Origin of the sequence: Hylemonella gracilis ATCC 19624 (assembly GCF_000211835.1) — a bacterium.
GTDB classification, from domain to species: domain Bacteria; phylum Pseudomonadota; class Gammaproteobacteria; order Burkholderiales; family Burkholderiaceae_C; genus Hylemonella; species Hylemonella gracilis.
Genome location: NZ_AEGR01000052.1, coordinates 1 through 57,346 on the forward strand (window position 1 = coordinate 1; position 57,346 = coordinate 57,346).

The 57,346-nt window shown below is 63.5% G+C and carries 48 protein-coding genes and 1 tRNA gene (1 of these 49 cut by a window edge); 32 read left to right on the forward strand and 17 right to left on the reverse strand.

What is annotated here, in order from left to right:
- Window positions 1-148: 148 nt before the first annotated feature.
- From rpoZ to HGR_RS06990, 3 genes are all read right to left on the reverse strand, one after another.
- Complete coding sequence (gene rpoZ, locus HGR_RS06980; protein ID WP_006297469.1) at window positions 149-352, reverse strand: DNA-directed RNA polymerase subunit omega; 204 nt, start codon at window positions 350-352, stop codon at window positions 149-151.
- Between the two features lie 68 nt (window positions 353-420).
- On the reverse strand, window positions 421-1,041 hold the full coding sequence (gene gmk / locus HGR_RS06985) for a guanylate kinase (RefSeq protein ID WP_006297470.1): 621 nt from the start codon (window positions 1,039-1,041) through the stop codon (window positions 421-423).
- A 41-nt stretch (window positions 1,042-1,082) separates the two neighbouring features.
- The gene (locus tag HGR_RS06990) at window positions 1,083-2,075 is read right to left on the reverse strand and encodes a YicC/YloC family endoribonuclease (RefSeq protein ID WP_039852768.1); all 993 of its coding nucleotides are present in this window, start codon (window positions 2,073-2,075) and stop codon (window positions 1,083-1,085) included.
- Between the two features lie 172 nt (window positions 2,076-2,247).
- Here HGR_RS06990 and HGR_RS06995 point away from each other — a divergent pair, with 172 nt between their 5' ends.
- From HGR_RS06995 to HGR_RS07075, 17 genes are all read left to right on the forward strand, one after another.
- A complete protein-coding gene (locus tag HGR_RS06995) occupies window positions 2,248-3,261 on the forward strand; it encodes a serine/threonine protein kinase (RefSeq protein ID WP_006297472.1) in 1,014 nt (337 codons plus the stop codon).
- An 18-nt stretch (window positions 3,262-3,279) separates the two neighbouring features.
- Window positions 3,280-4,044, forward strand: coding sequence for a ribonuclease PH (rph, locus tag HGR_RS07000; protein ID WP_006297473.1), 765 nt, complete (start codon window positions 3,280-3,282; stop codon window positions 4,042-4,044).
- Between the two features lie 10 nt (window positions 4,045-4,054).
- Entirely contained in the window at window positions 4,055-4,663 is a 609-nt protein-coding gene (locus tag HGR_RS07005; RefSeq protein ID WP_006297474.1) for a non-canonical purine NTP pyrophosphatase, read from the forward strand.
- Window positions 4,664-5,105: 442 nt separating this feature from the next.
- Window positions 5,106-6,299, forward strand: coding sequence for a radical SAM family heme chaperone HemW (gene hemW, locus HGR_RS07010; protein ID WP_006297475.1), 1,194 nt, complete (start codon window positions 5,106-5,108; stop codon window positions 6,297-6,299).
- Between the two features lie 129 nt (window positions 6,300-6,428).
- Window positions 6,429-7,238 carry a CBS domain-containing protein gene (locus HGR_RS07015; protein ID WP_006297476.1) on the forward strand — a complete coding sequence of 270 codons (810 nt, stop codon included), beginning with the start codon at window positions 6,429-6,431 and terminating at the stop codon, window positions 7,236-7,238.
- A 208-nt stretch (window positions 7,239-7,446) separates the two neighbouring features.
- Entirely contained in the window at window positions 7,447-8,982 is a 1,536-nt protein-coding gene (locus tag HGR_RS07020) for an efflux RND transporter periplasmic adaptor subunit (RefSeq protein WP_039852769.1), read from the forward strand.
- Window positions 8,983-9,011: 29 nt separating this feature from the next.
- Entirely contained in the window at window positions 9,012-11,009 is a 1,998-nt protein-coding gene (locus HGR_RS07025; RefSeq protein WP_006297478.1) for a MacB family efflux pump subunit, read from the forward strand.
- Window positions 11,010-11,048: 39 nt separating this feature from the next.
- Window positions 11,049-12,527, forward strand: a complete 1,479-nt coding sequence (locus tag HGR_RS07030) for an efflux transporter outer membrane subunit (RefSeq protein WP_006297479.1) — start codon at window positions 11,049-11,051, stop codon at window positions 12,525-12,527.
- Between the two features lie 177 nt (window positions 12,528-12,704).
- Complete coding sequence (locus HGR_RS07035) at window positions 12,705-13,388, forward strand: PepSY-associated TM helix domain-containing protein (protein WP_237701385.1); 684 nt, start codon at window positions 12,705-12,707, stop codon at window positions 13,386-13,388.
- A gap of 31 nt (window positions 13,389-13,419) precedes the next feature.
- Complete coding sequence (locus HGR_RS07040; protein WP_406564766.1) at window positions 13,420-13,986, forward strand: DUF2271 domain-containing protein; 567 nt, start codon at window positions 13,420-13,422, stop codon at window positions 13,984-13,986.
- 53 nt (window positions 13,987-14,039) lie between these two features.
- Window positions 14,040-14,969 (forward strand): DUF4198 domain-containing protein, encoded by a 930-nt coding sequence (locus tag HGR_RS07045; protein ID WP_006297482.1) that lies wholly within the window; start codon window positions 14,040-14,042, stop codon window positions 14,967-14,969.
- 96 nt (window positions 14,970-15,065) lie between these two features.
- Window positions 15,066-16,214: an FAD:protein FMN transferase gene (locus tag HGR_RS07050; protein WP_006297483.1), complete on the forward strand. Its 1,149-nt coding sequence runs from the start codon at window positions 15,066-15,068 to the stop codon at window positions 16,212-16,214.
- A 25-nt stretch (window positions 16,215-16,239) separates the two neighbouring features.
- Window positions 16,240-17,760, forward strand: coding sequence for a sulfite reductase subunit alpha (locus HGR_RS07055; RefSeq protein WP_006297484.1), 1,521 nt, complete (start codon window positions 16,240-16,242; stop codon window positions 17,758-17,760).
- A 114-nt stretch (window positions 17,761-17,874) separates the two neighbouring features.
- Window positions 17,875-19,131, forward strand: a complete 1,257-nt coding sequence (locus HGR_RS07060; protein WP_006297485.1) for an imelysin family protein — start codon at window positions 17,875-17,877, stop codon at window positions 19,129-19,131.
- A gap of 7 nt (window positions 19,132-19,138) precedes the next feature.
- The gene (locus tag HGR_RS07065) at window positions 19,139-20,746 is read left to right on the forward strand and encodes a di-heme oxidoreductase family protein (protein ID WP_006297486.1); all 1,608 of its coding nucleotides are present in this window, start codon (window positions 19,139-19,141) and stop codon (window positions 20,744-20,746) included.
- Window positions 20,746-21,867 carry an imelysin family protein gene (locus tag HGR_RS07070; RefSeq protein WP_006297487.1) on the forward strand — a complete coding sequence of 374 codons (1,122 nt, stop codon included), beginning with the start codon at window positions 20,746-20,748 and terminating at the stop codon, window positions 21,865-21,867. Before HGR_RS07065 ends, HGR_RS07070 begins: the two co-directional genes overlap by 1 nt.
- A gap of 11 nt (window positions 21,868-21,878) precedes the next feature.
- Complete coding sequence (locus tag HGR_RS07075; RefSeq protein ID WP_006297488.1) at window positions 21,879-23,090, forward strand: DUF1513 domain-containing protein; 1,212 nt, start codon at window positions 21,879-21,881, stop codon at window positions 23,088-23,090.
- A gap of 48 nt (window positions 23,091-23,138) precedes the next feature.
- Here the strand turns inward: HGR_RS07075 and HGR_RS07080 are convergent, their stop codons facing one another.
- The 3 genes from HGR_RS07080 to HGR_RS07090 form a co-directional block, all read right to left on the reverse strand.
- Window positions 23,139-23,831, reverse strand: coding sequence for a Fe2+-dependent dioxygenase (locus HGR_RS07080; RefSeq protein WP_006297489.1), 693 nt, complete (start codon window positions 23,829-23,831; stop codon window positions 23,139-23,141).
- A gap of 207 nt (window positions 23,832-24,038) precedes the next feature.
- Window positions 24,039-26,423 (reverse strand): catecholate siderophore receptor Fiu, encoded by a 2,385-nt coding sequence (locus tag HGR_RS07085; protein ID WP_006297490.1) that lies wholly within the window; start codon window positions 26,421-26,423, stop codon window positions 24,039-24,041.
- A gap of 351 nt (window positions 26,424-26,774) precedes the next feature.
- On the reverse strand, window positions 26,775-27,371 hold the full coding sequence (locus tag HGR_RS07090; RefSeq protein WP_006297491.1) for a DJ-1/PfpI family protein: 597 nt from the start codon (window positions 27,369-27,371) through the stop codon (window positions 26,775-26,777).
- Window positions 27,372-27,463: 92 nt separating this feature from the next.
- On the opposite strand from HGR_RS07090, the gene HGR_RS07095 reads away from it, so the two are divergent.
- Window positions 27,464-28,807, forward strand: a complete 1,344-nt coding sequence (locus tag HGR_RS07095) for an aminotransferase-like domain-containing protein (protein WP_006297492.1) — start codon at window positions 27,464-27,466, stop codon at window positions 28,805-28,807.
- Between the two features lie 78 nt (window positions 28,808-28,885).
- Here the strand turns inward: HGR_RS07095 and HGR_RS07100 are convergent, their stop codons facing one another.
- A complete protein-coding gene (locus tag HGR_RS07100) occupies window positions 28,886-29,659 on the reverse strand; it encodes an alpha/beta hydrolase (RefSeq protein ID WP_081463473.1) in 774 nt (257 codons plus the stop codon).
- Between the two features lie 733 nt (window positions 29,660-30,392).
- Here HGR_RS07100 and HGR_RS07105 point away from each other — a divergent pair.
- From HGR_RS07105 to HGR_RS17535, 3 genes are read left to right on the forward strand one after another with little or no spacing between them, the layout of a single operon-like run.
- On the forward strand, window positions 30,393-30,935 hold the full coding sequence (locus HGR_RS07105; protein WP_006297494.1) for a hypothetical protein: 543 nt from the start codon (window positions 30,393-30,395) through the stop codon (window positions 30,933-30,935).
- A 2-nt stretch (window positions 30,936-30,937) separates the two neighbouring features.
- Window positions 30,938-31,522 (forward strand): metallophosphoesterase, encoded by a 585-nt coding sequence (locus tag HGR_RS07110; RefSeq protein WP_050797409.1) that lies wholly within the window; start codon window positions 30,938-30,940, stop codon window positions 31,520-31,522.
- A 58-nt stretch (window positions 31,523-31,580) separates the two neighbouring features.
- Window positions 31,581-31,751 (forward strand): hypothetical protein, encoded by a 171-nt coding sequence (locus tag HGR_RS17535; RefSeq protein WP_006297496.1) that lies wholly within the window; start codon window positions 31,581-31,583, stop codon window positions 31,749-31,751.
- A 216-nt stretch (window positions 31,752-31,967) separates the two neighbouring features.
- Here HGR_RS17535 and HGR_RS17280 read toward each other — a convergent pair whose 3' ends face one another.
- From HGR_RS17280 to HGR_RS17290, 3 genes are all read right to left on the reverse strand, one after another.
- Window positions 31,968-32,795, reverse strand: coding sequence for a hypothetical protein (locus HGR_RS17280; protein ID WP_138922435.1), 828 nt, complete (start codon window positions 32,793-32,795; stop codon window positions 31,968-31,970).
- A 402-nt stretch (window positions 32,796-33,197) separates the two neighbouring features.
- Window positions 33,198-33,512: a hypothetical protein gene (locus HGR_RS17285; protein ID WP_131278817.1), complete on the reverse strand. Its 315-nt coding sequence runs from the start codon at window positions 33,510-33,512 to the stop codon at window positions 33,198-33,200.
- Between the two features lie 141 nt (window positions 33,513-33,653).
- Window positions 33,654-34,682, reverse strand: a complete 1,029-nt coding sequence (locus tag HGR_RS17290; RefSeq protein ID WP_138922436.1) for a hypothetical protein — start codon at window positions 34,680-34,682, stop codon at window positions 33,654-33,656.
- A 278-nt stretch (window positions 34,683-34,960) separates the two neighbouring features.
- Between HGR_RS17290 and HGR_RS17035 the strand changes: the two genes are divergently transcribed.
- The 7 genes from HGR_RS17035 to HGR_RS07140 all read left to right on the forward strand — a co-directional run bounded on the left by HGR_RS17035 (window position 34,961) and on the right by HGR_RS07140 (window position 44,917).
- The gene (locus HGR_RS17035; protein ID WP_081463483.1) at window positions 34,961-35,164 is read left to right on the forward strand and encodes a DNA-binding protein; all 204 of its coding nucleotides are present in this window, start codon (window positions 34,961-34,963) and stop codon (window positions 35,162-35,164) included.
- Window positions 35,165-35,364: 200 nt separating this feature from the next.
- Complete coding sequence (locus HGR_RS07115) at window positions 35,365-38,199, forward strand: DDE-type integrase/transposase/recombinase (RefSeq protein ID WP_081463474.1); 2,835 nt, start codon at window positions 35,365-35,367, stop codon at window positions 38,197-38,199.
- A 12-nt stretch (window positions 38,200-38,211) separates the two neighbouring features.
- Entirely contained in the window at window positions 38,212-39,255 is a 1,044-nt protein-coding gene (locus HGR_RS07120) for an AAA family ATPase (RefSeq protein ID WP_237701386.1), read from the forward strand.
- Window positions 39,252-40,586 carry a TniQ family protein gene (locus HGR_RS07125; RefSeq protein ID WP_006297500.1) on the forward strand — a complete coding sequence of 445 codons (1,335 nt, stop codon included), beginning with the start codon at window positions 39,252-39,254 and terminating at the stop codon, window positions 40,584-40,586. Before HGR_RS07120 ends, HGR_RS07125 begins: the two co-directional genes overlap by 4 nt.
- Before the next feature lie 635 nt (window positions 40,587-41,221).
- Window positions 41,222-43,234, forward strand: a complete 2,013-nt coding sequence (locus HGR_RS07130) for an ATP-binding protein (protein ID WP_050797411.1) — start codon at window positions 41,222-41,224, stop codon at window positions 43,232-43,234.
- Between the two features lies 1 nt (window position 43,235).
- Entirely contained in the window at window positions 43,236-43,853 is a 618-nt protein-coding gene (locus HGR_RS07135; protein ID WP_138922437.1) for a hypothetical protein, read from the forward strand.
- Window positions 43,850-44,917: a hypothetical protein gene (locus HGR_RS07140; protein ID WP_006297503.1), complete on the forward strand. Its 1,068-nt coding sequence runs from the start codon at window positions 43,850-43,852 to the stop codon at window positions 44,915-44,917. The genes HGR_RS07135 and HGR_RS07140 overlap by 4 nt, the downstream gene beginning before the upstream one ends.
- On the opposite strand, the gene HGR_RS07145 is transcribed toward HGR_RS07140, so the two are convergent.
- Complete coding sequence (locus HGR_RS07145) at window positions 44,909-46,249, reverse strand: hypothetical protein (RefSeq protein WP_006297504.1); 1,341 nt, start codon at window positions 46,247-46,249, stop codon at window positions 44,909-44,911. The two genes, HGR_RS07140 and HGR_RS07145, sit on opposite strands and share 9 nt — an antisense overlap.
- Window positions 46,250-46,283: 34 nt before the next feature.
- On the opposite strand from HGR_RS07145, the gene HGR_RS17295 reads away from it, so the two are divergent.
- A complete protein-coding gene (locus tag HGR_RS17295) occupies window positions 46,284-46,718 on the forward strand; it encodes a hypothetical protein (RefSeq protein ID WP_138922438.1) in 435 nt (144 codons plus the stop codon).
- Between the two features lie 480 nt (window positions 46,719-47,198).
- Complete coding sequence (locus tag HGR_RS07150; RefSeq protein ID WP_138922439.1) at window positions 47,199-48,710, forward strand: hypothetical protein; 1,512 nt, start codon at window positions 47,199-47,201, stop codon at window positions 48,708-48,710.
- Between the two features lie 497 nt (window positions 48,711-49,207).
- On the opposite strand, the gene HGR_RS07155 is transcribed toward HGR_RS07150, so the two are convergent.
- Window positions 49,208-49,297 (reverse strand) — tRNA-Ser (locus tag HGR_RS07155).
- A gap of 54 nt (window positions 49,298-49,351) precedes the next feature.
- Window positions 49,352-51,058: a response regulator gene (locus HGR_RS07160; protein ID WP_006297507.1), complete on the reverse strand. Its 1,707-nt coding sequence runs from the start codon at window positions 51,056-51,058 to the stop codon at window positions 49,352-49,354.
- 315 nt (window positions 51,059-51,373) lie between these two features.
- On the opposite strand from HGR_RS07160, the gene HGR_RS07170 reads away from it, so the two are divergent.
- Window positions 51,374-51,724 (forward strand): helix-turn-helix domain-containing protein, encoded by a 351-nt coding sequence (locus HGR_RS07170; RefSeq protein WP_006297508.1) that lies wholly within the window; start codon window positions 51,374-51,376, stop codon window positions 51,722-51,724.
- Window positions 51,721-52,983, forward strand: a complete 1,263-nt coding sequence (locus HGR_RS07175; RefSeq protein ID WP_006297510.1) for a type II toxin-antitoxin system HipA family toxin — start codon at window positions 51,721-51,723, stop codon at window positions 52,981-52,983. The genes HGR_RS07170 and HGR_RS07175 overlap by 4 nt, the downstream gene beginning before the upstream one ends.
- Before the next feature lie 85 nt (window positions 52,984-53,068).
- Here HGR_RS07175 and HGR_RS07180 read toward each other — a convergent pair whose 3' ends face one another.
- From HGR_RS07180 to hyi, 4 genes are all read right to left on the reverse strand, one after another.
- The gene (locus HGR_RS07180; RefSeq protein ID WP_006297511.1) at window positions 53,069-54,742 is read right to left on the reverse strand and encodes a response regulator; all 1,674 of its coding nucleotides are present in this window, start codon (window positions 54,740-54,742) and stop codon (window positions 53,069-53,071) included.
- 270 nt (window positions 54,743-55,012) lie between these two features.
- The gene (locus HGR_RS18080) at window positions 55,013-55,687 is read right to left on the reverse strand and encodes a hypothetical protein (RefSeq protein WP_006297512.1); all 675 of its coding nucleotides are present in this window, start codon (window positions 55,685-55,687) and stop codon (window positions 55,013-55,015) included.
- A gap of 123 nt (window positions 55,688-55,810) precedes the next feature.
- A complete protein-coding gene (gene glxR, locus HGR_RS07190) occupies window positions 55,811-56,722 on the reverse strand; it encodes a 2-hydroxy-3-oxopropionate reductase (RefSeq protein WP_006297513.1) in 912 nt (303 codons plus the stop codon).
- A gap of 130 nt (window positions 56,723-56,852) precedes the next feature.
- Window positions 56,853-57,346 carry the 3' portion of a hydroxypyruvate isomerase gene (gene hyi, locus HGR_RS07195; RefSeq protein ID WP_006297514.1) on the reverse strand. The gene runs 286 nt beyond the window's last position, so 494 of the gene's 780 nt are visible here — the last part of the coding sequence; its start codon lies off the right edge, out of view; the stop codon is at window positions 56,853-56,855.

Here is a 57,346-nt window from a genome sequence, read left to right on the forward strand (position 1 = left end):
GGCGGTAGCCGGAGCCGGGGGCGCGACGGTGGTGGGGGGCATGAAGTGACTCACGGCCGAATGGTAGCGGGCAATAAAAAAGCACCGCGTGGGCGGTGCTTTATTTGTAGGTTTTTTGACGTTTTTCTGAAGACCGGGCCTGAGTGACTCAGGTCGGGACTTTCTTGAGCATTTCCAGGCCAACCTTGCCTTCGGCGATTTCACGCAGGGCGGTCACGCCCGGCTTGTTCTTGCTCTCGATCTTGGGCGCGTGGCCCTGGCTCAGCATGCGGGCGCGGTAGGTCGCGGCCAGCACCAGCTGGAAGCGGTTGGGGATCTGCTGCAGGCAGTCTTCGACGGTGATGCGGGCCATGGTTCTGCTCCAGGTGCCGGGCGGCGAGGGCGATCTCGCGGACCGGCGGGTCATACAGGGGAAAACGTTCAGGGGAGACGCAGTGCCTCGAAGGTCTCGGGCCGGGCCCGGCGCTGGGCCGGGTACCGGAGCCGCTGGGCTTGCACGACGAGTCGCAAGTCAGCCAAGGCGCGCTCAAACTGGTCGTTGATTATAACGAAATCGAAGTGCGGGGCCTGGGCCATCTCCGTCGCCGCGTTTTTCAGGCGCAGGGCGATCACGTCCTCGCTGTCCTCGCCGCGCTTGATCAGGCGGGCCTGCAGCTCCTCCCAGCTGGGCGGCAGGATGAAGAGGGTGGCCGCGGCCGGGAACAGCTTCTTGATCTGCATCGCGCCCTGGTAGTCGATTTCCAGCACGATGTCCGTGCCGGCCAGGATGCGGTCCGCGATCGACTGGCGCGAGGTGCCGTAGCGGTGGTTGTGCACGTTCGCCCATTCGACGAAGGCGTCGGCAGCCACCATGGCGTCGAAGGCGGGGGGGGAGATGAAGTAGTACTCCCGGCCGTGCTGCTCCTGACCGCGCGGCGCCCGCGTGGTGTGGGAGATAGAGAGCTGCAGGCGGGTGTCCTGCGCGAGCAGTGCGTTGACCAGGCTGGACTTGCCCGCTCCGCTGGGGGCGGCGATGACGAAGAGGTTGCCAGGGTATTCCATGGCGGGATTCTAGAGGTCTGGTGCAAGCCGGGTGCCCGACGTCATTCCAGGTTCTGTACTTGTTCCCGCATCTGCTCGATCAGCACCTTCATGTCCACCGAGATACGCGTGAGTTCCAGCGTCGCCGACTTGGAGCCCAGGGTGTTGGCTTCGCGGTGCAGTTCCTGGATCAGGAAGTCCAGCCGCTTGCCGAGCTCGCCGCCTTTTTTCAGCAAGCGCTCGATTTCGTCCAGGTGCGCGCCCAGGCGTGTCAGTTCCTCGGCCACGTCGATGCGGATGGCGTAGGCCGTGGCTTCCGTCAGCGCCCGGTCCTGCGCGGCCTCGGGGGTGGCGCTGCCTTCGGACAGGTTCATCGCTTCTTTCCAGCGTTCGAGGAAGCGTTGACGTTGTTGCTCCACCAGCTGGGGCACCAGCGGGCCGGCCTGGGTGGTGAGCTGGCGCAGCTGCGCGATGTGCCCAAGCAACATGGCGGCCAGCCGCGCGCCCTCGCGCTCGCGGGCCTGCAGCAGGGACTCCAGAGCCTGGCTGGTGAGCTGCTGGGCCAGGGTGCCCCAGTCTTGCGGTTGTGCACGGCGTTCGCTTTCATGCTGCTGCGCGGCCAGGCGCAGCACGTCGGCCACGCTGAGTTCGCGCGCGGTCGGCAACCAGGTGCGCACGCTTTCCTGCAACGTGCCCAGGCGCTGCAACAGGCGTGGGCTCGGGTCGCCCAGCGCCTCGCCGTCGCCGGTCTCGATGAAGGCGCGCAGTTCCACCTTGCCGCGTTTGAGCTTGCCCTGCACCAGTTCGCGCAGGGCCGGTTCGGCGGCGCGCAGCTCCTCCGGCAAGCGCAAGGTCAGGTCGAGGAAGCGGCCGTTGACTGAGCGTATTTCGATGCCCAGGCGCGCGCCGGGCGCGGGTGAGGCTGGGCTGGCCGCGGACGCCGAGGAGAAGGCCGAATGGTCCGCGGAGCTGGAAGTGCTTGGCGTGCCCGTGCCAGGGTCCTTGCGCGCCTCGTGCTGGGCGCTGGCGTAGCCGGTCATGCTGTAAACTGACATGGCTGTCCTCTCTGGTGATTCTGGTGATGCGTGGCGCCGTGATCGATGCGGCGCGATGGATACGGGTGCGGCCATCCCTGCGACATCTTGCGACCGCGTCGCGACCAGCACCGGAAAAGCGACGAGCATAACCGCACCGCCTTCTTTCCTTCCCCACCACGTCACGTCCACGATGGCCAAGGTCAAGCCCGCCCCCTTGTCGCCCGAGACCATCGTCGGCGGGGGCTACCGCATCGTGCGCAAGCTGGCGGCCGGAGGATTCGGTGTCGTCTACCAAGCCACCGACGCCGCGGGCCAACCCGTGGCGATCAAGGAGTATTTGCCTGCTTCGCTCGTGACGCGCGGCCCCGGTGAGCTGTTGCCCCAGGTGACATCCGAGCGTCTCTCGCTCTATCGCCTGGGACTCAAGAGCTTTTTCGAGGAAGGGCGCGCGCTGGCGCAGATTTCCCACCCCTCGGTGGTGAGCGTGTTGAATTTCTTCCGCGACAACGACACCGTCTACCTGGTGATGAATTACCTGGAAGGTGCCTCGCTGCAGGAGTTCATCATCACCGCGCGCGAGCAGAAACAGCAAAAGGTGTTCCGCGAGTCCACCATCCGCTCGCTGTTCGACGAAGTGCTGCGCGGACTGCGCATCGTGCACCAGCACAAGATGCTGCATTTGGACATCAAACCCGCCAACGTCTTCGTCACCGACGACAACCGCGCGGTGCTCATCGACTTCGGCGCGGCGCGCGAAGTGCTGGCCAAGGAAAGCAATTTCGTGCGCCCCATGTACACGCCCGGCTTTGCCGCGCCCGAGATGTACCGGCGTGACGCCGCGCTCGGTCCCTGGACGGACATCTATGCCATCGGCGCCTGCATCTACGCATGCATGCTGGGTTATCCGCCCCACGAGGCACCGCAGCGCTTGGATAAGGACCGCTTGACCACGAGCTTGGCGCGCTTGCGCGGCGTCTATTCCGACAACCTGATTGATGTGGTGGCGTGGTGCATGGCGCTGGATCCGCTCTCGCGCCCTCAGTCGGTCTTCGCCCTTCAAAAAGAACTGAGCCGCGAGAGCGAGTTGCGCTACACGCGCCTGACACCGCGCGAGAAAATGCGCATGCGCTTCGACACTTGGGTGTCCCAGTTGCGCAAGACCTTGCGCGGTCTGGCCGGCCTGCCCGCGGTCAAAACCCGCTGAATCATTTCTCCTTCCATCATGAACTCCAGTTCCGACCGCGGTGCATCCGCCACCTTGCGTGCCGACCAGCGCGCAGCCGACCAGTTGCGCGCGGTGCGCATCACCCGCCACTACACCGTGCACGCCGAGGGCTCCGTGTTGATTGAGTTTGGGCGGACCCGCGTGCTGTGCACCGCCTCGGTCGAGGAGCGCGTGCCCCCGCACAAGAAGGGCAGCGGCGAGGGCTGGGTGACGGCGGAATACGGCATGCTGCCGCGTTCCACCCACACCCGCAGCGACCGCGAGGCCGCGCGCGGCAAGCAGAACGGACGCACCCAGGAAATCCAGCGCCTGATTGGCCGCAGCCTGCGCGCCGTGTTCGACCTGAAAGCCCTAGGCGAGCGCACGATCACGCTGGACTGCGATGTGCTGCAGGCCGACGGCGGAACCCGCACCGCGGCCATCACTGGCGCCTGGGTCGCGGCGCAGGACGCGGTGAACACGCTGATCGCGCAGGGGAAGCTCACGACCTCGCCCATCATCGCGCCGGTGGCGGCGGTGTCGGTGGGCATCGTCGAAGGCCAAGCGCTGTTGGATCTGGAATACACCGAGGACTCGGCCTGCGACACCGACATGAACGTGGTGATGACCGTCAACGCCGCCGGCGAGGGCCACTACATCGAAGTGCAGGGCACAGCCGAGGGCGCGGCCTTCAGCCGCAAGGAGATGGATGCCTTGCTGGCCCTGGCCGAAAAAGGCATCCACGAATTGGTGGCCTTGCAGCGCCAGGCCTTGGCTGCATGAGGTGTCCGTCATGAAGCTGGTGCTCGCATCGAACAACGCAGGCAAGCTGGCCGAGTTGCAGCAACTCTTCGCCCCTCTGGGCGTGGACCTGGTGCGGCAAGCGGATCTGAACATCCCCGAGGCGCCCGAGCCGCACCGCACCTTCGTTGAGAACGCCCTGGCCAAGGCCCGGCATGCCTGCAAGCTCAGCGGCCTGCCGGCTGTCGCCGACGACGCGGGCCTGTGCGTGGACGCCTTTGGCGGGTTGCCCGGTGTGGACACGGCCTACTACGCCACGCAGTTCGGCTATGAGAAGGGCGATACCAACAATGTGCGCGCGCTGCTGGAGCAGATGAAAGGCGTGCAAGGACCGGGCAAGCGTCGCGCCGCGCTGGTCAGCACCCTGGTGGCCCTGCGTTCCGCCGACGACCCCGAGCCCCTGATCGCCGTGGGCCGCGCCGTGGGCGAAATCACGCAGGCGCCCGTGGGCGACCAGGGTTTCGGCTTCGATCCGGTGATGTACATCCCCGCCTTCGGCAAGACCTTCGCGCAACTGCCGCCCGAGGTGAAGAACGCACACAGCCATCGCGGACAGTCGGCCCGGCAGATGGTGGCGTTGATGCAGGAGCGTTGGTTCTGAGCGTGAGGTTCAGCTTCGCCATCCTTCAGTGGTGGGCGCAATGGAGAGAGCTGCTGCGATGAAGTGGCGCGCGCGAGCCGTGAGCAACTCAGCCAGACGCTAACTGCCAGCACACCCTTCCTGCCGGATCGTGCGCAAGGCCAGCCCCAGGCCAGTGCGCGATTTCGGTGGCGGCATGGTCGGGGCCATGAACGCCGCGCACGCTGCAAGTGCAGCGTGCATCGTGAACTGATTTCCGACTTATCTGTCTGACCAGAGCGGTCGCGTAGCGAGCGCGGCGGGAGTTAAGTCGGACAGGCGTTCAGGGCCCTGACTATGCGCAGTTTGCGCAGCAAACCGCCACCGCATGAGCGCGTTGGCCTGGGGCTGGCCTTGCGCGCATGCCACGCCTCCATGCATGGTGAAGTGACTCAGCGTCTTGCCTGAAAATACGTACCTCACCATGCACGACATCCAACACTACATGCGCCCCGGCACGCTGCAATTGCCCAGCCTGCCGCCGCTCTCGCTCTACGTGCACTTGCCCTGGTGCTTGAAGAAGTGCCCGTATTGCGATTTCAATTCGCATGAACTCAACCCAAGGGAAGTGCCAGAACAACGCTACCTCGATGCGCTGATTGCCGACCTGGAAGCTTCCTTGCCCCTCATCTGGGGCCGTCCGGTGCAGAGCATCTTCATCGGTGGCGGCACGCCCAGCCTGTTCAGCCCGACGGGCATCAACCGCCTGCTCAGCGACATCCGGGCTCGGCTCAGGCTTGCCGCCGACTGCGAGATCACGCTCGAAGCGAACCCCGGTACTTTTGAGAAAGACCGTTTCGCGGCTTTCCGAGCGGCGGGCGTCACGCGGCTGTCCGTCGGCGTTCAAAGCTTCAACGACGCGCATCTGAAAGCGTTGGGCCGGGTGCATGACCGCGCGCAGGCGCTGGCCGCGCTGGAAGAGGCCGCGCGCAGCTTCGAGACCTGGAACCTGGACCTGATGTACGCCCTGCCAGGGCAGAGCCTGACGCAGCTGGACGCCGACCTGGACGCGGCGCTTTCGTTCGCACCCCCGCACCTCTCGGTCTACCACCTGACCATCGAGCCCAACACCTATTTCGCCAAGTTCCCGCCCCAGACCCCGGACGAGGACACGGCCTACGCCATGCTGGACCGCATCACCGAACGCACGGGGGCTTCGGGCCTGGGGCGTTACGAGGTCTCGGCCTACGCCCAACCCGGCCATGGCTGCCGCCACAACCTCAATTACTGGCAGTTCGGCGATTACCTCGGCATTGGCGCGGGCGCGCATGGCAAGCTCAGCTTCGCCCACCGCGTCATCCGTCAAGTCCGTGCGCGCGAGCCGCGCCTGTACATGGAACGGGCGCTGTCCGCGGACCCCGGCAGCGCCGTGGTGCAGGACGAGGAGGTCAGCCGCGCCGATCTGCCGTTTGAATTCATGCTCAATGCCTTGCGCCTGAGGGAGGGCTTCGCGCTGCAAGACTTCGCGGACCGCACGGGCCTGGCCTTGACCGCGATCCAAAAGCCGCTGGAAGAAGCCGAGCGCAAGGGCTGGCTCACGCGCGACCTGAACCGGGCCTGGCCCACGGAACAGGGTTTTGATTTCCTGAGCGATCTGCAGGCGCTGTTTCTGCCGTGATGCCCCCTTTGGGGGACTGGAATACCCCCTCAGCCTGGGGCCTGCGCGCACACTGCCGCATTCGGCGCTTCATTTACCTGCTCAGTCTGCCGTTATAGAGAGCAGGGCGATGAGACCTGAGGAGATGGCATGTTCTCGATCTATGGTGAAAACGGCCGCATCTTCCGCGGCGCGATGGAGGACCTCTTGCGCGTGGAGGCCTTGCGTGGCGTGATGCGCGCGCGGCGGCTTGCCGGGCAATCGCTCGACCCGCGCAGCCCCGTGCCCTCCGTGATTCGCAGAACCCCCGCCCATTGGGCGTACGAGGGCAGCGTGCCGCCCGCCCAGACCGACGACGGCGTGGTGCAGCAAGCCACCGAAGCCCCGCGCCGTAGCCTGGCGGCGGGTGCGGCCTTGTCCGCCTACGCCCGGGCCAGCGGGCCAGCGCGCGAGCGTCAACCTCTGCGGCGCGTGGTGGACGTGATGACCCGCAAGCCCATCACCGTGAGCGCGGACGCCACCGTGTTCGATGCCTGGCGCCTGCTGGGTGAGCGTGGCGTGGGGCAGGCCCCCGTGCTGGCCGGCGCGCGCAGTGCCACGCCGGGGCGTCTCGCCGGGTTGATCAGCCGGGCCGAGCTGCTGGACTTGCGCCGGTTTCCCCGGCCCGATGCCCCCGCCGATGCCTGGCGCGAGTTCATGATGCAGCCGGTGTCCGATGTGATGTTCAGCCCGGTGCCCGCCGTCAGCCCAGACGCGGATCTGCGCCGTGTCGCCCGCGTGCTGCTCGACGCTGACCTGCCCGGCCTGCCGGTGCTGGAAAGCGTCGAGGGCGGGGAGGAGGACGGGGCGCGCGGGTTCGCGGGCAGCGGCCCCAAGGACGGTGAGCTGGTGGGATTCATCTCCCGCAGCGACTTGCTGCGCGCGGTGGTGAACGACCCACCGCTGGATCTTTGGGGCTGAGGCGAGCCCGCACTCGCCTTTCCTTGCCTGCCGCCCGACCCAGCTCGGGCGACCTCTCCATATTTGCGACAATCGCGCGCCGCAGAACGCGGCCCCCGATCTGCGGCATCCCACGGAAGGGGCAAGAACATAGTTCTTTACAAACGAGACGCAATACCGTTCCGCCGCGCGGGCATGATGCCTCGCTCTCATTTTCGACGCCCCACCCATGCCATCTCCCCAAGCCACCTCACGCCGTCACCGCTCGCGCCGCATCGCCTTGTGGATGACGCCCCTTGTGCTGATCGGCGCGGGCTGGGGCGGCTGGCAGTGGTGGGAGCGCAAAAGCAACGCCCAATCCAGTTATCTCACGGCCCTGGTGCAGCGGGGGGACATTGAGGACGTGGTCACCGCCACGGGTCTGTTGCAGCCGCGCGACTACGTGGATGTGGGCGCTCAGGTTTCCGGGCAACTCAACAAGATCCTGGTCGAAGTCGGGAGCGAGGTGCAGGCCGGGCAATTGCTGGCCGAGATTGGCGCCGAGCAGTCGGCTGCGCGGGTGACGGCCAATCGCGCGTCCTTGCGCGCGCAGCGCGCGACCCTGGCGCAGCGGCAGGTGGAGCTGGCCAAGGCCGAGCGGGACTTGCGCCGTCAGAAGAACCTGCTGGCCGACGAAGCCACCACCGCCGAAGCCGTCCAGAACGCCGAGACCACCGTGCTGTCCACGCGTGCCCAGATCCAATCGCTGGAAGCGCAGATCGAACAAGCCGACGCCAGCATGCAGGTGGAGGAAGCCAACCTCAAGTACGCCAAGATCTACGCGCCCATGGCGGGCACGGTGGTCAGCATCAGCGCGCGTCAGGGCCAGACGCTCAACGCCAACCAATCCGCGCCAACCATCCTGCGCATCGCGGACCTGTCCGTCATGACGGTGCAGGCTCAGGTGTCCGAGGCCGACGTCAGCCGCCTGCGCGTGGGCATGCCCGTGTATTTCACGACCCTGGGCAGCGGCGGTCAGCGCTGGCAGAGCACGTTGAAGAAGGTGGAGCCCACGCCCACGGTGACCAACAACGTGGTGCTTTACAACGCGCTGTTCGACGTTCCCAACCCGCAGCGCCGGCTGATGTCTCAGATGACCGCGCAGGTGTTTTTCGTCGTCGCCCAGGCCAAGGGGGTGCTGACCGTGCCAATGGCTGGCTTGACGATCCAACGTGGCGCGCAGGGGCCTCGCGCAGGGGCCGGCTCCGCCAATGGCGGCGCTGCGGGACCGGCGGCGGGCGCGGCGGCCTCCTCCCCAGGTGCTCAAGTTGCGCAAGGTGCGTCGGGTGGTGTCGGCGGAGCGGGTGGAGCCGGTGGAGCAGGGGGGGGCCAGGGACCTCGGCCAGATTGGCAGAGCTTGTCTCCCGAGGAGCGTGAGCGCCTGCGCGCGGAACGGCGCGCCAATGGCAACGCGGGCGGGCCGCCGTCAGGGGCCTGGGGGGGCAGTGGCGCCGGTGCTGGTGCGGGTGCTGGCTCGGGTGGCGCCATGCCCGCGCGCCGTGCCGTGGCCAAGGTGCTCACGGCCGAAGGCGTGCAAGAGCGCGAAGTGCAAGTGGGGGTGAGCAGCCGAGTGGTCGCCGAAATCCTCTCGGGCCTGCAGGAGGGTGAGCGGGTCGTGACCGGTCAGCGCCAAGCCGGCGCGCCGTCGGCCGCAGCCGCGGGCGGTGGCAATAACCGTGCGGGCGCGGCGCCGTCGGGCATGCCGCCCCCGGGTGGCATGCGGTGACCGGGCTCCCCGACATCATGAGTGAGTCCATGAGGGCGCACGTGGCCCAGGGCGTCGCCGAGCCGGTGGAACGCGGCGCGCGGGTGCCCCTGATCGAATTGCGCGGCATCACCAAGACCTACCGCAACGGCGAACTCGCCACGCGCGTCTTGCACGGCATCGACGTGACGATTTATCCGGGCGAATTGGTCGCCATCGTCGGTGCCTCGGGTTCCGGCAAGTCGACCCTGATGAACATCCTGGGCTGCCTGGACCAGCCCACCACGGGCAGCTACCGCTTCATGGGCCGCGACGTGGCGGCGTTGTCGCGCGACGAGCTGGCCGCGCTGCGGCGCGATGCCTTTGGCTTCGTGTTCCAGAGCTACAACCTGATCGCCACCGGCACGGCGGCCGACAACGTGGAGGTGCCCGCGGTCTACGCGGGCGCGCCGCCTCAAGAGCGACGGGAGCGGGCCGGTGAGTTGCTGGAGACGCTGGGCCTGGGTGAGCGCAGTCACCACAAACCCAACCAGCTGTCAGGCGGTCAACAGCAACGCGTGTCCATCGCTCGCGCCTTGATGAACGGTGGCCCGGTCATCTTGGCCGACGAACCCACGGGCGCGCTCGACAGCAAGACGGGCGAGGAGGTCATGGCCTTGCTCAAGAGCCTGGCCAGCCAGGGGCACACCGTCATCATCATCACGCACTCGGCCGAAGTGGCCGCGAACGCGCAGCGCGTCATTGAAATCAAGGATGGTCACATCGTCGCGGACCCGGGGCCAGCGCCTCAACTCCGGCAAGATGCCCGGCCCAAGACCTCGTATTGGGCGCAGCACTCCGGCCGTGTCTCCTACACCGACGAGCTGATCGAAGCGGCCAGGACGGCGGTGCGGGCCCTGCGCTCCAACGTCTTTCGGGCGGTGCTCACGCTGCTGGGCATTGTGATTGGCGTGGCCTCGGTGATCGCCATGCTGGCCATCGGGGACGGCGCCAAGCAGGTGGTGATTGAGCGCATCAGCGCCATGGGCAGCAATCTGCTGCTGGTGCGCCCAGGCGCGCCCAATTCGCGAGGTTTTTCCAACGTGGCCACGCTGGTGCTGGCCGACGTGCAGGCCATCAACCGCGAAGTACCCAATGTGCTGGCCGCGGTGCCCGAGCAAAACAGCAACGCCACCTTGCGGTACCGCGACGCGGACTACAGCAGCAGCGTGCTCGGCACCTCCTGGCAGTACCCGCAGGTGCGGCAATGGCTGCCGTCCAGCGGCTCTTTCTTCACCGAGGAAGATCAGCAGAACTACGCCACCGTGGCCGTACTGGGGCAGACCGTGGCGCGCGCCCTCTTTCCCGGAGGGCAGGACCCGGTCGGTGAATTCATCCTGGTCAACAACCTGGTGTTCCAGGTGGTGGGCGTGATGAGCGCGCGGGGCGCCTCGCCCTTTGGTCAAGACCAGGACGACGTGGTGCTGGTGCCTTACGAGACCAGCCAGTTGCGTCTCTCTGGCCAGCGTTTCCTGCGCAACGTGACCGTGGCGGTGCAGGACGTCAGCCGCATTGACGAGACGCAGGCGGCGGTCGAGGCCTTGCTGGCCCAGCGCCATGGCGTGATCGACTTCCAGCTGCGCAACATGGCATCCATCATCGAGACGGCCAGCGAGACCCAGGACACCATGACGGTGCTGCTCGGCTCCATCGCGGCGATCTCGTTGCTGGTGGGTGGCATCGGCGTGATGAACATCATGCTGGTGAGCGTGACCGAGCGCACGCGCGAGATTGGCATCCGCATGGCCACGGGCGCGCACGAGCGCCACATCCTGCAGCAATTCTTGATCGAAGCCTTGCTGGTGTCCGCGCTGGGCGGCCTGATCGGCGTGTTCATCGGCTTGGGCGTTGCCGCCGTGATCGCCGCGGCCGGCACGCCGGTGCAGTATTCGGTTGCCCCCGTGGTGCTGGCCTTTGGTTGTGCCTTCGCGACCGGTCTGGTCTTCGGTTACCTGCCCGCGCGCAAGGCCGCGCGGCTGGACCCGGTGGTGGCCTTGGCCTCGGAATGAGCGAGGCCACCGATGGCAACAGGCATGAAGTGTCGTGACATGAAACCCACACCCACCCAGACCCAGGGGCACGCGGGCCGCCGCCTGGGCTTGCTCTTGCCCGTGGCTCTGTTGCTACAGGCCTGCGCCAGCACGGCCCCGCCGGCCGATCCGGCCGGGGCGGCGGCGCGCGCCAAGGTGCAGATGCCCGCGGGCTGGCGGGTTGATGCGCCCGCCGCCGAGTCGCCCTTGATCGACGGCGGCTGGTGGACGGCTTTCCAGTCGCCCGCCCTGGAGCGCTTGATCACCGAAGCACAGGGGGACAGCGCCGAGTTGCGCATCGCCTACGAACGCATCCGCCAGGCGGAGATCACCTTGCGCCAGAGCGGCGCCTCGCGCTGGCCCTCGGTGAACGCCAGCGCCGGTGCTTCGCGCAGCCGCAGCAGCACGGCGGGGGTGGAGACCACGCGCGAGTCGACGAACTTGGGCGTGTCGGCCAGCTATGAGGTGGACCTCTGGGGCCGCGTCGCCGACAGCGTTCGCGCTGGCAACGCCAGCCTGCGCGCGAGCCAGCACGACTGGCAGGCCGCGCGCCTGAGCTTGCTGGCCGGCGTGGCGGGTCAGTACTTCCAGTGGCTGGGCTTGAGCGAGCGCGTGGCTTTGGCGCAGGCGAATCTGGCTCGGACCGAGCGCCTGCTGACCATCGTGGAATCCCGGCTGCGCAATGGCGTGGCCACGCCGCTGGAGGTTTCGCAGCAGCGCAGCACCTTGTTGAGTCAGCGTGTCAGCTTGCTGGCCTTGCAGCAGCAGCGCAGCCAAAGCGCCACCGCGCTGGCCCTGTTGCTGGGGCGCCAGCCCATCGGTTTCTCGCCCGAGGCTTACCTGTCGGCCTCGGGCGACGCCACCGCCGTGGCCTCCAACGACTTCGCGGCCTTGCGCGTGCCCGAGCTGGCGCCCGGCTTGCCGGCGGCCTTGTTGACGCGCCGCCCCGACCTCGCCGCCGCCGAGGCGCAATTGGCCGCGGCCGATGCCAACGTGGACGCGGCGCGCGCGGCCTTGCTGCCCACGGCCTCCTTGTCCGCGTCGAGCACCATGACGTCGGCCAGTCTGTTCAGTCTGGCCGATCCCACGCGCGGCATCTCGCTGGGCCTGTCCCTGGCGCAGAGCCTCTTTGACGGGGGCCGTCAGCGCGCGCAAGTGCAGCTGAGCGAATCCCAGCGGTTGGTGTTGATCGAAAACTACGGCCAGGCCGTGCGCACGGCGGTCAAGGAAGTGGGTGACGCCCTGGGGCAGGCCGGCTACAGCCAGCAGCAGGAGGACCTGCAGCGCGAACTCGTGGCGCAAGCCCAAGCCTCGTTGCGCTTGGCTGAATTGCGCTACCGCGAGGGCAGCGGTGACTTGATGTCCTTGCTGGACGCGCAGCGCAGCTTGTTCAGCGCCCAGGACAACCTGAGCGTGCAGCGCTTGGCTCGCCTGCAGGCGGTGCTGGATCTGTACAAGGCCCTGGGCGGGGACTGGGCTGCGCCGCCCAAGGTCTGACGCCGTTCTCAGGCAGCGGCCAATGCCAATGCCCAGCCGGGCAGGGCCGGGGCGTGCATCGCCGCCCTTGTTCTGGCTGTGTCATGGGGCTGGGGCCGCGACCATTCCGAGGGCCGTTTACCCGGCATTTACCTCGAAGTGAATGAGAATGATTTTTAAATAGATATACTCCCCAGCGTGAAAACCCCCGGAGCCTCCTCTTTGCCCGCCGAAGCCGTCCCGCGTTCCGCCGCATCCCAGCGCGCGTGGTGGCTCAAGACCTTGCACCAATGGCACTGGATCAGTTCGGCCCTGTGCCTGATCGGCATGCTGCTGTTCGCTTTCACCGGCATCACGCTCAACCACGCGGCCGACATCGCCGCCAAGCCCGAGGTGACGCGGCGTGAGGTGCAGCTTCCTCCTGAATTGCTGGCCTTGCTGCGTGGCGCGGCGGCCGCCGAAACGCCCGCCGGTGACGATGCCCCTTTGCCGCCCGCAGTGAGGACGTGGCTGAACGGCGCGCTGTCGCTGGACTTGCCCGCGGAGGCTCCCGCCGAGTGGTCGCCCGAGGAGGTTTACCTGCCCTTGCCGCGCCCCGGAGGCGATGCCTGGCTGCGCATCACGCGTGACGCGGGCGAAGTGGAGTACGAGTTGACGGACCGGGGCTGGATTTCCTGGCTCAACGACTTGCACAAGGGCCGTCACACCGGCTGGGCCTGGAAGTGGTTCATCGATGTGTTTTCCGTCGCGTGCCTGTTGTTCTCCATCACGGGCCTGCTGATCCTCAAGTTCCATGCGGCCAACCGCCCCAGCACCTGGCCCCTCGTCGGTCTGGGGTTGATCGCGCCGTTGTTGTTGCTCATTCTGTTTGTCCATTCCTGAAGCGAGGAGTTTCCTGCCCATGTTGCCTGCCATGACGATCTCTTACACCAGCGCTCGGCCCGCCACTGGCATGGCCCGCGCCCTGCCTTGGGCCGCGCCGCTGGTCGCCGCCTTTGGCCCCGCGGCGGTGTTCGCGGCCGACCTGTCGCTCACCGTGGAAGTGCCGCGCCTGGACGTGGCCGAGTACCACCGGCCCTACGTGGCGATCTGGATCGAGAAGCCCGACCAAAGCTTCGCCGGCAACCTGGCCGTCTGGTACGACCTCAAGATGCGCAACAAGGAAGGCACCAAGTGGCTCAAGGACATGCGGTCCTGGTGGCGCAAGAGCGGACGTGAACTCGACATGCCCGTGGACGGCATCAGCGGCGCCACCCGCGCGCCGGGCGCGCACACGGTGAGCTTTGGCGACAACAGCGTGCTCAAGTCCCTGCCCGCGGGTGAGTACCAGCTCGTGATCGAGGCCGCGCGTGAAGTCGGTGGACGCGAGCTGCTGCGCCTGCCTTTCGTCTGGCCCGCCAAGCCTGGTGCCAAGGCCATCAGCAGCGAGGCCCGCGGCGAGACCGAGCTGGGCGCGGTCAGCGTGACGGTGAAGCCGTGACTCTGCCGGGAAGTCTGCAAGCCAATTCAACGAATCTGCAAGGAAACCGACCCATGAAGAAACACCTCTCCCGTCTCGCATCCACGGTCGCGCTCGCGGTCTCGGCCGCCGCGCTGTGGCTGCCCACGGCCGCGCAGGCCCATCGCTCCTGGCTGCTGCCCTCGGGCACCGTGTTCGCCGGGCAGGATCCCTGGGTGACCGTGGACGCCGCCGTCTCCAATGACATCTTTTACTTTGAGCACTTCCCGGGCAATCTTGAGAACCTGGTCGTCATTGGCCCCGATGGCAAGCCGGTCGAAGCCCAGAACCAGGCCAAGGGCCGCTATCGCAGCGTGTTCGACGTGAAGCTGGAGCAGGCCGGTACCTACCGCATTGCCCTGGTCAATGACAGCCTGAACGCCAGCTACAAGGTCGGCAACGAAACCAAGCGCGTGCGCGGCACGGCCGAGAGCCTGCGCAAGGACATCCCCAAGGACGCTCAGGATGTGCGCGTGACGCGCTCGCAGACCCGCATTGAGACCTTCGTGACGCGCGGCAAGCCCAGCGGCGAGGCCCTCAAGCCCACGGGCCGCGGCATCGAACTGGTGGCCGTGACGCATCCCAATGACCTGGTCGCCGGTGAGACCGCGACCTTCCGCTTCCTGGACGACGGCAAGCCCGCTGCGGGCTATGGCGTGACCGTGATCCTGGCTGGCAAGCGCTACCAGGACAAGCTGACCGAGCTGAACCTGGACACCGACAAGAACGGCGAGATCAAGGTCAAGTGGCCGCAAGCCGGCATGTACTGGTTGGAGGTGGAGCCCGCGCGCCCGGCCGCTCCGCAAGGCGGTCCGCAGGCGGGCGGCCCCGGCATGCAGCCCGGTCCGAATGGTCAGGGTGGTCCTGGCATGCAAGGCGGTCCTGGCCCCGGCCCCGGCGGCACGCTGGACAAGCCGGCCCGCCGCGTGGGCTACAGCCTGACGCTCGAAGTCCTGCCGCAATAAGCGTATCGCCCGCGCGGGGCGCTGGGCCCGGTGTCGCGCTGCGTCGCGGCTGGGCTGCTTCCTGTCGGGCGCTGGACCTGCTGATTGGCCGATGGGATGAGCCCCCCTGTTTGCGCCCCCGCTGCCGATGCCGTCCGGGTGCTGCTGCCCTTGCGTCTGGACGAGACCGTGATGCCCGTCCTCGGCGCGCGCCTTCACGGCGTGGACGGCGCCAGCATGGGCACGACTTGGCGCGTGCTCTGGGTGGCCGACGGAGGGCGAGCGGCCGATCAGCGGCATGAACAGGAAGCGGCGGTTCGCGCCGCGGTGCAGGCTGAGCTGGATTGTGTGATCGCCCAGATGAGCCATTGGCGGCCCGATTCCGACCTGGGGCGGTTCAACCGCGCGTCGGCGGGCACGGTGGTCCGCTTGCCGACCGCCTTTGCCGAGGTGCTGAGTGCGGGCTTGCGGCTGGCCGACTTGTCCGGCGGCGCTTTCAACCCAGCGGCCGGTGCCTTGGTCAATCTCTGGGGCTTCGGCCCGTCCTCCGATTTGCTCGATCCGCCCGGCGTGCACAAGCGTTACGACGAAGCGGGATTTCACATGCCCACGCAGGCGGCCGCGCAAACGGCGCTGGGGCTCTGCGATTGGCGTGCCTTGCGCTTTGATGGGCGGGACTGCATCGTCCAGCCCGGAGGCGTGCAGCTTGATTTTTCGGCCATCGCCAAGGGCTATGCCGTGGACCGCATCGTCTCGCGCTTGCGGGCCATGGGGCTGGCCCACCTGCTGGTCGAGGTGGGCGGGGAGCTGCGCGGCGCGGGCTATGGTCTGGGCGGGCAGCCCTGGTGGGTGGAGCTGGAGTCCCCCAGCGCCGCGTCTCACGCCGGGCTGCCGCGCACCCGCATCGCCTTGCATGGTCTGTCCGTCGCGACCTCGGGCGACTACCGTCGCTGCTACACCCGCGACGGCCAGCGTTTGCCCCACACCATTGATCCGCGCGATGGCCGTCCCATCGCGCATGGATTGGCCTCCGTCAGCGTGCTGCACGAGGAATGCCTGTGGGCCGATGCCTGGAGTACGGCCTTGACCGTGCTGGGCCTGGAGCCTGGCCTGGCCCTGGCGCGCGAGCACGGCATCGCGGCGCTTTTCGTTCAGCGTGTGCAGCGCGAGCCTGACCAGGGCGGCGAAGGCGAGGCGTTCCGCGAGGTGCTCACGCCCGCCCTGCAAGCACTGGCCGGCGCCTCTGATGAAGACGAGGCGCCCTGACGCCGCGCCGCATGAAATGGTTCCGATGAAGTTTGTTCAAGCCCTGCTCGTGCTGTTGGCTTACGGTGCCTTTTGCGCGCTGATCGTCTGGCGGCACCGCCAGCGTGCGCGGGCTGCCGCCCAACGCGCGCAAGCCCTGCTGCACAGCGCCGTGCCCGGATCGAGCGCAGGTGGCACGCTGTGGTGGGTGGTGCATGCCAGCCAGACCGGCCAGGCCGAGGCCTTGGCGGAGCAGACCGCGCAGGCTTTGCACAGCGCGGGGCTGGCGGTGCGCCTGCTGCCGCTGGGGCGCTTGCGTCGCGAGGATCTGCAAGGCATCGAGCGCCTGCTGTGCATCGTCAGCACCTATGGCGAGGGCGACGCGCCCGACAGCGCGGCGGTCTTCGTGCGCGATCTCATGGAGGCGCGTGGTCAGGCCGATGCGCAGCGTGCGGATGCACCTCCGCGCTTGGAAGCGTTGAAGTTTGGCGTGCTCGCCCTGGGCGACCTCAGTTACGCGCAGTACTGCGGCTTTGGTCGCGCGCTGGATGACTGGTTGCAGGCGCGCGGCGCATCGCCCCTGTTCGAGCGCATCGAGGCCGACCGCATGGCCCCCTCAGCCTTGCTGCGCTGGCGCGAACAGCTGGGCACCCTGATCGGGGCGCACGGCGTGGCGGGCGCGTCGGGTGTCGCGGACCTGCCCGATTGGGAGACTCCGCCGCTGCAAGCCTGGACCTTGCGCGCGCGCCGCCACCTCAACCCTGGCAGCGCGGGCGGACCCGTGCACCACCTCGAGTTCGTGCCTGAGCAGGGCGCCTTGCCGGTCTGGGAAGCGGGCGACTTGGCGCAGATCGAGGTGCCCGGCGCCCCCGGTGTGCCGCGCGACTACTCCATCGCCTCGGTCCCCGCCGATGGCGCCTTGCACCTGCTGGTGCGGCAGACCCGGCGCACGCAAGCCGATGGCAGCAGCATCCCCGGCCTGGCCTCGGGCTGGCTGACGGCGGCCGGCGAGCATGGCCTGTCCGTGAAGGGCCGCGCCATGCTGCGGCTGCGCGCGCACAGCGCTTTCCGTCAGGGCGCCAACGCCTCGCGTCCCCTGATCCTGATCGGCAACGGCACCGGTCTGGCGGGCCTGCGCGCTCACATCCGCGCGCGGCTCGTCCAGTCAGCCCAACCTCAGCCTCAGCCTCAGCCGGTGGGCGGGGCGGGGCCAACGCTCTGGCTGATTTTTGGCGAGCGCCACGCCGCCACCGATGCCTATTACCGCGAGGAGTTGCAAGCCTGGGCCGCGCAAGGCTTGCTGCGGGTGGACTGGGTGTTTTCGCGCGAGCAAGCGCCAGCCCAGCTGGGCCAGCGCCGTTATGTTCAGCACGCCTTGCGCGATGCCGCGCCCGAGTTGCGCGATTGGGTGACCGGCGCGCGCGGACAGCCCGGCGCCGCGATCTATGTCTGCGGCAGCCTGCAGGGCATGGCGGGCGAGGTGGATGCCGCCTTGCGCGACATCTTGGGGGAAACCGATCTGCGCCAGCTCGCGGACGAAGGCCGCTACCGCCGCGACGTGTATTGAGCGGCCGAAGGCCACAAAGCCGTTGCGCTCACCTGTTGCCCGCAGGGGATCATCGCTTCTGTCTTAGAATTGAGAACTATTTTTATTCTCGAAATCGACCACCGAGGAAGCCGCATGAAGTTTCAAGCACGCACGCAACTGTGGACGTTGGGCGCATCGGGCGCCGCCCTGGTTCTGGCCGCTGGCCTGAGCAGCCTGAACGCCGCCGCACAAACCCCAGCGCACACGCCGGCCGGCAAGGTTGAGACAGCCGCCGCCCCGGCTGCTGCTGTCACGGCCAAGACCGTGGTGGCCCACTACGCCACGCTGGTGCACGCGAACTACGAAGACACCTTGCTGGCTGCGCTGGAGCTGCAGAAGTCCGTCCGCGCCTTCATCGCCGCGCCCTCGCAGGCCCGGCTGGAGGCTGCGCGCAAGGCGTGGCTGGACGCGCGCGAGGTCTACGGCCAGACCGAGGCGTTCCGCTTTTACGGTGGCCCGATCGATGACGAGGAAGGTCCCGAGGGCCGCATCAACGCCTGGCCCATGGACGAGTCTTATGTCGACGGCGTGGACGGCAAGCCCGGCAGCGGCCTGATCAACGATCGCAAGTTCAAGATCACCAAGGCCAGCCTCTCCGAGGCCAATGAAAAGGACGGCGAGGAAAACATCGCGACCGGCTGGCATGCCATCGAGTTCATGCTCTGGGGCCAGGACCTCGACGACAACGGTCCGGGCCAGCGCGCTCACACCGATTTCGTCGATGGCAAGACCCCGAACGCCGACCGCCGTCGCCTCTACCTCAACGTGGTCACGGACCTGCTGATCGACGACTTGCGTTTCCTGGTGCAAGCCTGGACTCCGGCGAAGGCGGGAGCCAAGAAGAACTACCGCGTCACCTTCGAGCAAGGCGGCAGCGAGTCCGTGCGCAAGATCATCGTGGGCCTGGGCTCGCTGTCGCGCGGCGAGCTGTCGGGTGAGCGCATGGAAGTGGCGCTGAACACGCAGGACCAGGAAGACGAGCATTCCTGCTTCTCCGACAACACGCACCGCGACATCGTGGCGAACGCGACCGGCATCCAGAACGTCTGGCTCGGCAGCTACAAGCGCCGCCCTGGCGCCAAGGGGCCGCAGACGCTGGAAGGTCCGTCGCTGCGCGCCCTGGTCGCGGCCAAGGACAAGGCGTTGGCCGACCGCGTCACGGCGCAGATCGCGCAGTCGGTGGCCGACGCCGAGCGCATTCCCGCGCCCTTTGATCGCGCCATCCTGGACGGCTCGCCGGGCCAACCCCTGATCAAGAAAACCATCGCCAGCCTGGTGGAGCAGTCCAAGCTGCTGGTCGAGTCCGCCTCGGCGATTGGCATCACCCAGCTGACCTTGGTGGAGCCCTGATCGCGTCATGACCGAGTTCGAACACAAGACGGTGCGTCGGAGTTCACGGCTGCGCGTCGTGGCGGCCGGTTTGCTCGTGGCGGTCCCCGGCGCCTTGGCGGTCTCCGCGCTGCTCGCGCAGACGCGCGCGCCGCAGCCGGACCCGGCGACCGATGCCGCCGAACGCGCCGCGAGCGAGCGAACCGCGGGCAAGGGCACGGTCTGGGCCACGGGCCAGAACGCCTTTTCCTTTCCCCTTGCCAACCTGAACGACGCCGAGCGCACGCGCTTCGTCATCGGCAATTCCTTCTTCAAGCGCAACTGGGTCGAGGCCCCGGCTTCGACCAAGGCGCGTGATGGTCTGGGCCCGCATTTCATCGCCCGGTCCTGCGCGGGCTGCCATGCGTTGGATGGCCGCAGCGCGCCGCCCGACTGGGCCCGCACCCTGCTGCCCGGTGCGGACGCAGAGACCAGCGTCGGCCTGCTGCTGCGCTTGTCCATCCCTGGTCAGCCTGATGCGCAGCATGGCGTGGTGCCCGACCCGGTTTATGGCGACCAGCTGGGCACGGCGGCCGTGCAGGGCGTCGTGCCCGAGGGTCACATCGAGATCCGCAGCCGGCCCATCGAGGTCCGCTTTGCCGACGGCGGCACGCACACCCTGCAACAACCGATCTACAGCATCACGCGACTGGGCTACGGGCCCATGGCGCCCAATGTGCTCGTCAGCCCGCGCGTCGCGCCCCAGGTGATCGGCATGGGCTTGCTGGAAGCGATTCCGGAGGAGGAGATCCTCGCCAACGCCCGCGCGCAAGCGGCCTTGAATAGCCCGCTGACGGCTGCCATCAAGGGCCAGCCCAACCGGGTCTGGGACGCCTTCGCGGGCCGTGAGGTGCTGGGCCGTTTTGGCTGGAAGGCCAATGTCGGCAGCGTCGCGCACCAGACCGCGGGCGCTTTCCTAGGCGACATCGGCATCACTTCGCGCGTGAACGGGCGCGAGGCCTGCACGGACGCGCAGACCGATTGCCTGCAAGCCGCGCACGGCGGCGGCAAGGGTGCTGACCGGGCGAACGGTCGCAAGACCACGGTCTTGTTGACTGCGGCGCAGGCCAGCTCCGAGCAGCCCGAGATCGACGACCCCACCCTGAACCAGGTCATCTTCTACACCGCGACCCTGGCGCCGCCCGCGCGCCGACGCGTCAACGACCTGCAGGTGCAGCAAGGCCAGGCCCTGTTCCACCAAGCTCAGTGCGCGGTGTGCCATCGGCCCAGCTACACCACGTCGACGCAGGACAGCAGCGGCGCGGGCGGGTTCCCGCGCTTGGCCAGCCCGGCCCTCAAGGGCCAGCGCATCTGGCCCTACACCGACCTGCTGCTGCACGACATGGGCGAGGCATTGGCCGATGGCCGACCGGACTTTCAGGCCAACGGCCGCCAGTGGCGCACGCCGCCGCTGTGGGGCATTGGGCTGATCCGCGACGTGAACGGCCACCAGCGTTTGCTGCACGATGGCCGTGCCAAGGGCGTGCTCGAAGCGGTGCTTTGGCATGGCGGCGAGGCCGAGGCCAGCAAGCAACAGGTGCTGAAGATGAGTGCCCAGGAGCGCGCCGCGCTCGTGGCCTTCCTGGAGTCGCTGTGATGCGGGCCTCGGCGTGCCTGAGTTGGCTGCGCGCAATGCCGCTCGCGTGCGCGGTGAGCCTGGGCCTTGCCGGACTCGTCAGTGCCCAAACCGCGCCGCGCCTGGCTTTTCCGTACTACACGGCCGAGCAGGCGCTGACCGGCCTGTACGCCCGCCAACTGCCGCCGCGCGCGCAGGCTTTCGACATCTCGGCACAGGCCCTGGTGCAGGCCACGCAGGCGCATTGCCAGGGCCGCATCGACAAGGACGGCTTGCACGCCCAGTGGCAGCAGACCCTGCTGCGTTGGCAGGCCTTGGCCACGCCCGCCCTCGGGCCGCTGGTGCAACGTCGCAGCCAGCGCCAGATCGACTTCTGGCCCGTGCGCCCGAACTTGATCGACAAAGCCTTGAAGGGCGCGCCGCGTGACCTCGCCGACATGGCGCGCGTGGGGACACCCGCCAAGGGCTTCGCGGGATTTGAGTACCTGCTGGCCGAGTCCCCGGCCACCGGTCTACAGGGCGAGGCGAACCGTGGCCGCTGCACCTATGCCCTGCTCGTCGCCCAAGGCATCGCCGCCGAAGCCCGTGCCTTGCGCGCTGACTTCGAGGGGCTGGCGCAACGTGACTGGCAGGTGGACGAGGAATCCGCCGATGCCGAGGCGCGGATTGCGCAGACCCGCGCGGCCTTCGCCGAATGGGTGAACCAATGGCTGGGCGGACTGGAGCGCCTGCGTTGGCTCCAAATGGAACAGCCGCTGGTGAAGGCCCAGACCTCAGGCAAGCCGCCCGCTTTTGCGCGCCAAGACTGGGCCGACAACCTGGTCGACTGGCGCGCGCAATGGGACAGCCTGCGCGCCCAGGCGCTGCTGAGCGACCCGCAGGCCGTGCCACCTGTGCCGGGGCAGGCCTTCGTGCCCATCGAAGCCCTGCTCTACGGCAAGGGGCAGGTGCAGTTGGCCGCGCGCTGGCGGCAAGCCCTCACCGCTGCCGATGCCGCGCTTGGACGGCTGGGCTCAACCTACAGCAGTGCCGACCTGGCAGGCGCGACGCGCCAGCTCAAGGAACTGACCGTGCTTTACCAGCAGCAAGTCGCCGCCGCGCTGGACGTGCCCCTGGGCTTTTCGGACGCCGACGGGGACTGAGAAGAGCAGGCATGCGGCGCCGTCTGCTCTTGAGTTCAGTGGGGTCCGTGCTGCTGGGCGGCACACTGGCGCCCACCCTGGGCCGAGCCGCTGCGCCCGTGTCCGCTTCCACGCGCGACACGACCCTGCTGGCGGCCTGGCGCCATCAGGCGCAGGAGCACATCGGCTTGGTTGACCTGGGCGACGCAGCTTGGCGCGTGCGCTGGCAACTGGCCTTGCCCACGCGCGCTCACGGCCTGTGGGCCGAGGCGGATGGGGGCGTTCTTGCCGTGGCGCGCCGGCCAGGCGACTGGTTGCTGCGCTGGCGTCCTCAAGGCGATGCGACGGGAGCGACGGAGCAGGGCGCGACCCAGTGGTGCTGGATCGAGGACGACCGCCGATTCAATGGCCATGTGATCGCGTCAGTACCTGCTTCCCAAGCACCCGGCACGCTCTGGACCACCGAGACCGAATTGGAAGATGGCCAGGGCCTCTTGGGCGTGCGCGACGCGGTCACGCTCGAAAAGCGCGACGAGTGGCCCACCCACGGCCGCGACCCGCACCAGCTGCTGGCACTGCCGCGCGCGGTGGGGCGGTTCGCCGCGGGCACGCTGATGGTGGCCAATGGCGGCATCCCCACGCTGCCCGAGACCGGACGTGCCAAGCTGCTGGACCAGCGCCTCAAGCAAGAGCGCATGGACGCTTCCCTCGTCGCCCTGCATCCTGGCACCGGCGAGTTGTTGGAGCAATGGCGCTTGGCCGACCCCTACCTCAGCATCCGCCATCTGGCCTTCGACCTTCGCTCGGGCCGATTGGGCATCGCGCTGCAGGCCGAGCATCCCGACCCGCTCACCCGCCAGGCCGCGCCGGTGCTCGCGGTCTGGGATGGCCGTGATGTGCGCCCTGCCGAACCGCTGCCGCAGGGGCAGCCCTCGCTGCAGGGCTACGGTGGCGACATCGTCGCCTGGCCGCGTGCCACGTCGGATGACCCCGGCGGCTTCGCCGTCAGCTGCGTGCGGGCCGACGCCCTGGCCCTGTTCGACGCCGAGGGCCGTTGGCGCGCAACGCTGCCTTTCCCTGGGGCCTATGCCCTGGCCGGTCGGGCCGATCAGGTTTGGCTTGGTGGAGAGCCCGACATCTTGCGGGTCGATGAAGACGAGACCCGTCGCCGCTGGCAGAGCCTGCGGGCTGCGCAGGTCGGGGTGGCCGACTGGCATTGGGACAACCACTGGGTGGTTGTGTAGCCATCGCAGCACAACGAAGCCTGGTTGGCGTTGTGCAGTAAGCCGTCGTCACACCTCGGCCCAGAGGCGCAAGAGGTTGTGGTAATTGCCGGTGAGGCTCACGGTTTCCTCGCAGTCGCCGATCCGGGCGCGCAGTTTCTGGATATTCTGGTCCAGCTCGAACAGCAGGCTGCGTTTGCTGTCGTCACGGATCATGCTCTGCAGCCAGAAGAAGGAGCACACCCGCGCGCCGCGCGTGACGGGCTCCACGCGGTGCAGGCTGCTGGACGGGTAGAGGATCAGGTCGCCGGCGGGCAGCTTGACTTCGTGTTCGCCGTAGGTGTCCGCCACGATCAGCTCGCCCCCGTCGTAGTCCTCCGGTTCGCAAAGGAAGAGGGTGCAGGACAAGTCGGTGCGCAGCGCCAGGCCGCCGGGAAACGCGGCGTTGGGCGCATAGCGCACCGAGCCGTCGACGTGCATGCCGTAGTGTTCGCCGCTCTCGTAGCGGTTGAACAGAGGCGGAACCAAGCGCAGCGGCAGTGCCGCTGAAAAGAACAGCACATTCTTTTTGAGTGAATCCAGGATGATCTGGCCAAGTTTTTGCGCCAGCGGACCGTTCTCAGGCAACTGGCGGTTGCGTTTGACCTTGGCGCCTTGTTCACCCACGGTGGTGCGGCCATCGATCCAGTCGCTGGCGTCCAGGGCCTGGCGAATTTCTTGTACTTGCGTTGCGGTCAGTACCTCGGGCACATGAAGCATCATGGGCTGTCACTCCATTGAAAATTTTTTGTGGGTCTGATGTTGGCACAAAACACTGAAGACCTGCCCCGCGTCAAAGGTGTCGCCATGGCTGCGGCGCGGGCGCAATAACTAAAAACCCCGCCCAAGGCAGACCTTGGGCGGGGCGGAAAGGGGCACGGCTTGCTGTCCCCGCCATCATCAAGAAGCGGGACTGGCTCTACGCGCGCCTCAGAACGTGTAGTTCATCGTCAAGCGCGCGCCTCGGGCTTCGCCGGGGACATAGCGCCAGCCGCTTTTCTGAATGCGGGCGACGTACTCCTCGTCGGTCACGTTGTTCACGTTGAGCTGGAAGCTCAGGTTCTTGCCGATGTCGTAGTTCGCCATCAGATCGATCACGCTGTAGCCTTCGGTGATTTCAGGCGTGCCGTTCTTGGTGGGCGTGGTGGTGGTGCCTTCAAGCCCCTTCTTCATGCCCGACACGTTGCGCAGACCGCCCCCGACCGTGAGTGCAGGGGTGACGCGCACGGTGTTCCACACCGAGAAGGCATCGGTCGGCGCGTACGGCATGTCGTCTGACAAGTCGTTGGACAGCGGTGCGCCCTTGATGATTTTTGCCTGCATCTTGGAGTAGCCCGCGCTCACCGACCAGTCGTTCGTGACCTGGCCGACCAAACCGACTTCCAGGCCTTGCACGCGCTTCTTGCCGACCTGGCTGATGTCGGCTGCGTTCAGCGGATCGATGTACACCTCGTTGGAGACATCGGTGCGGAACAGGGCGGTTGAGAGCAGCAGCTTGCGATCCACGAGCTCCCACTTGGTGCCCACTTCGATGGTCGCGGCCTCTTGAGGCTTCATGTCGGGGTTGTTGGCGCTGCTGCCAGTAACGGAAAGCTGCATGCTTTGGGCCGCCGTGACGGTGGCCACGTCGCCAGGGGGCGATTGCGAAATCGCGTAGTTGGCGTAGATGCTGCCGTTGGGTGCGGGTTTGTAGAGCACGCCGAGCTTGTAGCTGCGCAGCGTGCCTTCGTCTTCCGGAGAAGTCGTGATCACCGTGCCTGTGGGCACGCCCAGCGTGGAGCAGCCAGTCGGACCCGTCGCATTGGTTCCCGTGGAAACGCAAACCAGCGTCGAGTCGGTGGTCGTCTTGTATTTATCCAGACGCAGACCCGCGCTGAGCATCCACTGGTCGTTGATCTTGAGCGTGTCGAAGATGTACGCGGCCACGGTGTCGGTCTGGCTTTCGGTATCCAGGCCGTTGCGCTTGTAGTTCAAGGCGCTGACGTTCGAGTCGGGGTTGTAAAGATTGGCGGCGGGCACGGCGGTGCCCGATGACGTCAGGCCGAAGATGGTTTGCTTTTCTCGAGTGAGCTCGACGCCCGTGCTCAAGGAGTGCTCCAGCCCGGCGGTGGCGAAGCGCGTGCTCAGATTGAGCTGGTTGGTCAGGATTTCGTTCTCCGCATCCCGGGTACTGGCTGAGCGGCCAATCGTCCAGGTACTGGGAGCGTTCACGTTCACGAGCGTGGGCGCGCTGCCGCCGGGTGCCGTGATCAGATAGTCCTGCGTGCTCTTGCCCCAGCGCAGGGTGTTGTTGAGCTTGGTGTCGGCGCTGAAATCATGTTCGAAACGCACCGTCGCCATGTCAGCAGTCACGTCTTCGTGGTCGTCCTTGGTCCCGTAGTAATTGCTGCTGTTCACGCGCTTGGCCTTGTCCAGTGCCGTCGCATTGGCCAGCGTCGCCGCGGTGTTCGAGGCGGCGATGGCCGAGTAGCCGCTGAAACCGGGCAGACCGACGGTGGAGACGCCGCCGTCAGGCGTGTTGTTCTGTTCCACGTGCAGCGTATTCACGAAGACGCGCGTGGGCGAGTTCAGGCCGAAGGCGATGGACGGCGCGATGCCCGTGCGCTTGTTCTTCACTTCATCACGGCCATCCACGCCGGAGTCCAGCCACATGGCGTTGAGGCGGATGGCGGACGAGCCGCCGAACAGGGATTGGTTCCAGTCCACCGAACCGCGCTTGTAGTCGGCGGTGCCCACGCTCGCGGAAGCCGTGAAGCTGTCTTCGGACTTGGCTTGTTTCGTGACCATGTTGATGGAGCCGGTCGGCGAGGTACGGCCATAGTCCGAACCGGACGGTCCCTTGATGACTTCCACCGACTCGGTATTGAACACGTCGCGAGTGATGGCGCCGAGGTCGCGCACGCCGTCCACGTAGATGCTGTTCGTGCTGTTGAAGCCGCGCATCTGGATGGCATCGCCTGTCTGGGTGTTGCCGTTTTCACCCAAGCCGAACGTCCCCACGCCAGGCACGGCGCGCAGGGCTTCCGTCAGCGTGGTCACGCCTTGCTCGCGCATGATCTGCGCGGGCACGACCGAGATGGTCTGCGGTGTGTCCACAATGGGCTGAGTGAACTTTGGCGAGGACAGATTTTCTGTCTTGTAGTCTGCAGCCCCCGTGTCACGTACGGTCACGACAGGCAACTGGGCCTGGCTTTCAGTGGTCTGAGCGCCGGCGGGCAGAACCAGCGTCGCCAGCACGGCGGCGCCGATCAGGTTGGTGCGCAGGGGCGCGGGGGAAGAGGGCTGGCCGTGCTTGCGGCTCTTGATGTACGCCATGAAAAGAATGCTCCGTCGCTGGGATCAGTTGGATTTCAGATTGCGTCAATTGCAGCTGGCTTCCTGGGGCCGTCTCGGAACGCGGCGTGCCGCTGAGGACGGGCGACTGGTAGGAAGCGGATTCCTGAGGCAGGACGCAATCGACGGGGCAAATGATAATTATTTTTATTAAGATGTGTCAAAGTTTTTTTAACTTATGTCGACACAAAGTGATCCCGGGTGGCCAGGCGCGGCGTTGGCGGGCGCGTCGGGGGCCTTGATTGTTGGCTTCTGGCAACAGTAGAGGCACCATCAGCGCTGAAATAACAGGGGCCGCAGCCTGTGGGCTGCGGCCCATGCCGCTCAGAGTGCTCAGAGGTAGGGCTGTATGTTCTGCATCGCGCGGTCGACGTAGGCTTCTTTTTCCCCGACGGGCGCCACGTAATGCATCGCGCTCTTGGCCGCTTCCACGCCTTCCAGACGCGCGATCAGCCAGGCCGCCAGGTATTGGGACGACAGGCAGCCCCCCGCAGTCGCCACGTTCTCGCGGGCAAAGAAGGGTTGGTTCAACACGTCCACCCCGGCTTCCTCGACCCAGGGCTTGGTCGTCAGGTCCGTGCAGGCCGGCACGGCGTCGAGCAAACCCAGCTTGGCCAAGACCAAGGTGCCTGAGCATTGCGCGCCCAGCAACTGGCGCTTGGGGTCGAACTGCATCTGCGCCATCAGGGCCGGGTCGGCGACCACCTCGCGGGTCTTGATGCCGCTGCCGACGATCACCGCGTCGGCCGCCGAGGCCTCGCCCAAGCTGATCTGCGATGCCAGCACCACGCCATTCATCGATGTCACATAAGGCGCGGGGCAGGCGAGTGAGACGCGCCAATCGGGCTTCTTGATGCGGTTGAGGATGCCCAGGGCGATCAGTGAATCCAGTTCGTTGAAGCCGTCAAAGGTGAGGATGGCGATGTGCATGGTGGCGCCTGTGATGACACGGGGTGGAGGAGCGAGCCATCGTATCGACACGTTTCAATACAATCAAATAATTGTCATGGATACATTCCGCCATGGGACTACCCCGCTACAAAACCCTGGTTGACGCCTACGCCAACGACATCCGCGCGGGCAAGCTCACGCCGGGCACGCGCCTGCCCACCCACCGCAAGCTCGCGGCCGAGCACGGTCTGGCGCTGGTGACCGCCAGCCGGGTCTACGCGGAGCTGGAAGCCATGGGCCTGGTCACCGGCGAAACAGGGCGTGGCACCTTTGTCCGCGACGCGGCCTTGCCTGAGGGGCTGGGCATCGACCAGCAGACCGTGGCCAGCGACATGGTGGACCTCAGCTTCAACTACCCGGCCTTGCCCGGCCAGGCCGAGATGCTGCGTGCCGCGCTCAAGCAACTCGCCGCGTCGGGTGACCTGGACGCGCTGCTGCGCTACCAGCCGCATGGCGGGCGCCCGCATGAGCGGGCCATCGTGGCCCGGCACCTGGCGAGCCAAGGCCTCAAGGTCGACGCAAGTCGGGTGCTGATCACCAGCGGCGCGCAACATGGCCTCACCGTGGTGGCCATGGCGCTGCTCAAACCCGGCGACGTGGTGGCGACGGATGCGCTCACCTACCCCGGCATGAAGGTGCTGGCCGAGTTGCTGCGGCTAGAGCTGGTGCCTGTGCCTGCGGAGGCTGACGGGCGATCAGGCCCGAACCTCCTCGCCCTGGAGCGCCTGTGCAAGCAGCGCCGTGTGCGCGCCGTGTATGTCCAGCCCACGGTCCACAACCCGCTGGGGTGGGTGATGGGCCAGGGCCACCGGCAGCATCTGGCGGCCCTGGCGCAGCGCCATGGCCTGCTGCTGATCGAAGACGCCGCCTACGCTTTTCTGGCCGACAACGCACCGCCCCCACTTGCGGCCCTGGCGCCGGATTCCACAGTGCATGTCTCGGGTTTTTCCAAGAACGTCGCCACCGGCCTGCGCGTGGGGTACGTGGCCGCGCCGCAGGCCTGGGTGCCCCGCATCGAACGCGCCATCCGGGCCAGCACCTGGAACACCCCCAGCGTGATGACGGCCCTGGTCTGCGGCTGGCTGGAAGATGGCACCGTCCAGGCCCTGGAGTCCGCCAAGCGCAAGGACGCCCGAAAGCGTCAGGCCCTGGTCGCGAAAGCGCTGCAGGACCTGCCCTATCTCTCGCACCCCGCGTCCTACGTCGCCTGGCTGCCCTTGCCCGAGGGCGCGCGCGCCGACCGGGTGGCGGGTGAGTTGCTGGCGCAAGGCATCTCGGTCAGCACGGCCGAGCCCTTCTGCACCGCCGCGCACGTGCCCCAAGCCATCCGCCTGGCACTTGGCTCCGTGGACTTGGCGATGCTGCGCACGGCCTTGTCGCGGGTGCGGGAGGTGGTGGAGTTGAGTGGGGACTGACTTGGGTGGGCTGTGGATCGTGGAGGTCTGACGTCCCAGCCCCCATGCCTGTGCCCATCCGTGGCTCCGCAACTGGACTTAGGGGATCGGGCTCTTGATCCAGTCGGTTATTTGCTGGATGGCTTCCCGCTCCATGCCGACGAAGCCATGCCAGTGCTGGCCCGCGCAGGCATCGCCGCTGGGATGGGCGCCGCCATCGACCAGCATCAGCTTCTTGACGGGCGCGTTCGCCAATCCTTTGAGGATCAAAGGCGCACCGCTGGCGGGGCAGTGCAGGCAGGCGTCTTGGGTGTGGTGGTAGATCAGCACCGGAATCTCGATGGCTTGGAGGTTTTGGCGTGGCACCGCGCCTTCGGTGGCCATGCGAACCACGCTGGAGGTCAGCACCAGTCCGGCGATGGCGGGATCGCGGACCTTGATCGCCATCGCCGTGGCAGAAATGGTGCCGCGGCTGGTGCCCACGATCCATACGGGCAAGCTGCTTTTCTGCTTCACGAACCCCAGCACCTTGGCAACGTCGGCCATGTGATGAGGTTCCGTTCGATCCGCCCACCCCAACGCCGCCGTGTCGCTGGGCCGTCCGAAGATGGCGACGTTGAAGCCGTGGGCCAGGAAGTCGGGCGCGGAGCGCACCAGGAAGTTACCGCTGCTGGCCTTGCCGTCCTGGACCTTGCCAAAACCGCCATCACCGCCAGGAAACAAGAGCACGGTGGCGTGGGCCTTGGGCGCGGCTTCCCAGAACACGGTGGTGACAACGCCATCACGCGTCGGCACCTTGAACAGCGAGCCCTGCGCATGTGCGGTGCAAGCTGCCAATGCGTGGGCCAGTAAAACGAGGGCTCTGCAGAGCATGGTTCTTCGCCCCTTGCTGTTCAGCGTCGCGGTGTGACGCGCCGCATTTAGAGTTCCGCCGAAATCCGATTTCAGCCACCCGCGTCACGTGCTCGTACTCATGAGCCGCAAAAAAGCCCACACACGGAATGCCGGTGGTGGGCTTGTTCATGGGGCAGACGATGTTCTTCTGTCATGTGCCGATAGGAAAATGATGGCCAGAAATTAAGCAATTGCTGTCCATTATCTGCGTCGATTCGGACGCTTGTTCAGCTTGAGAAAAACAAATGCTGACCAAGCGTATTTTGTGCAAGCAAAAACTGGCCTAGAGATCGCTGGCCGCTTGAAGACTGGCGTCAGCGCAATTTTAGATATCGGGAATTTTTTAGTCGGGATTGCTCGCGCCTTCGTTGCGCAACAGCCGTCAATCCAGTAATCTGCCTCCATCCTCCGGAGCCGCCAGATGTACTTCACCGCATCAAGATCGCCTCGCCAGCTGCTTGCTGGCGTGATGCCTGCGCGTGCGTTGACGTCCTCCATCAAGCGCTCCGTCCTGGCCATGTCCATGCGCTTCTCCTACGACTCACGGGTCTGCCGCGCGGTCAACAGCAAACGGTTCACACACCCTGTGCGAACCCGAACCTGCACAGCCGCCACACCAGCGAATTCAGTCCAGGAGTTCAGGCAAACGCGAAATACCTCTGACCACGCGTAGACGCCCGGGCTCCTGACTCACCAGTCAAAGGAGCCCATCGTGAACTCACAACCCGCTTCCCTCAAAGAACTTCAGGCGCTTTATTCCTACCAGTTCAGCAACCCAGCTGATGTGGACGTTGCCAAGGGCTGGATGCCCATCTTTGCAAAGCTCTGCGCCGACGTGGACCAGACTCTGGGACAGGACAAACTGGGCTTTCACTGGAGTCAGATCAAGGAGAAGTTCGGATCTGCGCGGTTTTACTACCGCTACGGAAGCCACGAATCCGGCACTCGACTGGATGTCTGGACGCCCCAGGGCGTGCAGAGCCAGCAGATCTCGCCCAAACGCAGAGTCAGGACTGAAAAGGATCGCAGCTTCCAGGACATCAGCAGAGCCATCCTGCAGCTGACCGATGCAGCCCAAGTCGCGACCAAGAACGTTTGCCTGGCCTGCGGCGCGCCGGGTAGTCCGGACGTCGGTGAGGGCTACGTCCTGATGCTATGCCCCGAGCACCAGGCGAGGCGCCGCCAATTGGACAGCCAGGAAGGGCTGATTGACTGGGAAACGCTGGAAGACGAGAACAACCAAGGGAGCGCGTGACCATGACCAAGCTCCTGATCCTGAGTGATCTGCACAACGACATTCAGCCCATGCGTGCGGAGGTGGATGGCCGCCGGATTGATGTCGACGCCGATGTCGTGGTTCTCGCCGGCGACATCCATGAGGGAGTACAGGCGCCGATCTGGGCACGCCAGACGTTCCCCGACAAGGAAATCATCCTCGTGGCCGGCAACCACGAGTTCTATGGCCGCTCCTGGAACAAGAACTTGCGTGAGCTGCGTCAGAAGTCAACCGAGCTGGGAATCCATTTCCTGGAGGAAGACGCCGTGGAGTTGTTCGGGATCCGGTTCCTGGGGTGCACCTTGTGGACTGACTTCGCCTTGTACGGCACGGACCAGGCGCAAGACTTCATGGCGAAGGCCTACGACCGCATGAGCGACTACAAGCGGATCAAGCTGGACCGTCTGCCGGGTGAGAACTGGGAGTGGAAAGAACTGCGACGCCCCCAGCTGATTCCGCTGCTGGCGCAGCGTCGCCACGAGGCGTGGTGTGCGATGGCTGGATCGAGAGCTTGCTGCAAGCAACCCGGAAAAGACGGTGGTTGTGACGCACCACGCGCCGCATGAGCAATCGGTACCCGCAGAGTACAGGGGGCACCCACTCAGCCCTACCTACGCGTCAGACTTGTCGCACCTGCTCGGGCGCTCCAAGCTCTGGCTTCATGGGCACATTCACTTCAACGCGGACTACATGGTCGGTGCGACCCGCGTGATCTGCAATCCCCGTGGATATTCCTATGCGAAGCGGGAAGACATGAACAAAGAGTTCCGACCGGATCTGATCGTCGAGGTCTGAGGCAAAGCCGCACGTCAAGCCATGCCGACCACACGACGCATGTTGACCCGCTCCATTGCCGACCCAAGGTAGTCGACCGAGCAGCCCTCAATAAGACTGGCGACCCACCAAGCACCGAGTTTGAGGGCACTCTCCAAGGAATCCAAAAGCTGATCTGCGGCGCGTCCGGATACTTGATATTGACCAGCCTACCTCTTTGGGTAGGAAATTTTCAGTTTAATGAAAAAATCTGACCAGCGCTAATGCGACGACCAGTGGCAAACTCAATAGAAGTACGCAGCTGACAACACCAGGCAATAGCCTGTTCCAGACCCAGCGGATGGGGTGTGCTTCTATCAGCCTGCGCTCCGAGATTAGAGTTTCATTTGCAGACTTGCGCCGAGAAAGTTCTGCTTTGAGCAGATCACGTTCAGATAGCATTTCGCTGATGTATTCGCGAACATCACGCTCTCCGATAGATTCTTTCCAGTTTTCAACAGGAGTAAGTTCTTTAACTAACATTGGTTTTGATACGCCCTCGCGCTGTTCCGAATCTCGAAAATCGAACTTAATCCCAAATTGCGTGTAGAAAAGATTTCGCCTTTCCTTGTTATCTTCCCCAGCTTGACCGGCCACCAGCTTAATAGGTCGAACCCGAGCTTCAGGCCATTGCTGAACCCACAGCACAATCTCATTCATCAGATAAGTGCCAATTCGTTGCCCTCTAAGCTCAATAGGATCAAAGAAAAGCGTATCGTTTGGAGAGGTCAGTGCAACCATGGGCATACCATCCACAGAGTTGCGCGAATAGCTTCCGAAGAATTTCCCTTTCCCACTCACGCGGTAGGAGTTCCTCGGTGTAATGCATTCATAAGAAATTTGAACTGATGCAGTGAGTACGGAATCATCCGCCTCATTTTTCTGAAATTTCTCCTGCCGCTCAATCAAAACCCAAGCAATCGGATTTCTTTCAGGCTCTTTTCGGTCTCGGACTTCAAGCAAGTAGATGCGCGATTTGGTTGGTTTTCCATTTTTTATTTCAGGATCAAGAGAGGGCAGTGTCATTTTTCTAGAAGAGAGAACTCAAAATCATGAGGCCGCGAGATATCGCTAAGAACTCTGGACGATTCGAATGAACTGGAGGCTCAGGAACCATCCTGCGCAAGGATCCAGGTTCCTCCAAAACCTTTGGCACCGGAGGACGCGTAGCTGGGAGAAACGCACCAAAGCGGATGGCTACATAGGCGCGTGACCGAAGGGCGCGCAGACGATAGCCGAGGTCCAGCTGCAGCATGCAGGCCGAGCTCTTTGGGCGCGTGTTCGAAGTCTCAATCTAAGGGCCGCTTCGGATGCCGGTACATGATATCAAGGAGGCTTTGCTCCGATAGCAAGCTAGACGAAGAAAAGAGGAGAAAACCAGGGAACAATGAGCCTTATAGAAGCCCAACGAGCTCTTGTCATTTCAATTCATGAGCGATCAATTCGTACTTGTATGCCATGTGCCGCAAGCACTGAAACTATCTCTTGATCATCGGTATTTTTGTCGTTTCCCATTGGGGATCGACCGATCTCAATTTGCGGACTCTCCCATATGACTAGAACACTGCCTTTTCTTTTCGATGGCACAAATTCCATTCGTTTATTGCGAAGGAATTTCAAAGCTTCTTCAACGCTTTGAATTTCCTGCGTGAGTTCCGTTCTTAGATAGACGGGTGTTTGATTAATACCGTTTTTAGGATCACGAAGATATTGCCAATCCGAAATAGGTTGAGTGGGCTCCATGTGATTGGTTTCCTATAAGGCTTTCTAAAAAAGTAGCAACTGGAAGGATAACGAGCTATAGGGGTCAGAGGTCTTGGATTTTCGACCATCTCCATTGCAAGTTCCATGGCAGAGGGCGTTCTGCAGTGAAATTAAATTCATCTACATGCGTAGGCTCTTTTCGACTTCGATTGCATGAATACTGGCTAAAGCGAAGCGACATCGCTCGGCTATGTAGTGGCAAGAATCGGAAGCGAGCTGCATCGCAATGCTCTGTGCTTCATCCCCAATTGAATCCAGGCGCCGAATCAAATATTCGGCAGCAACTCGGCGGACAAGTGATGAGCGATCCGCTATGGCACGTTTCAGGGTCGTCAGGAACGGCTCAGGATGCTGAAGAGGTCGCTCCCCGAGCACCGGTTCTAACCGACCTTCGCACCATCTGACGTCCGTCCAAACCCACTTTCGTCCGACAAGCCAGGTCATTCGTCCGTCAAGAAGGAAACGAAAAGCTTTGGCTCGGACCGCAGGCTGAATTGCGGTGCTTGAGAATTCTCCCAACCATTCGTCGAAAACCTGAGTTCGTCCGGCCTGCGCAAGTATTTGGGCAACGGGTCCCGTCGTGGCTTGCTGAATTCGTGCCTTGAAGATCAAGGCAATTGACTTCATGCCGACCAAATCAGACAGAACCTGCCTGTCTGCATCTTTCATGCGTCCCCAGGACATCCAATGCGGCAGGGCATGCCAAAGTGCTTCTGCGACATGCTCAGGGTCGGAGCGTTCTGCCATCCGAGGTAGATGCATTCGTGCCGCGGTGCGCACTTGAGGTACCCAGTCATTGAGTCGGCGCAGTGCGAGAGCGAAAAAGAAGCCATTGGGAGCCCCATCCGCTAGCGAGCGCATGGCGTCCTCGCGCTTGAAGCCATCACCATTGCAAAGATCCAGCCAGGATGCGGGGGCAGTCGGCTTTTTCCAGATCGTCCATCGACGGGCAGCGGTCCGTTGCTTGAAATCCCAAAGCTCGATTCGAAGCCTTCTCTCCCAGAGATCCAGGCTATTCAGTGACAACTGGGATGTTTCGGCTGCAAGCGAAGCCATTGCCTCTGGTCTCCCACGACCGCTTGCATTTGCATTGAGAAACTGAGAAGCCGCAGTGAGTACAGCCGCTTCATTCTGTAAGTGGTGAGGCATGCCTCAGTGTGCCATCAAGGCATCAATGCATTGGCGATAGGGGGGCGATTTGCGAAATGAACTGCCGGTGTGCGTGTGGATACCGCGACGGTCAGTTGCCGATGGCGATGGCTCAAATCCGCGCAAACGAACGCTAGCTCGTTCGTTGTCGAAACAGAAATTCAGTTTCGTACTTAATGCTTCTAAAGAACTGAATTAATCAATTTGCAAATTTCAATATAACTCTTTAATATTTTGGCCGATTGTTCCCATTGACCCAGATGATGCTCACTTCAAGCATGGCTGCCACCGGCTCTTCTGATGTGCCCTCAGGGCAGGGGTTACGCACGCCTTCTGACTTCCACAGTGCAGGAATTTCAATTGCTGACTGGGCAAGAGAGCGGCAATTCAATGTCCGGCTGGTCTATGCCGTGCTGCGCGGGGAAAGAAAGTGCTTGCGAGGGGAAAGTTTCAGGATCGCCCAGGAGCTCGGTATGAAGTAACCCACATTCAAAGCATCAAGCTGCTGCCACCTTGTTCGGTGGCTGAAAAGACAAAGGGTCAGGCGCCGACCAAAGCATCCTGACCCTCTATCCGCCGCACCGATCAGGCGAGGCATCTAACGAAGAGACAGTCTACCCGCGGGCTCCCCGCGGGTCAACTCCTGATCTGTGCATTTTTGTACCCGTCCGAGTGGGTAGGGATGGCTGCGCCCTCCGCCTCAGACAAGCACAGGTTTTCCACTGCAGGTGGAGAGGGGTTGTCATGGTCGATCGATGCAAGTCTGCATCGGGTCCTTTGTCTACATGTCCCGGACAAACGCGGCTCCGGAGGCGCTGTGCTTGATAAAGCCCAACTGATCGATCACTTTGATCGATTGGGTATTCCTGCTAAAGGGCGGGAGCTTGTCCTGCGCGCCAGAAGGGAGGCCCCTGTACGCGACGTGCAATCTCACGGAGGCAACGTCATCACCGTGCTGGCTAGTCGGAAGATGGCTAGCGAGATTCGCTGTGAAAGCCGTCATGTGGAGTATCCCGCGGCTGTAGACCACGAATACAACCCTGCGGTGCTTGAATACTACGCACAGCCGTGCAATCTACATCTGGAGCTGTTTGACCCTGCTGCGAATGCGACCAAGAAAATACACCACTGTCCTGATTTCTTGGTCATTCGAGATGACGCTGTCGTACTGGAAGAATGGAAGTCTGAGGAGAAGCTGAATCGTCTGGCGGAGAAGTATCCCTATCGCTATAACAAAGGGAATGATGGATTCTGGTGCTCCCCGCAGATAGAACAGCAGCTAGGTGAGCTTGGCATCAGGTACCGAATCTGCAGTGGCGACAGCATTCCACGCGTTCGGGTCGAAAACTATCTCTTCCTGGCAGATTTTTTACACCCTGCCGCACCACTGTGCCCTGATCCAATCCTCAAGCGCCTCAATGAGATCTTAGGTGAGCACGGCGCAATCTACCTGGATGAGTTATTCCGTGATCCGCACAACCTTGTTCCAGACGAGGTGTTCAAGGCAATCGCTGAGAGGCAGGTCGTAGCCAATCTGGATGTAGAGCCCTTGTCGTCGCTCGGGCGGTGTCGTCTTTTCCGCGATACCACGCTACGTGAATTTTTGGCTGCCCAGGCGCAGCCTGGCCGAGTTCCTGGGCAAGAAAAATTTGTACTTGATGTTGCTGCTGGATCCAGCTTCCAGTACGAAGGTCAGGAGCTGACGATTTCCCTCGTGAGCGAAAAAGAGGTCGTCTTCAGTGGGAAGGATGGAAACACTCACACGATTTCCAAGGATTGGCTCCTCGAAGCAATCGATCATGGGAAAGTCACGCCGCTGAAATCGGCAGCAGCGATCAGCTTGGACATCAGTTGCTACACCCAAGCGCAGCTCGAAACAGCGCTACGACGCCAGTCACTTCTGCGTAGCGACGTCGATCATGGAGTGAGTGGTCGGACCTTGCGGCGCTGGGCCGCTCGACAGGCAGCGGCTGTTGCCAATGGCGCCAATGATGTTCTTGCGCTAGTTCCTAAAACTTCGAAGCGGGGTAATCGGACGCCTCGCCTGAATGAATCTCAAGAGACTGCTCTGCAACGTGTCTACGAGACCAATTGGCGCAGCAACAAAGCGCCGAACTACAAAGCTTGCTACAGGTACCTGCAGGTCGCGTGCGACAACGAAAACGTCAAGTGCCCGTCATACCCTACCTTGATTAAGTACATCAAGAGCCGACAAACCAATCAGGACGTACGAATCCGCCACGGCAAACGGATGGCTTATCAGCTGGGACAGTTTGTCGATGTTCTTTATGCCGATACGCCGGTTCACGGAAGTCGGCCATTTCAGTATGTGCACATCGACCACACGCAGCTTGACATTGAACTGATCTCCAGTCGAACGGGAAAACCTTTGGGTAGACCGTGGTTGTCGATTGCGGTGGACGCATGGTCGCGTCGGATCGTTGGAATCTACTTGACATTCGACTCACCCTCATACGCCTCTGTGATGATGGTCGTCCGTGACATGGTCAGGAGATTTGAGCGACTACCCGAAACCATTGTTGTCGATAACGGGAAAGATTTTGCCTCTGAGGCGTTTGAGTCGTTTCTCATGGTCCTGGGAGTGAATCTGAGATTCCGTCCCGCAGGCCGTCCTCGTCATGGCTCAGTGATGGAGCGCTTGTTCGGGCGCTTGCACACGGAGTACGTTCATAACCTAGCGGGAAATACCAAGGATACAAAGAACGTACGGATGACTACAGGCAAACATTTGCCAGTGAATTTTGCTGAATGGACGCTAAAGGCCCTGTACTTCGGAATCGAACACTGGGCAACTGATTTCTACGATCAGGAGCGTCATGTCTCCCTAGATATGAGCCCGCGAGAAGCGTACCAAAAGGGTCTGGTGGAAGCGGGCGAGAGAGCACATCGTCGTGTGCTCTTCAACCTAGATTTCAAGATTGCAACCTGCCCACCAGTGGAGTTTGGGGGGCAGCGTCAGGTCAATCGACAGACTGGAGTGAAGGTCAAAAACGAGTTTTATTGGAATCCCGAATTCAGCGATTCGAGAGTCGCAGGTAAACGATTTCCTGTGAGATATGACCCTTGGGATGCCGTATCAGTCTATGTTCGTATCAAGGAACGTTGGGTGCACGCGCAGTGTCGCAAGCTCTACGGCCTTGGGCAACTCACAACACTCGAGCTGGAGGTTATCTCCGCAGAGCACTCTAAAAAGAGCGGCAATCCTGGTGACGGCGAGCGTAGCCGCCAGAGGCTACATGAGTTCATGCAGATTTTCACACCAAGCGGTGCTTTGGCCCTGGAGCTGGATCGAGAGACTGAAAACAAGACTCTCTACAACCAACTGAATCTCAGCTACATCAATCCTGCTGCTCAGTTGTCCAGGGAACATCTTCTCGAAGATGTGTCTACGAAATCTACTCATGAAGCGGGCAGTGGGGCAGAGCCCCATCAACGATCCCCGCAGTCTTCTGGGATGCAGTCCGACGACCCCCTACCTGATTTCGACATGTTTTGAAGGTTAACTCATATGAACGCTACAAAAAATCTATCAAACGGTATGACTGTAGATACCACCTCTGCAGACCTCTTCAATGGCATGCGCATTAAACACACCAGGATTGCTCGGGTGATGGATGACCTGAAGACCCTGATCTACCCGACAAGCCAGGACAGCATCTTGCTCGTCTGTGGGCCGACTGGCGTGGGCAAGACGACGCTTGCGCGTCACGTGGTGGATGCGGGCGTGCAAGACGCCACGCGTGAGATGCAGCGCGACGCCGGTCTGATTCCTGCTGTGTATGTACAAGCACCCTCTTCCGGGGAGAGTCAATTCTCTTGGAAGCTTTTCTACCAACGCATCCTCGCCCAATTGGATGGTGGTTTGCCTTTGCCAAGACACGACTTTGGTGTGAGTGCTCATACCGGTCGATTGGTCCGGCCATTTGGTCCGTCAGCAAACTCTCTGGCGGCATTGAGAACCGCGGTGGAACGTGCGCTGCGCGAACGCGGGACTCAGTTTCTTGTGATTGACGAGGCGGCGCACCTAATCCGTCAGACGCGTCGAAACCACCTGGAGATTCAGCTCGACACGTTGAAGTCACTGGCGAATGAAAGTGGAACCCAGATGGTGCTTGTTGGCTCGTACGATCTCTACGCGCTGATGTCCTTGTCAGGGCAATTAGCACGCCGTACACATGTCCTGCACTTCGAACGGTACCGTCAGGATGTACCCGAAGATATCCGTGCCTTCCAGGCTTGTGTGCAGAAATTCCAAGATGCATTGCCTGGCCTCTGGGGGCAGCGGTTGTTAACGCACGCCGAAGCTCTGCAAGACAACACGCTCGGCTGCATCGGGACACTCAGTTCGGTTCTAACACGTGCGGCCAAGTTAGCGCAATCCCGTGGTGGTTGGAGCGTGGACGTATTACGCGAAGCGCTATTGACTGAGGCGCAGCGGACCAAGATTCTCGAGGAAATCCTCGATGGGGAGGCCGCAATTAACCCTGGACTCACCCGCACCATGCCCAAAGCCTCGACTGGTCGACGCCCTGAGAACAGGAAAGCTGCATGACCGAAGTTGCGATCAGTCTTCGGTCGACATTGCACGCTCTGGACCCTTATGGACGGGGAACGTCGGAGGTGGAGAGCTTACTGAGCTACTTCTGCCGTCTGGCCGTTTCGCACAGCACGTCGACGCTGAGCTTGTCGCGAATGATCGCCGAGAGATTTCAGCACGAGGTAGAGAAAAACTTCGATTGGCACGAGCGGCATATCTCTGGGCTTCGGGAGTCTGCCCTTACTTGGTCCTCCGCACTGTCGGCAATGACTTCCGTTCCTGGTTTGGATGAACTGACCTTCTTGCCCTGGAAGGCGGTGGTGTCCCAGAATGGGCTTTCCATGGTGAGCAAGGGGCAGTTCTGTCCGGTGTGTTTTGCCGAAGACTGCTGGAATGGACGGGGACCTTATTTCCGGCTCGCTTGGGAGTCTCGGGCCATGACAGTCTGTCTCCGTCACAGTGTTCGGCTCATTCAATACTGTCCCTCTTGTGGCAAAGATAACGTCCGCCATGCGGCGGCTTTTGTGGTGCCGGGATGGTGCACGAAGTGCGGAGAGTTTCTGGGTCGTGATGCCGATCAGCTAGAAGCAGAGGCAATCAGCCCCGAAGAGCTATGGCAGGCTCGCCAGGTAGGGGATCTGCTGGTAGCCCAGGGGCGGCATGGAGATGTCGCTCAGCGTTCGGGGTTCATCGATGCTTTGATCCACATCATTGGTGAGATGGACGGAGGCATGCCGTCGATGTTCGCAGCTCGAACCGGCATCGCCAAGAGTACGTTGCACCATTGGCTACACGAGAAAGGTACTCCGACACTTGAAATGAGCCTGAATATTGCCGCGCGCTGCGGAATCAGTTTGCCGAAATTGCTTCTGGGTGACCTGCGAGATTGGGAAGCACCGCGGCGCGATCAGCAGTTGGCGCTTTTACCCTCGCACGATCTAAAGCGCCGGTCCTCTGCCCGTGCATTGGACTGGGACCAAATTGAGCGCGAGCTTCAGAATTTTCTCGAGCTTCCAACACCTATCTCAGTGCTGGAGGCGGCGAGGCGTCTGGATGTTGAGGCGAGGCAGCTTTATCTGCGGGTGAACCGAACAACCAGGCATCTCGGCGAACGCTGGAAGAGGCATTTGGCGCATTCCCGGCAGGCCAATCTACAGACGGCTTTACCGCATTTGCAGTCTCTCGGGCGAGAGTTGCTGGCAGAGGGGCATGCCCTCACGCGGCGGGATGTTGCCGCAAGAATTCCACCGGAAGTCATGTCGTCTGTGCCGCGTCTATTTGAGGTTCTACGTAACGTTCAGGAGAGACTGATTGCTGAGCAAGCTGATTCGAGAAGAGATTCTTAGACTTATGCGAGCTTAGTATTTTCGCGAAGTCTCGTGGAATATTTGGGGTAACGAATTAGAACTAATCGTAGGAATCATCTAACACAGCAACGCGGTCAACCAAAGATTCAGCGAAGTTCGTCACGGACTGTTATAGGCTGAACTGAGTCACTTGAACATAGTTGTCGAACAACCGCAAATCGCGTGAGTAGTCACTTGGCTACTGACACTTGGGACTCGTGTTTGCTATGCAAATGACAAACTACCAGTTTTGCTGTCGCAGCGACTTATACGACTGATTCGAGCGCTTCAAGTCAGGCGGCTGGGACGGGATTGCCCGACTGTTGTGGCCATGTCGCACCCTCTGCACTCCGTCACACGGTGCGTTAGAGTGGCGCAGCAGCGGCTACACTGCCAAGCAAAATCGTATCGAGCCGAGGGAGGGGTGAAATGGGGAGGTCAAGAAGAGCCCGTAGTGCGGTTGCGTGCCATTGGATCGCCATCTTCAGCATGCGGCTAGACCGGGAGCACTCCCCTGAGCGTCGCGGCTGCGATGCTCCCATCACAGTTTTTGACGCCCTTGGGAGCTAAGGACTACTGTCGCAATAATGGCACGTCATGTGGCGAGCATCCCGACTAAGCACTGAAGGTACTCCATGCTTACGAATACCAACCCGAAATTTAGCCTACCACGTGTCAAGCGCGTGCAGTTGCACGCTTTCTCCCTCTACAGCCTTGAACCAAACATCGGCCTGCCGCTGAGCAACGGCGTCACGTGCTTGGCGGGCGCCAATGGCATCGGCAAGTCCACCTTCCTCAGCACGATCAACTTTGCATTGACGGGTGTTGTCCCCGAGCCCACCCGCGAGTTCAAGTCGGCGAGCGCCTACTTGCAGAAGGCGCGCGAGTACACCAGCACCTTCTTCGACGGCCGCATCAACGAGTTGGACCGCGACGCCGCGGCGATCAGCATCGAATTCACGATCAAGGATCGTCACTACGCCTTGAAGCGCTCGCTGTTTGAAATCGACACCATCGCTTCGCTGCGCATCACGCAGGCGGAAGTCGTGATCTTTGAATCCACGGATTCGACAACTGGACACAACGATGAGCGGTACCGTCAGGACGTCAGCGAGGCCATCGGGCTGAACTCCTTTGAGCAATTCGTGCTGTTGCAGCACTTCCTGTTCACGTTCGACGAGAGCCGCCACCTGATCTTTTGGGATCAGCAAGTGTCGTCGGCACTGTTGTACATCTGCTTCGGCGGCGACCCGCAGGACGCTGCCAAGGCAGACCATCTCAACCGTGAGATGGAGAAGGCAGGCTCTCGTGGCCGCAACCTCCAGTACCAAGCCAGCACCCTGGACAAGCGGATCACGCAGCTGGAGTCTTCGGTCGAAACTGACGACGAAGCCACAGCCGATGTCGAAACCGCGACCGAGCACTACCGAAGCCTGAATGAGGCGCTGACCAACAACATCGAAGCAGCGGAACGAGTCGAGGCCGACGCAAGCGACGCGGAGCTGAAGGTCATGGAGGCCAGCTCTGCCGTGGTCTCGGTGCGCGGCGCTTACACGCGCGCATTCGATGAGTTCATGAGCGGCGCCACGTCGGCGGACAAGCATCCCTTCATCGCATCGACTATCTCGGAGTGCAAGTGTCCGATCTGCGCGGCTGAAGGGCCGTCGATTGCTCAGGCGATCCGCTCAAAAATCAACGCCGACGTATGTCCGCTTTGTACTTCTGCGCTGCAGCCTCCCGCTAGCATGAACTCTGAACGCACCCAGGCTCTGGCCGAACTGGACCGGTCGCTGGCCGAACGCAAGCGCGTGTTGGATGCCGCCGTGGCAACAAAGGCGCGGCTGAACGCCGAATTGGCCATCAGGCGTGATCAAGTAAGAGCGGCCCAGGAGGCGATCAACAGTTTCGAGAGCCAGAACCGCGACGCGCTGGCCCGCATTCGCGGCAAGCTTGCGCTGCTGGAAGGACCGCTTGCCGCTACGCTCAACGCACTGAAGACCGCACGCAATGAGCAACTGACCCAGCGGCAGGAGGCCTACGCCGAGCGCGACCGCCATCGCGATGACCTGAAGGTCCTGCAACGCAGCCTTGAGCGAAAGTACTTGGAAGCTGAGTCGACCTTTGTGCCGATGTTCAAGCGCCTGGCCAAGCGGTTCCTGGGCATTGATCTGGACATCACACTGGCATCCTCTGCGCCCACAGGCCTGCACCTAGAGATCGAGCTGCGTGGCAGCTCTCGGCGTATGCAGACTCAGCTGTCGGAGAGCCAGCGGTTCTTCATCGACATCGCGCTACGCATGGCGCTGGCCCAGTACGTTTCAGACCCGGGCTCTTTGGCCACGTTGTTCATCGACACCCCCGAGGGATCCCTGGACATTGCCTACGAAGACCGTGCTGGCCAGATGTTTGCCGAGTTCGTCAGTAGCGGTCATCCGATGATCATGACCGCCAACATCAACAGCTCTAAGCTGCTGACCTCACTGGCGCAAGCCTGCGGCGGCGAATTGATGCAGATCGTCCAGATGACCAATTGGACCGAGTTGTCTGATGTTCAGCGCGGCGCGGAAGGTTTGTTCAGGACAGCCTTTGACGAGATCGGACAGGCACTGCTGTTTGGCCGCGCGGACCCGCCGGCAGCGGGAGTTTGATGTGGAGCCCGAAGCCTTCTTCGACACCCTCCGAATCGCTGACGTGCTTGATAAGCCGCTGGGCGGCGTTAGCCGCATGGAGATTCAGCGCATCTCGTTCCTCTCTTGCCTGCTGTCGATCTACCAGGCTAAGCCCGTGTCCGACTGGGGCTACAGGTTCGCTAATACTGGCGCCGGGACGCCCTTCAGCGACCAACTCAATGAGGCCGTAGGCCATTTACTCAACCAGGCATTACTGACCGAGTCAGGGAGCCGTCTGCGCATCACGGTGAGCGGCCGTGTAATGCTTGCCATGCTGAGTAAATTCGACAGCATGGCCGAACGGCCGCCTTGCTTGGAAGCAGCCTGCGCCAGCATGCTCGCAGTGCCTCGGTCCACAATGTCCGATGGCCTGGACCAAGAGCCCACGATTGCTGCCAGCCACCTGAGATCTAGCGCCACGATGCTTCTGGAAGAGCCGCACCTAAGCATGCTGCACGAACACTTCAGCGTCTTGGCTCAGGTCATTCCACCCAGTCAAGGTGATCTGCTTAGTCCTTCGGTGCTGTGGCTCTCGTACATGGCGCAGAGCAAGTGGTCTGAGCAGGAGCGCAGCGAGCAAGGGGAGGCCCACGCGTGACGAAGATCGACCTCGACAAACTGCGCGCGCTGAACGAGACTCTCTACACAACCGCGGCACGTAACGCCTTTGGCGATAACGGGCTGCAGGTACTCGCGCGCCTGGTGAGCAGCGTCGTTCAAATTTATCGCCGCTTGGACCCGGGTTCTCGGACCGCGCCTTTAGTGCTTTTTGCCGACGTGAGCGCGTCACCCACCAGCCTGAGCGGAATGCCTCAGCTAGTGCACCGCATCTCGAACCTGGGCAACGAGATCGACGGCGCATGCATGGCCCGTGTCAATGGCGATACGTCACTGCAGGTGTATCCCTTTGACGCCTCGGTGTTGATGGCGATGTCGCGAACCGCAGTGGTGTACCGACACCATCAAGGTGTCGAAAGTTTCGTTATTAACGGCAACGAATACCAGTTGATCAACCCGATCACCGGGTACGGCAGCGTCTTCTGCCGACCGACGTTCGGAACCCTCGCCGACGCATTGGACGAATACCGCACGAAATCAGCCGCGCACTCGGGATGCGAGGTACTAAAAACCGCCTGGCATGAGCCCTCACGCTGGTTCCTCAAAACCAAGCCAGAACAGATCATGCGCAAGTCACTGGTGCAGTACCTCAGCAACGTGCTGGATGACGCCGAGGTGCGACCGGAGCAGAACGTTGATGAGTCCCATCCTGTCGATATCAAGGTCAGCTTTGCCCTCACCGATCTGCGGGCCATCATCGAGATCAAGTGGCTCGGCAACTCCGTTGATGAGACGGGCAAGATGACCACGCACTACACGCAGGCGCGGGCGCAGGCAGGCGCACAACAGTTAGCTGAGTACCTGGATTCATCCCATGAGTGGGGGTCAGGTGTGAAGACCCGCGGCTATCTGGTGGTGTTTGATGCGCGGCGCAAGGGCCTGTCAGAGGGCATCAGGACGCTGAGCCACAGTGACGCGATGCACTTCAAGGACGAACACATTACTTATTCGCCGGATCACAGTGCAATCCGGAACGACTTCGCGCCACCCGTGCGCATGTACATGTTCCCGAAGCAGGCAACGACCTCGGCGCCCTCACCTTGAGAGTTCGACGATGCACTCTCTGAGGTGATGGCTGCCGCCTTGCTGCGCGCTGGCGCGCATCTTGCGCACCTCGAAAACCTGGGTATTGGTGAAACCGATGGCGCGGGCCAGCTCCAACAGTATCGTCGGCACGTCGATCAGCACGCCGGCATACCTGGAGTCGCCGACCACCATCAACAGCTTCCCGCGAGCCGTCAGCAGCCGGTGTGACTCAAGCAGGACGCGCTCAAGATCCCGGAAGTAGCCCAACACCATTTCTGGGATTCGTGCGTCCCACAGCTCATCTGCCTTGGCCTGCAGCTCCTTAAAAGCAATTTCCAACGTCGTGCTAGCGTTGGTAGGCTTGTGGGCCGTACGGTAGATCTGAACGTGTGAGTGGACCGTGGAGCGACGGAGCACCATGTTGTCGTTCGAGGAACCGAGGTAGCCCAAGGCCCATAGCTCGACGTTATAGATGTCGGTGTAGTCGAACGAGTTCGGGTAGGGCGGCGAGAAGACGATCAGGTCTGCGAGCGTTTTGATATTTTGTAGCTCAATACGGGAGTCACCGTGGATGACGTTGACGCTTGCAGCCGGTCGGCCTTCGAAGCGATGCACGTCTTCGAACGCAGTATTGAACTGCGTTTGAAACCGGGAGTCCAGCAACTCGGGCGTGGCCTGGGTCTCCTGCCAGTTGCGGCGGTACCGCCGTCCTTTACCGTTGATGTAGACGTTGCTGCATTCGACGAGCACTGCCCCGAGAGCGACCCGGAAGAAAAGCTGCACGTCTGCATCTTGTACTTTACGAATGCACTTCAGGTACTGAGACAGCCGCAGGGCAAACGCCTCGGAGAAGATCCACCGGTGCTTGTCCTTGGATTCGACGAACGTGGGTGGCAGGTGCTCAAGCAACTCTAGATCTGCCTTAGTGTGCGACAAGCTGCGGCGAAAGGCCTGAGCCGCCCCGATCAGCTTTTTCGCGCTGATGTTGGTGGTCTTGGCGCGGATGACATCAGCGAGGAAAGGGTTGACCTCGATGGTCGTCGCAGGAATACCCAGCAGTTGACACGTGATGGCCGTCGTTCCCGACCCCCCAAAGGGGTCGATCACGTGGTCAGGCAGAAAACCTAGTGTCTCAACCGCAGTGGTCACGAACGACGGCGAGAACGCTTCCTTGAAGTGGAACCAGCGTTGGAACGCTATGCGTTGCGCCGATTGATTGGTGGTTGCTGGTGGCGCATTCTTGGCTTCAGGAGTACTCAGCCAGCCGGCCGTCTCGTCGACTCTGAATGCAGGGGCGGCAGGGAAGTGTTCCTGCAGCGTCAGGAGGTAGCGGTCGGGTGGATTACGCATGCGGCAGCGACTATAAACTGAATGCCATTTTGAAATGAAAACGGATCTCAATGTTGGTGATCAGGTAAAAATCCTTTTCTCTTCCCCATATGTGCTGGCGGCAAACAGTCGTGTTTGGGCTGCTCTGGGCGTCGGATTCTTCTTGCGCAAGCGCAATTTAGCCTACGCCAACTCCGCAGCGCTGAGCGAGGTGCTGCGCGCGATCACCTTCTCGGATATCAAGATGCTGGTCTGCCTCGGGCAGACGTCGGTTAGAGGGAACGTTCTTCCAGCCTGCATTGTTTGCCGACGGTTTCATCCCGTCGTTTTGACGGCCGATCCGGACATAGGTGTGAAGCGCTCAACATCCTTGGAGATGATGCGAGTTCATACGATTTCAACCAACAGCGGCTACCGCTGCACAGCCGTCGTCCAACACGAGAGGTCCGGCTCAGGCTGGTTGCTGACTTTTAGATTCCGCGCCAAGTGACCGCCGCGCGAAACCAGCCATTCACGTTCGACGAGCGCGTCGGTCCGCTGTACATCCGGAACCGGTCAACCATCGAGGTCTCGTCGCCAAATTGCGCGAGTGGCCGCTTGTGTCAGCCGATGAGTCGGCGCTCTGCGCCCATTGCCGTCTGCCAGTAGGAATACAAGCCGTCCTTCGTCAACGTTTCTGGACCCCCATGAGCGGACTTTCACCTTGCCCTACCTTTGACAAAATGCACGGCGAATTTGCGCTTGCTTGAAACATCACGCTGTCACCGTCTGATTGCTCACAGCGGCAAGCGTTCTGCAACGTCGTAAACTGATTGATGGGTATGCCTCGATCGCAAGCGCCACAGCCTACACTTCTCCACCCTTGCCCACTTGACCAACTCCTCGCGGCCTTTCTCTTTTAGTGCAGTGACGACCAAGCAAAGACTGATTGCACTGTTGGCAAATGCCATCTACAAATTTGATTCCAAGTATGCAAAGCAGCAAGAAGAAGTCGGATTCTCAAGGCGAAGACCGAGGGGCGCGCGAAAATTTTAGTTCGGCTACGCGCGCGAGTATCGCCAAGGCAGCGGGCGAAAAATGCTCCTTTCGTGGATGCTTGGCGCCGACAAGCACCGTTGCAGAGAAGTCGAATGGGAAGGCCGGCTCCACCGATATTGCGACGGCATCCCACATTTATGCCGCGGCACCCGGTGGCCCCCGGCCGGCGCCGCCTGGCATGTCGCCCGAACAGATCAGGGACCAGTCCAACGGCATCTGGACGTGTGGGGTCTGCGCGGGCCGCATAGACAGAAGGGAGCCGGTCCCAAGCGCCGAAGACTTGATCGAGATGAAGCGCGTGCGTGAGACCGCGCAGAGGATGGCCGTGATGGATCCTCAACTAAGTTTCGCGTCCAGCTACATCTCGCCGCGCGAATGGGATGAGGTCTTCTGGCAGCACTTGCCTGATCTGGACCCTGAGTCCATCCGCACCAAGCTTCTTGACCTTGCGGCAAAGTCCATTCTCCGCATCACAACAGGAGGGCCTAACCAGTCGTTACCGCATTTCCCGATCACGCCCTTGACCAGGGACATCCGAGCCGGCTTCCATCGCCCGGCGAACGAGAGCGGGAACGAAGCCTTCATCGCTGGCCAAGCGAGCAAAGCACCTCCTATTTCGCTGCCGCATGTCGTCGCAGACGCTTCGGCAAAGCGAAGAGCGACGCAAATCTTTCGGGCCTGGGCACTGCGATACCCGGGCGGCGCCCAAAACGGGCTGATCCTCCACGTGAACGTACAGATTGGCGCGCGTAATCCAAAGACTGGCGAGGTCTCTTCCGCCTTCATCCAGGTCCTGGCCACAGGACATATCCAGAGCATGCATGCGGGCGAAACTGGCGAGCAGCTCACGTTAAAGCTATGGGGGACTACGGACCGCATCAACGATCTTGAATGGAAGTTGGATGTTTCTCTTGACCAAGGAAAGATTGAGTCCACGAGCACACTGCGCCGAATTCCATGGAGACTGTTTGATTCTTTCAAGAACGGCTTCCCCGATTTGCTCGAGGAGCTCGAACGCTACGAGTCCGTAGTTCGTCTGATCATGCAAGGCTGGGAGCCTGTCGGGTACGTCGATGTGAAAGCAGATTCCGACTCCTATGGAGACCAGATGCATCCGGATCCCTTTGACATCGACCTACAGGTCGACCAGGCAACGCTTTCTGAGTCCCTACAGCGATGCCAAAAAATCCGCCTGGCGCTTGATCTTGAGCGGGTTTGGGGAGGCCGGATGTTCAGTTGGCGCGATGCCTACTTCGAAAAAAATCTGACACCTGAACTCATCTTGTGCGCGTCCAATGAACTGAAGGACCGGCATGTGCTGCGTCCTCGAGAAGGGGTGACCTCATTGACGGCCCTGATCCCGGAGCATGGTCGCGAAATCCACTTCAAAGTGAGTCCATTGGCGATTTACTTCGAGTACGCGCGTTCGTCTCGACGGGCGTGAATCCAAGGTTGCTAAGGATAGGGCTTGGGTCAGCAACGAGCTGCACGGTTCTGCTAGGTCTAATCGCTTGATGACCACTCAAAAGCGAATCTCGGCGTAGGGCGCGCAGTGCCCATTCGCCCGAGCTGACCGCGGACCTTGAAGCGCCAGATTCTCAAGATGGTCGAGCGACGATGGCCGGGATGACCGGAGCGCTCTGCAGTGCGGCCGTTCGAACCTCCCGTGCTACGGAAACCGCAGCGACCGCAGTCTGGCCCAGACCACACGTTCGCTTTCGAGGCGGCAACGGCTCCAACCGCTGCTGACCCGTCCGCTGCCGCTGACCTCGATCATTCAGCGGCTCCGACTGTCACCGGAACTACAGCCTAAGTCAGGAGTGCTACCTTGGTCGAACAGAAATGCAAAATATGGCCGTTCGGCGAATAAAGCATAAGCTGTCCAAGTGGCCACTTTATGCTTAACGGCACAGTCAGTGATGGATTCGTTGACGCCTGCACTGGCGGAAGCGGTGAGATTCGAACTCACGGATGGCTCACACCATCGCCGGTTTTCAAGACCGGTGCCTTAAACCGCTCGGCCACGCTTCCTGTTCGGTGCGGCCCGCGCATGTGGCGCGCGGGCGCGGATGAAGAGCCGCAATTCTACGCGGCGGCGGCCTTGCCGCCGGCGGGCGCCGCCGCGGGGGTGTTCTTTTTTTCCGGCGTGGCGTTGATGGTGATGCCGCCGGGCGGGCGGGCGTTCTCCGCCGCGCCCAGGGCGGGGCGCTGGCCGGGGCCGCCGTACTTGGCGCGCCATTCGTTGATGGCTTCAAGTTGCGCCGTGGCGTCGGGGATTTGCTGGTCGTACTTGTGCAGCACCAGCAGCGCGGTGCTGACCAGGCGGGCGTTGAGCGTGGCGCGTCCGCTCTCCATCAGCTGCCGGAGGGCGCCGCTGGGATCGCCGTTCATGCCCAGCTTGACGGCGCTTTCGATCAGCTTGATGGGGCGCTCGCCCGCGAAGCGCAGGCGCTCCGCGTAGGGCAGGTGGGTGCGCGCCGCGCCAGACAGCAACTCGTTCATGGAGCGGCCGCTCACGAAGCGTTCGGCCAGGGTGTCGAGCACGGGCAGGAAGTCGTCCAGGTCCAGGCCGAGCGATAGGGTGCGCGAGGCCAGGTTGGACATCAGGACGATGAGGTCGGCGGCGAGTTCGATGTCGAAGTCAGGTTCGCGCACCTGCTTGGCCAGGTCACGCGCGTAGTTGGCGGCGCGGCCGAATTCCTTGTCCAGGATGTCGCGCAACGCGCCCAGGATGCCTTCCATGCTGCGCACGCGGGCGCCGTATTCGTCCTCGCGCAGGGTGAGCTTGGCCAGGTCCTCGCGGCAGCGCTGCAGGGCGCGGCGGTCGTCCGACTGCATGGCGATGAAGCCCAGCAGCATCAGCGTCTGCGGGTCGAACATCTTGGAGCCCAGGCCCTGGCGCGCGCTCTGGCTCAGGATCTTCTGCGCTTCCTCGTACTCGCCCCTGTAGTAATAGAGATGCCCCAGGCTTTGCAGCCGCGTGATGGAGTAAGGCGTGACGGCGCAGGCCAGCTTGTAGGCGGCCAGCGCTTGCTCGTGGTTGCCCAGCTCGAACTGGGCGCGGCCCAGCACGTCGTAAGCGTCGGCGTACTGCGGCTCCTCACCAATCAGTGCCTCCAGCGTGCCGACGGCGCGCTGGGTTTCGTTCATGCCGATCTGCGCGCGGGCCACGCCCAGCTTGGCCCAGGGCAGGGTCTTGGCCTCGATCACCGCTTCGTACATGCGCTGGGCTTCGTCGTAGCGTTGCAGGCGGATCAGCAGTTCCGCGCCGATGCGCGCGGCGTAGAGCCAGTACGGCTCTTTGGCTTGGAAGCGCGCCAGGCAGAGTTCGGCGGCTTTTTCGTAGTTCTCGGTGGAGATGGCCGAGAAGATGCCGTTGAGCGCGGCCTTGCGCTGGCGTGCCTGTTCCAGGCGATCCGCCAGACGGGCGGCGGTGTGGGGTTTGATGAGGTAGCCGTCGAGCGCGGATTCGGCCGCCTCGGCCACCTTGGTGTAGCTGGCCTCGCTGGTGACCATGATGAAGATGGTCGAGAAGGGCAGGATTTGGTTGCGCCGCAGCTCGTCCAGGAAGTCTTGGCCCGAGGGCGTGCCGGGTTGGAAGTGCTGCTCGCACAGCACGATGTCGAACTTGCGGTTCTCCAGCATGCGCCGCGCCTCGGCCGTGCGCATGGTCTGCTCGACCGTGCCGACCCCGAACTCTCGCAACTGGTTGACCAGGATGGCGCGCGAACCGGGGTTGCTGTCGATGACCAGCGCGAGCAGGTCGGAGAGGTCTTCGTCTTCTAATGCCATGAACCGCTTTCCTTGTGCCCCGCGGCCGCTGATGCGAGCGGGCTTGCGGGGCGGCCCGTCATGATAGCCGTGGGGGCATGCGCCTTGCCGGCGATGCGGCGTTTGTGCCGCCGGATTCCGGTAGCGTCGCGGCAAGCTTGGTAAGGAAATGTAGGCCCGAGCCGGGCCGGGCGTCCGCCGCTCCACGCACTTGAGTCTTCATGTCCGGCCACCCACCGTTCTCTGGCCTGTGCCTGGCTGTACGCACTCAGCCTGTTTGCTTGCGGTATTTTTCATTAATGAGTACATTTAAAACGTTTTGTACTGTTCAATGACATGGCGAAATCATCAGAGCACCATGACTTCCTGCCGCCCGAGGCTCGCGTGGCCTTGGAGCGCCTGGGCGAGCATCTGGCGCTGGCCCGCAAGCGCCGACGCGAGCCGCTGCGCGCCTGGGCGGCTCGGCTGGGGGTGTCGGTCAGCACCGTGACCCGCCTGGAAAAAGGCGATCCGGGCGTGGGCATGGGCGTCTACGCGGCGGCCTTGTGGCTGGTGGGGCGGGTGCAAGCTTTGCCCGAGCTGGCCGACCCGGCGCTGGACCAGGGCGCGCTGCTGATCAGCATCCGCGAAGCCGAGGGCCGTTCACGCAGGCGCGCGCGTGCGGCGAACCAGGAGTCCGCGTCATGAGCCCCGTGCCCTACACCCCGCGCGATGAACTGTTCCTGTGGTGGTTGGCCGACCCGGCCCAGCCGCGTTTGGTCGGCCGCTTGCGCCTGGTGCGGCGCACGGCCGGGCACCCCGGCGGGGTCTCGCTGGAGTACGACCCGGCCTGGCTGGCCGAGGGCCTGGCGCTGAGCGAGGACTTGCCGCTGCGCCCCGGCGAATTCCTGCCGGTGGAGAACGACGCGGCGGCAGGCGCGGTGGACGATGCGCGGCCCGACCGCTGGGGCGAGCGCGTCATCCGCCACCTGTACAAGCCGACGCGCCTGTCCACGCTCGAGTACCTGTACTTCGCGGGCGACGAACGCTTTGGCGCGCTGGGGGTTTCCAGCTCGGCGCAGCGTTACGAGCCGCAGCCGCGGGCGGTGCTGCCCGTGGTGGGCGACGTGCCGGCGCTCTACGAGCTGGTGCGCCGCATCGAGGCGGGCGAGCCTGTGGACGACGCCTTGCAACGCCTGGTCGCGCCGGGCACGACGCTGGGCGGCGCCCGGCCCAAGGCGCAAATCGAGATCGACGGCCATCCCTGGGTGCTCAAGTTCGCCGACGCGGGGGACCCGAACGACAGCCCGCTGATCGAGCACGCGGCGATGACCTTGGCGACCCGCGCCGGCATCACGGTCTGCGAGACGCGCCCCATCCCCTTGGTCGATGGCCATGCGGTGGCGGTGCGCCGCTTTGACCGCGCGGGTGCCGGCCATGGTGGCCGGCGCCTGCACGCGCTCTCGGCCCATGTGGCCTTGCGCGCCGCGGCCAGCGACGGGGGTTACCCGGAACTGGCCCTGCTATTGCGCCGCCGTGGAGACCCCACGCAGATCGCCGCCAACGGCGCCCAGGTGTTTCGCCGCATGGTCTTCAATGTGCTGATCGACAACACCGACGACCACGAGAAGAACCACGCCCTGCTGGTCCAAGGCCGCAGCTACGCCCTGGCCCCGGCCTACGACGTGCTGCCCGCGGGCCAGGCCTTGGGCTACCAGCAGTTCCGCGTCGGCGCCCAAGGCCTGGACGCCAGCGCGGAGAACCTCTTGTCGGAGCCCGCCGCCTTTGGTTTGCGCCGACCCCAGGCGCAGGCCCTGGCCCGTGAGGTGGCCGAGGTGGTGGAGGGTTGGCAGACGCATTTCGCGGCCTGCGGCGTCAGCGCGGGCGACCTTGGGCGCTTGGCCGAGCAGATCGACCGGCCCTACCTGCTGGGCGAGCGGCGGGCCTTGCTGAGGGAAAGTGCGTGAAGACGTGCCGGTGTGACGGCGTGAGCACGTCAGGGCGTGAAAGCGCAGGCGAAACCGTGGCCTCGCGCTCACGAGGCGCGGCGCTTCAGTGCGCCCCAGCCTTCTTCGGCACCGGCAGCGGAATGCCGCCTGCCTCGCGGTTGTCGGACGGTCCGCCGAGCGTGAGCGTGGTGCGCAGGGTCACATTGCCGTAGCGGCGCCGCCAGTCCTGAATGGTGGACTGGTAGGTGGCGGCGTCTGGAATCTGGGCCGCGTAGCGCTGCAGCACCAGCTGCGCGGTGGTGATCAGGCGCGCGTTCAAGGTGTCCTGGCCGTGCTTGAGCAGCTCGCGCACGGCGCTCACCGGGTCACCCCCCATGCTGAGCTTGACGGCGCTCTCCATCAGCTTGATCGGGCGCTCGCCCGCCCCGCGCAAAATGTCCGCGTAGGGCGCGTGGGCCCGTGCCGCTCCAGCCAGCAATTCACTCATGGAGCGTCCGCTGATGAAGCGCGCGCCCAGCGTGTCGAGGATGGGGGGCAGGTCGTTCAGGTCCAGGCCCAGGGAGACCGTGCGCGAGGCGATCTGCGAGAGCAGGAAGATCAGGTTGGAGGCGGCCTCGGCGTCGAAGTCGGGGTCACGGATGCGCTGGGCATGCTCGCGCGCGACCTTGAGTGCCTGGCCGTATTCCTTGCGCAGGATGTCCAGCAGCGCGTTGAGCGTGGCCTCCATCGTGCGCTGGCGCTGGCTGTACTCGGTGTCGCGAACGCCCAGCTTGGCCAGCTCGCCGCGCACCCGGTGCAGGCCCTGGCGGTCGTCCATCTGCATGTAGATGAAGCCCAGCAGCATCAGGGTCTGCGGGTCGAAGGAGCGGGTGCCCAAGCCTTGGTTGACGCACTGGTTGAGCACGTGCTCGGCCTCGCCGTACTCACCCTTGTAGTAGTGCAGATGCCCCAGGCTTTGCAGCCGCGTGACGGAATAAGGCGTGGCCGTGCAAGCCATCTTGTAGGCGACCAGGGTCTGTTCGTGGTTGCCGAGTTCGAAATGCGCGCGGCCCATCACGTCGTAGGCGTCGGCGTAATGCGGTTCCTCGCTGATCAGGGTTTCCAGCGTGCCGACGGCGCGCTGCGCCTCGCCCCGACCCAGTTGCGAGCGGGCCACGCCCAGCTTGGCCCAGGGCACGGTCTTGGCGTTGATGATGGCCTCGTACAGGCGCTGGGCTTCCTCGTAGCGTTGCAGGCGGATCAGCAATTCAGCGCCGATGCGCGCGGTGTAGAGCCAGTACGGGCCCTTGGCCTCGAAGCGCTGCATGCAGAGGTTGGCGGCCTTCTCATGCTGGTCCGATTCGATGGCCTCGAAGATGGGTGCCAGCGCGGCTTTGCGCTGTCGGGCCTGCTCCAGGCGCTCGGCCAGACGGGCGGCGGTGTGCGGCTTGATGAGGTAGCCGTCGAGCGCGGATTCGGCGGCTTCGGCCACCTTGGCGTAACTGGCCTCGCTGGTGACCATGATGAAGATGGTCGAGAAGGACAGGATCTGGTTGCGCCGCAGGTCGTCCAGGAAGTCCTGGCCCGAGGGCTCGTCGGCCTGAAAGTGCTGCTCGCACAGGATGATGTCGAAATGGCGGCGCTCCAGCATGCGGCGCGCTTCCGAAGTCCGAGAGACCTGCTCGACGTTGCCGACGCCGAAATCCCGCAACTGGTTGACCAGGATGGCGCGCGAGCTGTGGTTGCCGTCGATGATCAGCGCCTGAATGCCGGAAAGATCTTCGTCTTCTAATGCCATGGCCGTTGTTTCCTGTCTGCTGATCTTCTGGGCGCGCGCTGTTGTGGCGGGGATGGCCTGCGGGAGTGTCGCTAGGGGGCTGTGTGGGCTGCAAGTTTAAGGCCAGAACCTCGCCTTGTCGTTCTGGTCAGCCCGGGGGCAGGCCCAGGTCACCCTGAACCCACCGTGGTATCGGTGTCGGCTGTTGCCAGCCTGCAATGCAGCGGGAGAGGAGGGGTAGGGGGTGGGGCTATGGCGCGGACGGGCCGGCCGGGCCCCAGCCCGCCAGGGTCAGCGGCCGTCAGCCGCCACCAGATGCACGCGCACGGGTTGCCAGCCAAGAGACTGGGTCGCGGTGGGTGCGGCGCCGGACGCTGGCGAGGGCAACCCCCCGCCTTGGGCGGCAAGTTGCGTCGCGCCAACGGGTGGGGTGGGCGCGTTCTCACCCTGGCCTTCGCTGAGGGTGCGCAGTTGGAAGCGCCCGCTCTGGTCCCACAACCAGGTTTCGATGACCCGGGCCGAACCGCCCTGCAAGGCCGAAGGTGCCGGGGCCGGGTAAGGCGCGGCCTGGCGCACCAAGCGCTCGATCTCGGCCATGACCTCGGGCGCATGCGAGGGCGCCCGCAGCCAGCGCAGCTTGTCGACCTGGCCCCGTGCGTCCACGTCCATTTCGAGCACGCCCACGGCGCGCAGGTAGTGGGGCATCACGCCGGCATAGATGCGATCGCGGTTCTGACCGTAGAGGTGACGGGCCGCGTCCAGGCGGTAGCCGGGTGCGAGGTTGGCCGTGGCGGCAGGTGCCGGCACTGGGCTGCGCGGGGGGGATTTGAGGCTCGCGTTTCCCGCAGTCGGTCGGGGCGAGGCGCAGGCGGTCAACAGCAGGCCGGCCAGGCACAGCAACGGCAGCGCCCGTCTGGACAGGCCAGTGCTGGCGAGGTGGAAAGTGCTGCGGACAGGGCGGCGCATGGCGACCGACTGTGCCACAGCACAAAGCGCCCGATGGCCGGAAAACCAGGGGATTCCGGTCCGCGCCCTGGCTTTAGTTTTTTGGGGGGGCTTGAGAGCCGAGAGCCGCAGCCGGTCCCGGACTCAGGCGTCGGGTGCCACGGGGTGCTGGGCCAGGGCTTCCAGGGCTTTGACCAGCGCCGAATGGTCGGCCTGGTCATGGCCCAGGGCCGCGCACGCCTGCATCAACTGTGCTGCGCCAGCCGTTTGCGGCAGCGCCATCTTCAGTGCCTTGGCGCCTTGCAGGGCCAGGTTCAGGTCTTTCTGGTGCAGCGCGATGCGAAAGCCGGGGTTGAAGGTGCGCTTGACCATGCGTTCGCCATGCACTTCCAGGATGCGGCTGGAGGCGAAACCGCCCATCAGCGCCTGGCGCACCTTGGCCGGGTCCGCGCCCGCCTTGGACGCGAACACCAGGGCCTCGCTGACGGCGGCGATGTTGAGCGCGACGATGATCTGGTTGGCCACCTTGCAGGTCTGGCCCGCGCCGTTGCCGCCGATCAGCGTGATGTTCTTGCCCATCAGTTCAAACAGCGGCTTGACCCGCTCGAACACCGCGTCTTCGCCGCCCACCATGATGGTCAGCGAGGCAGCCTTGGCCCCCACTTCCCCGCCCGAGACCGGCGCGTCCAGGTACGCCGCACCCGTGTCATTGATGCGTTTCGCATAGCCCTTGGTGGCGATGGGGTCGATGGAACTCATGTCCACCACCACCTTGCCCTTGCCGCTTTTACCCAGGCCTTGAGCGACGCTGTTTTCGCCGAACAGCACTTTTTCCACGTCCGGGGTGTCCGGCACCATGGTGAAGATGATGTCGGCGCGCTCGGCCACGCCCGCGGGCGTGGTGCAGACGGTCGCGCCCGCGTCGGCCAGTTCCTGCGGCACCTTGCTGCGGGTGTTGACGAACAGCACGTGGCCGCCCTTGATGAGGTTGAGCGCCATCGGCGTGCCCATGATGCCCAGGCCGATGAAGCCGAGTTTGAGTCCGGATTTGGTCATGTGCGTTTCTCGTGTCTCTCTTGATCTTGTTCAGTCGTCTCGCCGCGCATCGCGCCCCGGCTCGCGGGTCGGTACGCGTGCGATTGTGTGTTCAGCCCGCTAGCCCATTAGCTCATTAGCCCGTTGCGCGTCAGGCCGTCAAGGCCTTGATCCAGCCCAGCCCCGCGGTGGTGCTGGCACGCGGCTTGTATTCGCAACCGATCGAGCCTGTGTAGCCGATGGCGTCGAGGTGGCGGAAAAGGAAAGCATAGTTGATCTCGCCTGTGCCCGGCTCGTTGCGGCCCGGGTTGTCGGCGAGCTGGACGTGGGCGATGCGCGCCAGGTGCTTTTGCATCGTCGCGGCCAGTTCGCCCTCCATGCGCTGCGCATGGTAGATGTCGTACTGGACGTAGAGGTTGGGGCAGCCCACGCCATCGAGGATGGCCAAGGCCTGGGCCGTGGTGTTGAGGAAGAAGCCCGGGATGTCGTGGCTGTTGATGGGTTCAATCAGCAGCTTGATGTTCGCGCCTTGCAATTTGCCGGCCGCGTACTTGAGGTTGCTGACGAAGGTGGCATGGGCCTGGGTGGCGCCCACGCCTTCGGGCACCTTGCCCGCCAGGCAGTTGACTTGCGGGCAGCCCAGGG

Coding starts and splice junctions, on each gene's coding strand:
- HGR_RS07175 (WP_006297510.1), top strand. CDS start 51,721: ATGAGCCCCGTGCCCTACACCCCGCGCGATGAACTGTTCCTGTGGTGG.
- HGR_RS17280 (WP_138922435.1), bottom strand. CDS start 32,795: ATGACACTGCCCTCTCTTGATCCTGAAATAAAAAATGGAAAACCAACC.
- HGR_RS07070 (WP_006297487.1), top strand. CDS start 20,746: ATGCGGGCCTCGGCGTGCCTGAGTTGGCTGCGCGCAATGCCGCTCGCG.
- HGR_RS07025 (WP_006297478.1), top strand. CDS start 9,012: ATGAGGGCGCACGTGGCCCAGGGCGTCGCCGAGCCGGTGGAACGCGGC.
- HGR_RS17035 (WP_081463483.1), top strand. CDS start 34,961: ATGGCTGCCACCGGCTCTTCTGATGTGCCCTCAGGGCAGGGGTTACGC.
- HGR_RS07080 (WP_006297489.1), bottom strand. CDS start 23,831: ATGATGCTTCATGTGCCCGAGGTACTGACCGCAACGCAAGTACAAGAA.
- HGR_RS07030 (WP_006297479.1), top strand. CDS start 11,049: ATGAAACCCACACCCACCCAGACCCAGGGGCACGCGGGCCGCCGCCTG.
- HGR_RS07125 (WP_006297500.1), top strand. CDS start 39,252: ATGACCGAAGTTGCGATCAGTCTTCGGTCGACATTGCACGCTCTGGAC.
- HGR_RS07020 (WP_039852769.1), top strand. CDS start 7,447: ATGCCATCTCCCCAAGCCACCTCACGCCGTCACCGCTCGCGCCGCATC.
- rph (WP_006297473.1), top strand. CDS start 3,280: ATGAACTCCAGTTCCGACCGCGGTGCATCCGCCACCTTGCGTGCCGAC.
- HGR_RS07055 (WP_006297484.1), top strand. CDS start 16,240: ATGAAGTTTGTTCAAGCCCTGCTCGTGCTGTTGGCTTACGGTGCCTTT.
- HGR_RS17285 (WP_131278817.1), bottom strand. CDS start 33,512: ATGGAGCCCACTCAACCTATTTCGGATTGGCAATATCTTCGTGATCCT.
- HGR_RS07100 (WP_081463473.1), bottom strand. CDS start 29,659: ATGCTCTGCAGAGCCCTCGTTTTACTGGCCCACGCATTGGCAGCTTGC.
- HGR_RS07120 (WP_237701386.1), top strand. CDS start 38,212: ATGAACGCTACAAAAAATCTATCAAACGGTATGACTGTAGATACCACC.
- rpoZ (WP_006297469.1), bottom strand. CDS start 352: ATGGCCCGCATCACCGTCGAAGACTGCCTGCAGCAGATCCCCAACCGC.
- HGR_RS07130 (WP_050797411.1), top strand. CDS start 41,222: ATGCTTACGAATACCAACCCGAAATTTAGCCTACCACGTGTCAAGCGC.
- HGR_RS07095 (WP_006297492.1), top strand. CDS start 27,464: ATGGGACTACCCCGCTACAAAACCCTGGTTGACGCCTACGCCAACGAC.
- HGR_RS07040 (WP_406564766.1), top strand. CDS start 13,420: ATGACGATCTCTTACACCAGCGCTCGGCCCGCCACTGGCATGGCCCGC.
- HGR_RS07085 (WP_006297490.1), bottom strand. CDS start 26,423: ATGGCGTACATCAAGAGCCGCAAGCACGGCCAGCCCTCTTCCCCCGCG.
- HGR_RS07065 (WP_006297486.1), top strand. CDS start 19,139: ATGACCGAGTTCGAACACAAGACGGTGCGTCGGAGTTCACGGCTGCGC.
- HGR_RS07060 (WP_006297485.1), top strand. CDS start 17,875: ATGAAGTTTCAAGCACGCACGCAACTGTGGACGTTGGGCGCATCGGGC.
- HGR_RS07005 (WP_006297474.1), top strand. CDS start 4,055: ATGAAGCTGGTGCTCGCATCGAACAACGCAGGCAAGCTGGCCGAGTTG.
- HGR_RS07110 (WP_050797409.1), top strand. CDS start 30,938: ATGACCAAGCTCCTGATCCTGAGTGATCTGCACAACGACATTCAGCCC.
- HGR_RS07075 (WP_006297488.1), top strand. CDS start 21,879: ATGCGGCGCCGTCTGCTCTTGAGTTCAGTGGGGTCCGTGCTGCTGGGC.
- HGR_RS17295 (WP_138922438.1), top strand. CDS start 46,284: ATGAAAACGGATCTCAATGTTGGTGATCAGGTAAAAATCCTTTTCTCT.
- HGR_RS07045 (WP_006297482.1), top strand. CDS start 14,040: ATGAAGAAACACCTCTCCCGTCTCGCATCCACGGTCGCGCTCGCGGTC.
- hemW (WP_006297475.1), top strand. CDS start 5,106: ATGCACGACATCCAACACTACATGCGCCCCGGCACGCTGCAATTGCCC.
- HGR_RS07090 (WP_006297491.1), bottom strand. CDS start 27,371: ATGCACATCGCCATCCTCACCTTTGACGGCTTCAACGAACTGGATTCA.
- HGR_RS06990 (WP_039852768.1), bottom strand. CDS start 2,075: ATGTCAGTTTACAGCATGACCGGCTACGCCAGCGCCCAGCACGAGGCG.
- gmk (WP_006297470.1), bottom strand. CDS start 1,041: ATGGAATACCCTGGCAACCTCTTCGTCATCGCCGCCCCCAGCGGAGCG.
- HGR_RS07145 (WP_006297504.1), bottom strand. CDS start 46,249: ATGCGTAATCCACCCGACCGCTACCTCCTGACGCTGCAGGAACACTTC.
- HGR_RS07115 (WP_081463474.1), top strand. CDS start 35,365: ATGGCTGCGCCCTCCGCCTCAGACAAGCACAGGTTTTCCACTGCAGGT.
- glxR (WP_006297513.1), bottom strand. CDS start 56,722: ATGACCAAATCCGGACTCAAACTCGGCTTCATCGGCCTGGGCATCATG.
- HGR_RS07160 (WP_006297507.1), bottom strand. CDS start 51,058: ATGGCATTAGAAGACGAAGACCTCTCCGACCTGCTCGCGCTGGTCATC.
- HGR_RS07015 (WP_006297476.1), top strand. CDS start 6,429: ATGTTCTCGATCTATGGTGAAAACGGCCGCATCTTCCGCGGCGCGATG.
- HGR_RS07170 (WP_006297508.1), top strand. CDS start 51,374: ATGGCGAAATCATCAGAGCACCATGACTTCCTGCCGCCCGAGGCTCGC.
- HGR_RS06995 (WP_006297472.1), top strand. CDS start 2,248: ATGGCCAAGGTCAAGCCCGCCCCCTTGTCGCCCGAGACCATCGTCGGC.
- HGR_RS07180 (WP_006297511.1), bottom strand. CDS start 54,742: ATGGCATTAGAAGACGAAGATCTTTCCGGCATTCAGGCGCTGATCATC.
- HGR_RS07150 (WP_138922439.1), top strand. CDS start 47,199: ATGCAAAGCAGCAAGAAGAAGTCGGATTCTCAAGGCGAAGACCGAGGG.
- HGR_RS18080 (WP_006297512.1), bottom strand. CDS start 55,687: ATGCGCCGCCCTGTCCGCAGCACTTTCCACCTCGCCAGCACTGGCCTG.
- HGR_RS17290 (WP_138922436.1), bottom strand. CDS start 34,682: ATGCCTCACCACTTACAGAATGAAGCGGCTGTACTCACTGCGGCTTCT.
- HGR_RS07050 (WP_006297483.1), top strand. CDS start 15,066: ATGAGCCCCCCTGTTTGCGCCCCCGCTGCCGATGCCGTCCGGGTGCTG.